Annotated in this window: 54 protein-coding genes and 1 other RNA gene (2 of these 55 running past the window's edge); 24 read left to right on the forward strand and 31 right to left on the reverse strand. The window is 63.7% G+C overall.

The window, feature by feature from the left end:
* Positions 1–408: the 3' end of a TonB-dependent receptor domain-containing protein gene (locus LK12_RS00925; RefSeq protein ID WP_052223057.1), read on the forward strand. The gene continues 2523 nt to the left of window position 1, outside the view; only the last 408 of its 2931 coding nucleotides appear in the window; the start codon falls outside the window, past its left edge; it ends in the stop codon at positions 406–408.
* Positions 409–491: 83 nt separating this feature from the next.
* On the opposite strand, the gene clpB is transcribed toward LK12_RS00925, so the two are convergent.
* Together clpB and LK12_RS00935 are read right to left on the reverse strand one after the other, a co-directional pair.
* Positions 492–3071 (reverse strand): ATP-dependent chaperone ClpB, encoded by a 2580-nt coding sequence (gene clpB, locus LK12_RS00930; RefSeq protein WP_039278249.1) that lies wholly within the window; start codon positions 3069–3071, stop codon positions 492–494.
* Between the two features lie 175 nt (positions 3072–3246).
* Complete coding sequence (locus tag LK12_RS00935) at positions 3247–4431, reverse strand: S8 family serine peptidase (RefSeq protein WP_052223058.1); 1185 nt, start codon at positions 4429–4431, stop codon at positions 3247–3249.
* 398 nt (positions 4432–4829) lie between these two features.
* Here LK12_RS00935 and LK12_RS00940 point away from each other — a divergent pair, with 398 nt between their 5' ends.
* Entirely contained in the window at positions 4830–5279 is a 450-nt protein-coding gene (locus LK12_RS00940; RefSeq protein ID WP_052223059.1) for a nuclear transport factor 2 family protein, read from the forward strand.
* Positions 5280–5426: 147 nt separating this feature from the next.
* The gene (locus tag LK12_RS24485) at positions 5427–5837 is read left to right on the forward strand and encodes a hypothetical protein (RefSeq protein WP_156135344.1); all 411 of its coding nucleotides are present in this window, start codon (positions 5427–5429) and stop codon (positions 5835–5837) included.
* A 185-nt stretch (positions 5838–6022) separates the two neighbouring features.
* Here LK12_RS24485 and LK12_RS00945 read toward each other — a convergent pair whose 3' ends face one another.
* Positions 6023–6571 carry a hypothetical protein gene (locus LK12_RS00945; RefSeq protein WP_039278250.1) on the reverse strand — a complete coding sequence of 183 codons (549 nt, stop codon included), beginning with the start codon at positions 6569–6571 and terminating at the stop codon, positions 6023–6025.
* 182 nt (positions 6572–6753) lie between these two features.
* Here LK12_RS00945 and LK12_RS00950 point away from each other — a divergent pair, with 182 nt between their 5' ends.
* The 4 genes from LK12_RS00950 to LK12_RS00965 all read left to right on the forward strand — a co-directional run bounded on the left by LK12_RS00950 (position 6754) and on the right by LK12_RS00965 (position 11556).
* Positions 6754–9654: a M16 family metallopeptidase gene (locus LK12_RS00950; protein ID WP_039278252.1), complete on the forward strand. Its 2901-nt coding sequence runs from the start codon at positions 6754–6756 to the stop codon at positions 9652–9654.
* Positions 9655–9659: 5 nt separating this feature from the next.
* Positions 9660–9962: a hypothetical protein gene (locus LK12_RS00955; RefSeq protein WP_039278254.1), complete on the forward strand. Its 303-nt coding sequence runs from the start codon at positions 9660–9662 to the stop codon at positions 9960–9962.
* A 152-nt stretch (positions 9963–10114) separates the two neighbouring features.
* Positions 10115–10783 carry a hypothetical protein gene (locus LK12_RS00960; protein WP_156135345.1) on the forward strand — a complete coding sequence of 223 codons (669 nt, stop codon included), beginning with the start codon at positions 10115–10117 and terminating at the stop codon, positions 10781–10783.
* A gap of 20 nt (positions 10784–10803) precedes the next feature.
* Positions 10804–11556: a hypothetical protein gene (locus tag LK12_RS00965; RefSeq protein ID WP_156135346.1), complete on the forward strand. Its 753-nt coding sequence runs from the start codon at positions 10804–10806 to the stop codon at positions 11554–11556.
* Positions 11557–11592: 36 nt separating this feature from the next.
* Here LK12_RS00965 and gatB read toward each other — a convergent pair whose 3' ends face one another.
* From gatB to rpsU, 6 genes are all read right to left on the reverse strand, one after another.
* Complete coding sequence (gene gatB / locus LK12_RS00970) at positions 11593–13095, reverse strand: Asp-tRNA(Asn)/Glu-tRNA(Gln) amidotransferase subunit GatB (RefSeq protein ID WP_039278261.1); 1503 nt, start codon at positions 13093–13095, stop codon at positions 11593–11595.
* 73 nt (positions 13096–13168) lie between these two features.
* Positions 13169–14110: a hypothetical protein gene (locus tag LK12_RS00975; protein ID WP_039278264.1), complete on the reverse strand. Its 942-nt coding sequence runs from the start codon at positions 14108–14110 to the stop codon at positions 13169–13171.
* Positions 14111–14330: 220 nt separating this feature from the next.
* Positions 14331–15821 (reverse strand): Asp-tRNA(Asn)/Glu-tRNA(Gln) amidotransferase subunit GatA, encoded by a 1491-nt coding sequence (gene gatA, locus LK12_RS00980; protein ID WP_039278267.1) that lies wholly within the window; start codon positions 15819–15821, stop codon positions 14331–14333.
* A 121-nt stretch (positions 15822–15942) separates the two neighbouring features.
* Positions 15943–16245 (reverse strand): Asp-tRNA(Asn)/Glu-tRNA(Gln) amidotransferase subunit GatC, encoded by a 303-nt coding sequence (gene gatC, locus LK12_RS00985; protein ID WP_039278271.1) that lies wholly within the window; start codon positions 16243–16245, stop codon positions 15943–15945.
* A gap of 109 nt (positions 16246–16354) precedes the next feature.
* Positions 16355–16867 carry an FKBP-type peptidyl-prolyl cis-trans isomerase gene (locus LK12_RS00990; RefSeq protein WP_039278274.1) on the reverse strand — a complete coding sequence of 171 codons (513 nt, stop codon included), beginning with the start codon at positions 16865–16867 and terminating at the stop codon, positions 16355–16357.
* A 153-nt stretch (positions 16868–17020) separates the two neighbouring features.
* A complete protein-coding gene (gene rpsU, locus LK12_RS00995; RefSeq protein WP_039278277.1) occupies positions 17021–17227 on the reverse strand; it encodes a 30S ribosomal protein S21 in 207 nt (68 codons plus the stop codon).
* 286 nt (positions 17228–17513) lie between these two features.
* On the opposite strand from rpsU, the gene crcB reads away from it, so the two are divergent.
* Genes crcB through LK12_RS01025 form a run of 6 tightly spaced genes read left to right on the forward strand, consistent with a single transcriptional unit; the run spans position 17514 to position 21408 of the window.
* Entirely contained in the window at positions 17514–17918 is a 405-nt protein-coding gene (crcB, locus tag LK12_RS01000; protein ID WP_039278280.1) for a fluoride efflux transporter CrcB, read from the forward strand.
* Positions 17915–19108, forward strand: coding sequence for an RluA family pseudouridine synthase (locus LK12_RS01005; RefSeq protein WP_039278281.1), 1194 nt, complete (start codon positions 17915–17917; stop codon positions 19106–19108). The genes crcB and LK12_RS01005 overlap by 4 nt, the downstream gene beginning before the upstream one ends.
* Positions 19105–19755, forward strand: a complete 651-nt coding sequence (locus LK12_RS01010) for an HAD-IA family hydrolase (RefSeq protein ID WP_039278284.1) — start codon at positions 19105–19107, stop codon at positions 19753–19755. Before LK12_RS01005 ends, LK12_RS01010 begins: the two co-directional genes overlap by 4 nt.
* Positions 19752–19967: a hypothetical protein gene (locus tag LK12_RS01015; RefSeq protein ID WP_039278286.1), complete on the forward strand. Its 216-nt coding sequence runs from the start codon at positions 19752–19754 to the stop codon at positions 19965–19967. The genes LK12_RS01010 and LK12_RS01015 overlap by 4 nt, the downstream gene beginning before the upstream one ends.
* Positions 19964–20677 carry an ATP12 family chaperone protein gene (locus LK12_RS01020; RefSeq protein ID WP_039278288.1) on the forward strand — a complete coding sequence of 238 codons (714 nt, stop codon included), beginning with the start codon at positions 19964–19966 and terminating at the stop codon, positions 20675–20677. The genes LK12_RS01015 and LK12_RS01020 overlap by 4 nt, the downstream gene beginning before the upstream one ends.
* The gene (locus LK12_RS01025; RefSeq protein ID WP_039278290.1) at positions 20674–21408 is read left to right on the forward strand and encodes an Nmad3 family putative nucleotide modification protein; all 735 of its coding nucleotides are present in this window, start codon (positions 20674–20676) and stop codon (positions 21406–21408) included. The genes LK12_RS01020 and LK12_RS01025 overlap by 4 nt, the downstream gene beginning before the upstream one ends.
* An 86-nt stretch (positions 21409–21494) precedes the next feature.
* Here LK12_RS01025 and LK12_RS01030 read toward each other — a convergent pair whose 3' ends face one another.
* From LK12_RS01030 to LK12_RS01050, 5 genes are all read right to left on the reverse strand, one after another.
* A complete protein-coding gene (locus tag LK12_RS01030; RefSeq protein WP_039278291.1) occupies positions 21495–22052 on the reverse strand; it encodes an outer membrane protein in 558 nt (185 codons plus the stop codon).
* A 270-nt stretch (positions 22053–22322) separates the two neighbouring features.
* On the reverse strand, positions 22323–22964 hold the full coding sequence (locus LK12_RS01035) for an ABC-type transport auxiliary lipoprotein family protein (protein WP_052223162.1): 642 nt from the start codon (positions 22962–22964) through the stop codon (positions 22323–22325).
* Positions 22965–22987: 23 nt separating this feature from the next.
* Positions 22988–23926 (reverse strand): MlaD family protein, encoded by a 939-nt coding sequence (locus LK12_RS01040; RefSeq protein WP_039278294.1) that lies wholly within the window; start codon positions 23924–23926, stop codon positions 22988–22990.
* Positions 23927–23935: 9 nt separating this feature from the next.
* Positions 23936–24838 carry an ABC transporter ATP-binding protein gene (locus LK12_RS01045; RefSeq protein WP_052223060.1) on the reverse strand — a complete coding sequence of 301 codons (903 nt, stop codon included), beginning with the start codon at positions 24836–24838 and terminating at the stop codon, positions 23936–23938.
* Positions 24835–25950, reverse strand: coding sequence for an ABC transporter permease (locus LK12_RS01050; RefSeq protein ID WP_039278297.1), 1116 nt, complete (start codon positions 25948–25950; stop codon positions 24835–24837). Before LK12_RS01050 ends, LK12_RS01045 begins: the two co-directional genes overlap by 4 nt.
* Positions 25951–26102: 152 nt before the next feature.
* On the opposite strand from LK12_RS01050, the gene LK12_RS01055 reads away from it, so the two are divergent.
* From LK12_RS01055 to LK12_RS01065, 3 genes are all read left to right on the forward strand, one after another.
* On the forward strand, positions 26103–28898 hold the full coding sequence (locus LK12_RS01055; RefSeq protein WP_039278299.1) for a valine--tRNA ligase: 2796 nt from the start codon (positions 26103–26105) through the stop codon (positions 28896–28898).
* A gap of 498 nt (positions 28899–29396) precedes the next feature.
* Positions 29397–30140: a 7-carboxy-7-deazaguanine synthase QueE gene (locus LK12_RS01060; RefSeq protein ID WP_039278303.1), complete on the forward strand. Its 744-nt coding sequence runs from the start codon at positions 29397–29399 to the stop codon at positions 30138–30140.
* Positions 30137–31564: an MATE family efflux transporter gene (locus LK12_RS01065; RefSeq protein WP_082010283.1), complete on the forward strand. Its 1428-nt coding sequence runs from the start codon at positions 30137–30139 to the stop codon at positions 31562–31564. Before LK12_RS01060 ends, LK12_RS01065 begins: the two co-directional genes overlap by 4 nt.
* A 34-nt stretch (positions 31565–31598) precedes the next feature.
* Here the strand turns inward: LK12_RS01065 and LK12_RS01070 are convergent, their stop codons facing one another.
* From LK12_RS01070 to LK12_RS01090, 5 genes are all read right to left on the reverse strand, one after another.
* A complete protein-coding gene (locus LK12_RS01070) occupies positions 31599–33281 on the reverse strand; it encodes an ATP-binding protein (protein WP_039279999.1) in 1683 nt (560 codons plus the stop codon).
* Between the two features lie 192 nt (positions 33282–33473).
* Positions 33474–34193: a TIGR02186 family protein gene (locus LK12_RS01075; RefSeq protein WP_197063460.1), complete on the reverse strand. Its 720-nt coding sequence runs from the start codon at positions 34191–34193 to the stop codon at positions 33474–33476.
* Positions 34194–34234: 41 nt separating this feature from the next.
* The gene (locus LK12_RS01080; protein ID WP_039278309.1) at positions 34235–35149 is read right to left on the reverse strand and encodes a sulfite exporter TauE/SafE family protein; all 915 of its coding nucleotides are present in this window, start codon (positions 35147–35149) and stop codon (positions 34235–34237) included.
* A 47-nt stretch (positions 35150–35196) separates the two neighbouring features.
* A complete protein-coding gene (locus LK12_RS01085; RefSeq protein ID WP_039278312.1) occupies positions 35197–36408 on the reverse strand; it encodes a hypothetical protein in 1212 nt (403 codons plus the stop codon).
* Complete coding sequence (locus tag LK12_RS01090) at positions 36405–37823, reverse strand: glycosyl transferase family protein (RefSeq protein ID WP_197063426.1); 1419 nt, start codon at positions 37821–37823, stop codon at positions 36405–36407. The genes LK12_RS01085 and LK12_RS01090 overlap by 4 nt, the downstream gene beginning before the upstream one ends.
* An 88-nt stretch (positions 37824–37911) precedes the next feature.
* Here LK12_RS01090 and nhaA point away from each other — a divergent pair, with 88 nt between their 5' ends.
* Positions 37912–39114, forward strand: coding sequence for a Na+/H+ antiporter NhaA (nhaA, locus tag LK12_RS01095; protein ID WP_052223062.1), 1203 nt, complete (start codon positions 37912–37914; stop codon positions 39112–39114).
* A gap of 12 nt (positions 39115–39126) precedes the next feature.
* Here nhaA and LK12_RS01100 read toward each other — a convergent pair whose 3' ends face one another.
* Positions 39127–39558 carry a VOC family protein gene (locus LK12_RS01100; protein ID WP_039278314.1) on the reverse strand — a complete coding sequence of 144 codons (432 nt, stop codon included), beginning with the start codon at positions 39556–39558 and terminating at the stop codon, positions 39127–39129.
* Positions 39559–39653: 95 nt separating this feature from the next.
* Between LK12_RS01100 and LK12_RS01105 the strand changes: the two genes are divergently transcribed.
* A complete protein-coding gene (locus tag LK12_RS01105) occupies positions 39654–40406 on the forward strand; it encodes an SIMPL domain-containing protein (RefSeq protein ID WP_082010284.1) in 753 nt (250 codons plus the stop codon).
* Positions 40407–40507: 101 nt separating this feature from the next.
* Here LK12_RS01105 and LK12_RS01110 read toward each other — a convergent pair whose 3' ends face one another.
* Complete coding sequence (locus LK12_RS01110) at positions 40508–41254, reverse strand: TorF family putative porin (protein WP_331454112.1); 747 nt, start codon at positions 41252–41254, stop codon at positions 40508–40510.
* Positions 41255–41498: 244 nt separating this feature from the next.
* On the opposite strand from LK12_RS01110, the gene LK12_RS01115 reads away from it, so the two are divergent.
* Complete coding sequence (locus LK12_RS01115; RefSeq protein ID WP_039278316.1) at positions 41499–42293, forward strand: metallophosphoesterase; 795 nt, start codon at positions 41499–41501, stop codon at positions 42291–42293.
* Between the two features lie 38 nt (positions 42294–42331).
* Here LK12_RS01115 and rnpB read toward each other — a convergent pair.
* The 4 genes from rnpB to LK12_RS01130 all read right to left on the reverse strand — a co-directional run bounded on the left by rnpB (position 42332) and on the right by LK12_RS01130 (position 44654).
* An RNA gene (gene rnpB / locus LK12_RS23740) (RNase P RNA component class A) lies at positions 42332–42783 on the reverse strand.
* Positions 42784–42821: 38 nt separating this feature from the next.
* The gene (locus LK12_RS01120) at positions 42822–43526 is read right to left on the reverse strand and encodes an N-acetylmuramoyl-L-alanine amidase (RefSeq protein ID WP_039278317.1); all 705 of its coding nucleotides are present in this window, start codon (positions 43524–43526) and stop codon (positions 42822–42824) included.
* 42 nt (positions 43527–43568) lie between these two features.
* Positions 43569–44210: a histidine phosphotransferase family protein gene (locus LK12_RS01125; RefSeq protein ID WP_039278319.1), complete on the reverse strand. Its 642-nt coding sequence runs from the start codon at positions 44208–44210 to the stop codon at positions 43569–43571.
* An 18-nt stretch (positions 44211–44228) separates the two neighbouring features.
* Positions 44229–44654, reverse strand: coding sequence for a M67 family metallopeptidase (locus tag LK12_RS01130; RefSeq protein ID WP_331454113.1), 426 nt, complete (start codon positions 44652–44654; stop codon positions 44229–44231).
* A gap of 30 nt (positions 44655–44684) precedes the next feature.
* Here LK12_RS01130 and LK12_RS01135 point away from each other — a divergent pair, with 30 nt between their 5' ends.
* The 4 genes from LK12_RS01135 to mtgA all read left to right on the forward strand — a co-directional run bounded on the left by LK12_RS01135 (position 44685) and on the right by mtgA (position 49296).
* A complete protein-coding gene (locus LK12_RS01135) occupies positions 44685–45629 on the forward strand; it encodes an RluA family pseudouridine synthase (RefSeq protein ID WP_039278321.1) in 945 nt (314 codons plus the stop codon).
* Between the two features lie 96 nt (positions 45630–45725).
* On the forward strand, positions 45726–46631 hold the full coding sequence (rpoH, locus tag LK12_RS01140) for an RNA polymerase sigma factor RpoH (protein WP_039278324.1): 906 nt from the start codon (positions 45726–45728) through the stop codon (positions 46629–46631).
* A gap of 347 nt (positions 46632–46978) precedes the next feature.
* Positions 46979–48544 (forward strand): GGDEF domain-containing protein, encoded by a 1566-nt coding sequence (locus LK12_RS01145; RefSeq protein WP_231568172.1) that lies wholly within the window; start codon positions 46979–46981, stop codon positions 48542–48544.
* An 86-nt stretch (positions 48545–48630) separates the two neighbouring features.
* A complete protein-coding gene (gene mtgA / locus LK12_RS01150; RefSeq protein WP_039278325.1) occupies positions 48631–49296 on the forward strand; it encodes a monofunctional biosynthetic peptidoglycan transglycosylase in 666 nt (221 codons plus the stop codon).
* A gap of 16 nt (positions 49297–49312) precedes the next feature.
* On the opposite strand, the gene LK12_RS01155 is transcribed toward mtgA, so the two are convergent.
* The gene (locus tag LK12_RS01155; protein ID WP_052223064.1) at positions 49313–49939 is read right to left on the reverse strand and encodes a carboxymuconolactone decarboxylase family protein; all 627 of its coding nucleotides are present in this window, start codon (positions 49937–49939) and stop codon (positions 49313–49315) included.
* A 179-nt stretch (positions 49940–50118) separates the two neighbouring features.
* The gene (locus LK12_RS01160) at positions 50119–52569 is read right to left on the reverse strand and encodes a TonB-dependent receptor (protein ID WP_039278328.1); all 2451 of its coding nucleotides are present in this window, start codon (positions 52567–52569) and stop codon (positions 50119–50121) included.
* Positions 52570–52928: 359 nt separating this feature from the next.
* Between LK12_RS01160 and LK12_RS01165 the strand changes: the two genes are divergently transcribed.
* On the forward strand, positions 52929–53867 hold the full coding sequence (locus LK12_RS01165) for a cation diffusion facilitator family transporter (protein ID WP_039278329.1): 939 nt from the start codon (positions 52929–52931) through the stop codon (positions 53865–53867).
* Between the two features lie 9 nt (positions 53868–53876).
* Here LK12_RS01165 and LK12_RS01170 read toward each other — a convergent pair whose 3' ends face one another.
* From LK12_RS01170 to clpP, 4 genes are all read right to left on the reverse strand, one after another.
* Positions 53877–54737, reverse strand: a complete 861-nt coding sequence (locus LK12_RS01170) for a VOC family protein (RefSeq protein WP_039278332.1) — start codon at positions 54735–54737, stop codon at positions 53877–53879.
* A gap of 117 nt (positions 54738–54854) precedes the next feature.
* The gene (locus LK12_RS01175) at positions 54855–55058 is read right to left on the reverse strand and encodes a hypothetical protein (RefSeq protein WP_039278335.1); all 204 of its coding nucleotides are present in this window, start codon (positions 55056–55058) and stop codon (positions 54855–54857) included.
* A gap of 176 nt (positions 55059–55234) precedes the next feature.
* Positions 55235–56500: an ATP-dependent Clp protease ATP-binding subunit ClpX gene (gene clpX / locus LK12_RS01180; RefSeq protein WP_039278338.1), complete on the reverse strand. Its 1266-nt coding sequence runs from the start codon at positions 56498–56500 to the stop codon at positions 55235–55237.
* Between the two features lie 120 nt (positions 56501–56620).
* Positions 56621–56809, reverse strand: the 3' end of a protein-coding gene (clpP, locus tag LK12_RS01185) for an ATP-dependent Clp endopeptidase proteolytic subunit ClpP (protein WP_039278341.1). 480 nt of this gene lie beyond the right edge of the window; only the last 189 of its 669 coding nucleotides appear in the window; its start codon lies beyond the right edge, outside the window — the gene reads right to left on this strand; the stop codon is at positions 56621–56623.

The following is a 56809-nucleotide window of genomic DNA, read 5'->3' on the forward strand; positions in this document are numbered from 1 at the left end:
CTCAAGGCCTCGTACCAGTACATCGACAAGCTGGAGCAGCGCGTCGGCTCGGGTGACCTCTCCACCTACCGTGGCAGCATCGGTTATTCGAAACACCAGGCCACTTGGAGCGCTGCTTACATGAACGGTCCTTTCGGGGCGTTCGCGCAAGTGCAGTATATCGGCAAGGCCAAGGTCGATCCCGACGCTTCGTCCGATACGTACCAGTACCCCACCCGCGACGCCGTGGCGTTCGTGAGCGGATCGCTGAGCTACGACATCAACGACCAGTACACCTTCCGCCTGAATGTCGACAACATTCTCAACACCAAGGCGCCCTACCCGGCTCCGGCCGGTGGTGGTCTCGTCACTTACTGGGACGGCATCATGGGCCGTTACTGGAAGGTCGGCGTGACCGCCAAGTTCTGATCGTCAGACAGCAACGCTAGACATGGAAACGGCGGACCCCATGGGCCCGCCGTTTCTTTTTAGTGTCCTGACGACCAGGCGCCTTATTCCACGGCAATCACCAGCGCCCCGTCACCGTCGTCGATCCGTACGGTCGAACCGTCGGGTATCTCGCCGGCGAGCAGCTTTTCGGCCAGCGGGTCCTGCAGGTAGCGCTGAACCGCGCGCTTGAGCGGCCTGGCACCGTAGACCGGATCGTAGCCCACCCGGCCCAGCCAGCGCTTGGCGGCTTCGGAGAGGTCGAGCACGATCTTGCGGTCCTTGAGCAGCTTCTGCACGCGGTCGACCTGGATATCGACGATCGGGCCCATGTGCTCCTGGCCGAGGCGGTGGAACAGGACGATCTCGTCCAGGCGGTTCAGGAACTCCGGCCGGAAGTGCGCCTTGACCACGTCCATCACCTGCGGCTCGACGCTCTCGACATCCTGCCCTTCCTCCATGTTGGAGAGGTACTGGCTGCCGAGGTTCGAGGTCAGGATGATGAGCGTGTTGGTGAAGTCCACCACCCGGCCCTGCCCGTCGGTCAGGCGGCCATCGTCGAGCACCTGCAGCAGCACGTTGAACACGTCGCTGTGCGCCTTTTCCACCTCGTCGAACAGCACGACCTGGTAGGGCCGGCGCCGCACCGCCTCGGTGAGCACGCCGCCTTCCTCGTAGCCGACATAGCCCGGAGGCGCGCCGATCAGGCGGGCAACCGCGTGCTTCTCCATGAACTCGCTCATGTCGATGCGCACCATCGCGGTGTCGTCGTCGAACAGGAAGCCGGCGAGCGCCTTGGTCAGCTCGGTCTTGCCGACGCCCGTGGGGCCGAGGAACAGGAACGAGCCGAGCGGCCGGTTCGGGTCCTGCAGGCCGGCACGGGCGCGGCGCACGGCCTTTGACACGGCCTCGACGGCCTGTTCCTGGCCGATGACGCGCTCGCCGATGACCTGCTCCATCTTCAGCAGCTTCTCGCGCTCACCCTCTAGCATCTTGTCGACGGGCACGCCGGTCCAGCGGCTGACGACACCGGCGATGTCGTCCTCGGTCACTTCCTCGCGCAGCAGCGCGTTGCCGGACTGTTCCTGCGCTTCGGCAAGCTGCTTTTCGAGCTTGGGGATCGTGCCGTAGGACAACTCGCCCGCGCGGCCGAGATCTCCCGAACGCTGCGCCTGCTCGAGTTCGATGCGGGCCTGGTCGAGCTGTTCCTTGATCTTGCCTTCGGCGGCGATCTTGTCGCGTTCGTTCTGCCAGCGGGTGGTCAACTCGCTCGACTGCTGCTCAAGGTTGGCGAGTTCCTCGCGCAAGCTGGCAAGGCGATCCTTGGAAGCCTCGTCACTTTCCTTGGCGAGCGCCGATTCCTCGATCTTGAGCTGGATGATCCGGCGGTCGAGGCCTTCGATTTCCTCCGGCTTGCTCTCGACTTCCATGCGGATGCGGCTGGCGGCCTCGTCCATGAGGTCGATCGCCTTGTCGGGCAGGAAGCGGTTGGTGATGTAGCGGTTGGAGAGCGTCGCGGCAGCGACGATCGCGCTGTCGGTGATGCGCACGCCGTGGTGCAGCTCGTACTTCTCCTTGAGCCCGCGCAGGATCGAGATCGTGTCCTCCACGGTGGGCTCGTCGACGAAGACGGGCTGGAAACGGCGCTGCAGCGCGGCGTCCTTCTCGACGTACTTCTGGTACTCGTCGAGCGTGGTCGCGCCGATGCAGTGCAGCTCGCCGCGCGCAAGGGCGGGCTTGAGCAGGTTGCCGGCATCCATCGAGCCTTCCGAGGCACCCGCGCCGATCAGCGTGTGCATCTCGTCGATGAACAGGATGATCTCGCCCTCGGCGCCCTTCACTTCGTCGAGCACGGCCTTCAGCCGTTCCTCGAACTCGCCGCGATACTTGGCGCCGGCGATCAGCGCGCCCATGTCGAGCGCCATGAGACGGCGGTCCTTGAGGCTGTCGGGTACGTCGCCATTGGCGATGCGCAGTGCAAGTCCTTCGGCGATGGCGGTCTTGCCGACGCCGGGATCGCCGATGAGCACGGGGTTGTTCTTGGTGCGACGCGCGAGGATCTGCACGGTGCGGCGGATTTCCTCGTCGCGGCCGATGACCGGGTCGAGCTTGCCGTCCCTCGCGGCCTGCGTAAGGTCGCGTGCGTACTTCTTCATCGCGTCGTAGGCTTCCTCGGCCGAGGCGGTGTCGGCGGTGCGGCCGCCGCGCAATTCGGTGATCGCGGCTTCGAGCGCCTCGGCAGTGACATTGCCCGCCTTGAGAGCCTGACCGGCAGCGGTGGTGGTGGCGAGCACGAGCGCCAGCAGCAGCCGCTCGACCGTGACATAACTGTCACCCGACTTGGTGGCGGCCTGCTCGGCCGCGTCGAGCACACGCACGGAGTCGTTGTCGAGACCGGGCGAAGCCTGCGCCCCGCTGCCCGAGACCGACGGCACCTTGGCCAGGGCCTTGTCTAGTTCCTCGGTCGTGTATTCGGGATTGCCGCCCGCACGCTTGATCAGCCCGGCAGCCATGCCTTCGGGATCGTCGAGCAGCGCCTTGAGCACGTGCTCGGGACTGATCCGCTGGTGATTGAGACGGATCGCGACGGTCTGCGCGGCCTGAAGGAAACCCTTGGCGCGGTCGGTGAACTTTTCGAGATTCATGATTCGTGATGCCTCCTGACCTCGACAATGTAGTGTTGCATTTTTGCAACACAAGGCCCTCTACCTTCTTTTTATGCGGGCTTAAGATGGGCGGTCTTTGACGGGGCGCAAGCATTTGCGCACGAAAAAGGGCGGCCCGGAAGGGGACCGCCCTTTTTCGTGCGCAATCAAGGGTCTATTGGCAGCTGGATTTGCCGATCGGATCGGGCGTGCTGTCCTTGGTATCGCCGGTCACGGTTCCGCAGGCGGCGAGTTTGCCGGCAAGCAGCAGTCCCGCGAGATGCGGTGTGGCCATCGAAGTGCCGCTGATCGTGTTGTAGCCGTTGTTCTTCCAGGTCGAGAGGATGTTCACGCCCGGCTCGGCATAGTCGATCGGCGGATTGCCGTAGTTCGAGAAGTAGGCGAACACACCCTGGTCGTCGAACGCCGAGACGACATAGACGTTGGCAGCCCTGGCATCGGCTATGCTGCCGGCATGGGCGGGCGAATAGTTGTTGGCATTGTCCGCCGAGTTGCCCGCGGCGATCGCGAACTTGACGCCGGTCGCAGCGGCATTGAGGACTGCTTCGTCCAGGGCATCGTCCTGCGGGCCGCCAAGGCTCATGTTGGCGACGTCGCCGGGCTTGCCGTGCCCCGGCTGCGCCACCCAGTCGATGCCGGCAATCACCGTCGAATAGGCACCGCTGCCCCTGCGGTCGAGCACGCGCACCGCCGTCACCAGCGCACCCGGCACGACACCCACAACACCCTTGCCGTTGCCCTTGATGGCGCCGATCGTGCCTGAAACATGCGTGCCGTGCCCGTTGAGATCGGTCCAGCTGCTGTCACGCGGCACGAAGTTCTGCGCCATGCCGGACTGGTCGACGTTAAGGTCCTCGTGGGTGGGATCGATGCCGCTGTCGATGATCCACGCACGGGCGCCGGTCGTCGCGACCGAAAGACTTCCACCCTTGACGTAGGTCACGCCCCAAGGCGTCGTCTCGGCACTGCTGCCGCCGCCACCGCCGCCTACACCTCCCGGCTTGCCCTTGGTCGGCTCGATCGGTCCCAGCTCGACGAGCCGGTCCGGCTCGCAGTACTTGATCGAGGGGTTGCGCGCCGTCATCCGCGACACCGCCTGTGCACTCATGTTCGCCGCGAAACCCTGGATCGAATACCGGTAGACGTGCGAGACCGAACCGCCTGCGGCATTGACCGCACGATTGGCCTCGGCCTGGACCGCCCCCCGGTTCACGGCCTTGGCGTTGAAGACGCAGATGTACGAATTGGGAATGATATCGCCGGACTTGGCGTTGGCCGGTCCCGCCGCGACCAGTGCCGCCGTCGAACACGCCAGCACTGCTATCAACTTGATTTTCATATGCCCTCCGCTTCGGATTAAGGCGGCCAAGCGCCCCCCGCTTCGAGGAAGACTATCACTCGAACCCTTGCCGTCGAGTGGTGCTGTCCGCGATTAGGCATACTATTTTCCGGCCAGCGGAATGCGGCACGTATCCGCATATAAATATTACACAATATTTGCAGAAAAGGCGAAGATTTCAGGCGTGAACGGACAGGCAACCAAACCCCTTTACGCAACTTGTGTTCAGTAGTGGACATATAGTAGGCAAATCCAGCCGGAACGCCCTGGAGGCCGCCTGTGAGTCCCGTCGCGTCGGCGTTAAATCAACAATGCCGTTCACTACACCTTGGCGCGGCTGCGGGCTTCGCCTAGCCTGCCCTGCACAGACCCACAGCAACGGGAAGAGGTAGACAGACGTGGCGAAATTCACCCCCGAACAGGCAGCGGACGTCCTCGCGATCAAGCAGGTCATCTACGAATGGGGCGACGAGCTCGACATGAACAACGGCCTGTCGATGCGCAAGACCGACTGCCTGGCCGAGGATGTACAGTATTTCGTCGGCGGCGAATGGCGCGACGGCCTCCCCGCGGTCGAGGCCTTCTACAAGGGCCGCGCGGCAGCCATGGAGGCCGGTGCCGGGCTGATGACGATGCGCCACATCATCACCTCGCTGCGCGTCTCCTTCGACGACGCGGACAATGCCAAGGTAGGCTATCTGCTGGTCTTTTTCGCGACCGTGAAGGACCTCGACAAGTACTGCGACCCGCTGGCCGTGGCCGACGTGAAGATGGAATGCCGCCGCGATTCCGATGGTGAGTGGCGCATCACGCGCTTCGACAGCGGCCAGATCTTCAAGCGGGGGTGAGGCCAGCGGGCAAAAGCGGCACTGACCTCAACGGCGGCTGTTCGGGATCTTGATCCACTAGCCGCCGTTCCGGTTGCGCCGACGAAGCGGACGGTGTTCTACATCAGCTCATCGACATTGGTTATTCATCGACGTAATTGTTCCGGCATGGCTAATGTATCAAGATATTGGTTTCCGATCTTGATCGTAGTGCTGGTCACCTCGATTGCCATTGCTGCTTACTGCGGGTTGAAGAGCTGGATTGGACCTATGCGCGGTTATGTGAGCGAGAATTGGGTTGGAGATAAGCTTGAGCTTGTTGGACCAACTCGCGAAGCTAGCATCCCAATGGACGTCAAGTTTTACCGTTTGGGGCAGAGCCATGTTTTTGGAATTGTCCAAGCCCCGGAAAGTGAGTTGCTTCGGAACGGCCGGCTTATGAATTGTAGAATTTTCGTGCTCGACAAGAGCGGCAGGGAGGCTTCGTATTTTAATGATCCCGGCTCAGGGGCTGCTGCTCTATTGACACAAGATGAGATAGCAGACGTGAAGGCCTACTTTGATCGACGTTGTCTCTGACACGTTTCGATCTTGGCCACCTCAAGTGAGAAATTCTGCAACGTCCGCTCTCCCCGACACTTCGGTCGTTCGCCTCTGCAACACCGGATGCCGAAATCGGTCGTTAGTTCAGGCATCCATTGCCAGCTATCGATGGCAGCTTTGACGAAAGCGCTTTAGGCTATCGAACTGCCTAAGGGTCGGGGTTAAGGGACGTCCCCTTGGTAGAGCACAGTCTGATGGCCAGTAGCCTCGACCAGAAGTCCATCCACGAATTTGAAGGCAATGCTGATGCCTGCGTCGTGCCGCTGATCAAGAAAAAGCACGTTGACACTCCATTCGCATTTCACCGGCGCAACCGAAATCGGACCTGACTGAATGGTGACGATCTGAAACCGGTCAGGGTTCACATGATGGGCAAATTGTATGCCCCCTCCGACGCCGCCTAACCTTTTGCGCCCATCGCGTGGGCTATAAGCGGCGTCTCCGTGCCAAACCGTGAATTGGGCATTAGGTGAGACCAAGGCGCTGAGCGCCCTGGCATCATTCTTGAGTCCTGCCGCCATGATGGACACTGCCCGAGCCGCGTAAGTGCGGTCAATGTCAGGTTGAGTTGATGCTCCGCGAACGAAACCGGGGCACGTCTCAGTGTCGGAAAATGCCGCCAGCGGGGCAGCCAGCGAAATTGAGAAAACGGTCAATCCCAACCAAGCGCATTTCATACAATCAACCCCAGAGAGCTTTTCGATGGCCACGAACCTGCCTCGCGTTGCGACAATCAGCAATCTCCTTCACAGGCACCATCTGGTCGGCCTCACATCGCCCCATACGGAGTGCCGGCCCGGCAGCGTAAACATGGAATAAAATGCCTCGCCAGCCCCAGCTTCCGCCACCGGTTCAGCTTGCGGTAGAGACAGTCTTTGCTAGACCGACGCCCATGCGCATCCTCCCCGTGTCGAGCCTTTCGGCTCTAGCCGCCGCCCTTCTCCTTTCCACCAACCTTGCACCGACCGCGCCCGCCCTCGCCGACGCGCCGGCGACCCAGCCACACCAGGCATCCGCCACGCTGCAGGACCTCGTCGCCAAGGTCGATATTCCCTACGAGAAGTTCGTGCTGGACAATGGCCTGACGACCATCGTCCACACCGATCGCAAGTCGCCGATCGTCGGCGTCACGCTCTACTACAAGGTCGGCTCCAAGAACGAGCCGCGCGGCCGGACCGGTTTCGCCCACCTCTACGAGCACCTGTTCTTCGGCGGCTCGGCCAATGTGCCCAATTTCGACATTCCGCTCGAAGCGGCCGGTTCCACTTCCACCAACGGCTCCACCTGGTACGACCGCACCAACTATATCGAGACGGTGCCCACCGGCGCTCTCGATCTGGCGCTGTTCATGGAAAGCGACCGCATGGGCCACCTGCTGCCCGCGGTGACGCAGGACAAGCTCGATAAGCAACGCGGCGTCGTCCAGAACGAGAAGCGTCAGGGCGACAACCAGCCCTACGGCCTGTTCGATTATGCGCAGAGCGCGGGATTGTTGCCTATCGGTCACCCGTATCGCCATTCGACGATCGGCTCTATGGCTGACCTCGACGCGGCGACGCTGACCGACGTGCGCGAGTGGTTCACCGACCATTACGGCCCGAACAACGTCGTGCTCGTCCTCTCGGGCGATATCGACGCAGCGACGGCTCGGCCGAAGGTCGAAAAGTGGTTCGGGGACATCCCGCGCGGTCCCGCGATCAAGCCGGTGATGGCCGGCCCGGTCACGCTTGCCGCGCCGCTCTCGCGCGACATCCACGATCAGGTCCCCGTTCTGCGCCTCACCCGCAACTGGACGGCGCCGGGGCTCAACGATCCGGACAGCCCCGCGCTCAAGATCGGTATGCATATCCTGGGCGGTCTTGCGAGTTCACGGCTCGACAATGCCCTGGTGCGCGGCAAGGAACTGGCCGTCTCTGTTTCCGCCTATGATCAGATGTTCGAACAGGTCAGCTTCCTGACCATGCTGATGGACGTGAAGCCCGGGGTCGACCGCGGCAAGGCCGAGGCCGCCTTCGATGCAGTCCTTGCCGACTACCTGCGCGAAGGCCCGACCCAGGACGAAGTGCGCCGGGCCGTCACGAGCATGCTGTCGGGCGAGATCGGCGGGCTCGAACGCGTCGGCGGCTTCTACGGCAAGGGCGCAACGCTGGCCGAGGGCGAGGTCTATTCGAACGACCCAGCGCACTACAAGAAGGATCTGGCCGCCATGGCGGCGCTGACCCCGGCCAGGATCAAGACGGCGATGAACAAGTGGCTCTCGCGCCCGGCCTATGCCCTCAACGTCGTTCCCGGAGAACGCACCGAGAGCGGTGACAGCATGGGCGGCTGGGGCGACGAAGCACAGCGCCCTGCCCCGCCGGCCGATCCCCATGCCAAGGCGCCGCCCCTGCCGCCCGCCCCGAAACGCGAGGCGCCGCCGGTGCAGCCGGTCAAGGAACTCGCCTTTCCCGCGATCGAGCGCACCACGCTGTCCAACGGCATCCCTGTGGCATTGGCCCGCCGTACCGCCGTGCCCAAGCTGGTCGTGGCGATCGACTTCGACGCGGGCTATGCAGCCGACGCCCTCGATACCCCGGGCACGCAAGGCCTGATGCTCTCCATGCTCGACGAAGGCACTACGACGCTCGACGCCACGCAGATCGCCGAAGCGCAGGAGCGGCTGGGCGCCCGCATCAGCACCGACGGCTCGCTTGATACCAGCACGGTCATGCTGAGCACACTGAGCGACAATCTCGCCCCCTCGCTGGCGCTCACGGCCGACCTGATCCTGCATCCGGCCTTTGCCGAGGGGGACTTCGTACGCGTAAAGGCGCAGACCGAGGCTGCACTGGCACAAGCCCTGTCAACGCCCGCCAGCCTCGCCTCGCGCACGCTGGAGGCCCAGGTCTACGGATCGCACCCCTATGCGCAGCCGCTCGACGGGCTCGGCAACGCCCGGTCTCTGGCGGCGCTGACGCCGGGGGACATGCACGCTGCGCACGACAAGTGGCTGCGCCCGGATCTCGCGCGCATCACGGTCGTCGGCGATGTGACCATGGAGAAGCTCAAGCCGCTCCTCGAGCAGGCCTTCGGTGGCTGGAAGGCGCCGGCGAACCCGGCTCCGGTGAAACCCATCGACGCGGCGACGACGCCTGCCAGCGGCAACCGCATCATCCTGATCGACCGGCCGAACTCGCCGCAATCGGTGGTCATGGCCGGTCGCGTCCTGCCGATTTCCGGCACCACGCCGGGCCAGGAACCGCTCGTCCTCGCAAACGACGTGCTGGGCGGCGATTTCCTCTCTCGCCTCAACCTCGACATCCGCGAGGAGAAGGGCTGGAGCTACGGCGTACGCACCTCGGTCGACCAGCCGGTCGGCCCGCGCATGCTGGAAGTGAGTGCCCCGGTCCAGGCCGACCGCACCGGCGACACGATCAAGGCGCTCATGGCCGACATGTCCGCCTTCCCGGCACGGCAGCCGGTCTCCGACGAGGAACTGCAGCGCGTGACCGACGGGGCCATCCGGCAGATGCCGACCCAGTTCGAAACGAACGCGGCCGTGCTTGCAGGCATCCGCAAGAACGAGCGGCTGGGCCGGCCCGAGGACTACTATCAGCAGCTCGCCGGGGTGTACCGGGCCATCGACGCCAAGACCATCGGCGCCGCGGCGCAGGAATACCTTCAACCGAGCGGGCTCACGTTCGTCGTCGTCGGTGATCGCAAGGTCGTCGAACCGCAGTTGCAAGACCTCGGCCTTCCGGTCGAGGTACGCGCGGCGCCTGCGGGTGCCGAAGAAGGATCGGAACAGGAGTAAGCCAGATGTCCGTTGCAGGAAGCTATGACTGCGTCACCAAGACCCCGATGGGGCCACAGAAAGGCGTGCTGACCATCGTGCCGGGCGAAGGCGATACCTTCACCGGCAACATCACCGGAGACCTCGGCTCCATGGACATCGAGCACGGCAAGATCAGCGGCAACACGCTGACCTGGCAAATGAAGATGACGATGCCGATGCCGATGGATCTCGACTGCACCGCCACCGTCGACGGCGATGCCCTCACCGGCAAGGTGAAAGCGGGGATGTTCGGGACGATGGACCTGACGGGGACGCGGAAAAACTGAAGTTTTTCGCCCCCGTCTGCCTTGAAGGCACCCCCTGTTATCAAACGCTTGTCGAGACATTCGTTCGATAATAATACCTCCCCTGAAAGCACCGTCCCCGGTCGATTCGAAGGACGGGCTTTTGGGGGAAACAGATATTGCCACATGACTGGATGCGGTACGCGATTGTCGCGGCCGTTAGTGTTGCAGGCGGCACACTGACTGCGCCGTCCACGGCGCAGCCGACCGACACGCCAGACTTGGCCGCTGGTGCATCTCCCCCGGTAGACTGCGAACTGCACGTCTGGCCGTCGAGCGGTTTGCGTTCGACCTACTTCGGATGGTTCCACGGCGGGATCGTGGATGGCGCCGTTCAGGGAAGAGACGGCTACCGCAAGCTTCCCGAAACGCCACTCGATCCGGAACGTCAGGCCGAAATCCTGCAGTCACTTCCACTGGCCGATCTTCTGAAGCTGCCAGGATATCGCGCAGTGATCCACAAGAACGCGCCGGACAGCCGGGTCGTCCGCAGGGCACAGGACCGCCTCACCGATGAAGGCACCGCCTGCTACGCCGAACTGGTGGTCGACGACGTTTTCTTCCAGGAAGACATCGTCACCGGAAAATACCTAAAGACGCTCTACCGGTTTCGCACGTTCGAGGGCGACACTCCCGCCCGCCGGTTCGGCACCTACAGCCAGGTAAGACTGCTCCACTTCCCGCCGACAGGCCCCGATGACGCCGAGGCTGCGCTGGAAGAACTGGGCAAGGCCTATGCGGACGCAGTCGGGGAATTCGGCAAGGCACTCAACAAACCAGCCGGAAAGAAGCGGGGCAAGTGACCCCTTGTCATGGAGGCAAAATGAAAACTCGTATCGTAGCCATGGCGGCCATATGCCTTGGCGCAGCCATGCCGTTGCAGGCGCAGACGGCGGAAGAGGGAGAGGACGTAACGGCTCCGGCCGATGCAGCCGTGGACGTCGCGACCCCCGCCGAAGTGGAGGAAGCCACCGAGGAAACCGGTCCCTCGCTTGCTCCCGACGCTCCCGATGGGTGTGAACTGCACATCTGGCCGGCAGAGCGCATGAACTCGATCACGACCGGCCTGCTGGGCGGTGGATTGCTCGATGTCGCCCTCCACGCCGGCACTGACGCCAACAACAAGACCCTGCTCGCCAGTGCGCTGGACAGCCCCAGCCAGCTCGACGCGCTGCTCTCGCTCGACCTGCGTGCGGAACTGCAGCTCAGCCCCGGCACGACCTACGTCGTCCATGAAGAGCCGCTCGAGCGCAAAACGATGAACAAGGTGAAGACCCGCCGCTCGGATTCCACGGCGCGCTGCTATTCCGAGCTGATCGTCGCCGACGTATTCTACCAGAAGGCCGCCCTCTACGGCCGTTCGCTCAAGACGCTGTTCATGGTCCGCAAGTTCGGCGAAGATCAGAAGATCGACTTCGAATACAAGGCCTGGGGTGGCAACGGCCTCAAGCTGTTCCCGCCGAAGGAAGGCGAAGACACGATCGCCGCGCTCGACGAGCTCGTCGGCGTGTTCAAGAAGAACTTCCAGGAATATGCCAACAACGAACGCACGCGCGCCGGAATGACGCGCCGCTGATGGAAGGGCCCCCGGACCAGTTCCGGGGGCTCTGCCTTATCCCAGCTTCGTCTTCAGTATCTCGTTGACGACCTGCGGGTTGCCCTTGCCCTTCATGGCTTTCATCGTCTGGCCGACGAAGAAGCCGAAGAGCTGGACCTTGCCGGCCTTGTACTGCTCGACCTTGTCGGCATTGGCGGCGAGGACCTTGTCGACTTCGGCTTCGATGGCGCCGGTGTCGGATTCCTGCTTGAGGCCTTCGCGTTCGACGATCGTGCCGGCATCGTCGCCGGTTTCGAGCATCAGTTCGAGCACCTGCTTGGCGGCCGAGCCGGAAATCGTGCCCTTGGCGATCAGCGCGAGAAGTTCGCCGCCCTTTTCAGGGGTCACGGGCGATTCCGCCAGGCCGGTGCCAAGCTTGTTGAGCGCGCCGAACAGTTCGGAGATCAGCCAGTTGGCCGCCTGCTTGGCAACGTCCGCCGGCTGCTTGCCCGCGGCCTTGGCGGTTTCTGCCAGCAGCAGTTCGAACCAGCGCGCGGTCTCGACATCGGCGGTGAGCACACCCGCATTGTAGGGTGAGAGGCCGAGGTCGCTTTCATAGCGGTGACGCTTGGCGTCGGGCAGTTCGGGCAGCGAATTGCGGCAATCGTCGAGGAACGCGTCATCGAGTTCGAGCGGCAGCAGGTCCGGATCGGGGAAGTAGCGGTAATCGTGCGCGTCTTCCTTGCTGCGCATCGAGCGCGTGGTGCCGGTGTTCGGATCGAACAGACGGGTTTCCTGCACAACCTTGCCACCGCTCTCGATCAGGTCGACCTGGCGGTTCGCCTCGTGCTCGATCGTCTGCATGACGAAGCGCACCGAGTTCACATTCTTGGTTTCGGTGCGGGTGCCGAACGGCTCGCCGGGGCGGCGCACCGAGACGTTGACGTCGCAGCGCATCGAGCCCTGGTCCATGTTGCCGTCGCACGAGCCGACATAGCGCAGAATGGTCCGCAGCTTCGCGACGTAAGCCCCTGCTTCGGCGGGCGAACGCATGTCCGGACGGCTGACGATTTCCATCAGCGCCACGCCCGAGCGGTTGAGGTCGACGTACGACATCGTGGGATGCTGATCGTGCATCAGCTTGCCCGCGTCCTGCTCGACGTGGATGCGCTCGATGCCGATGGTCTTGGTCGAACCTTCGGGATCCTTGTCGTCGAGCACGATCTCGATCGAGCCCTCACCCACCAGCGGGTGGTAGAGCTGGCTGATCTGGTAGCCCTGCGGCAGGTCGGCGTAGAAGTAGTTCTTGCGGTCGAACCGGCTCCACTTGTTGATCTGCGCGTTGATCGCCATGCCGGTGCGCACCGCCTGACGGATGCACTCGCGGTTGGGAACCGGCAGCATGCCCGGCATCGCCGCATCGACCAGCGACACCTGCGAGTTCGGCTCCGCGCCGAAAGCGGTTGCCGAGCCGGAAAACAGCTTGGAGTTCGAGGTGACCTGCGCGTGGACCTCGAGGCCGATCACGACCTCCCAGTCCCCGGTTGCGCCCTGGATGCGGTATGTGGATTCAGTCATGGGGGACGCGATAGGATGGTCTGGCGCGCAAGAAAAGAGGCTAGATGGGCAAGGGCGAACTTGCCCGGCGCTTTCAGGCCGCGACGTCGCCCTGCAGCTCCAGTTCGACCAGCTTCGCCGTCACGATGTGCTCCACTTCGCGCTCGATCTGATCGTAGGCAATCGCCTCTTCCACGCGATCTGGCGTGGGGCGAAGGTTGTCGAAGCGCAGATCGTAGGCCTGCTCCACCTCTTCGCGCAGCACCGGATCTTCGACCAGTTGGCTGAGACTAAAGACGTGGTCGGCCGTTTCCGCCCCGCTGCGATTGCTGACGAGCCACGACAGATAGAACAGGGCATAGATCCGCCCCGTCGACAGCATGGCCCCCAGGGCGCGACCGACGCGCTGCATGGTCAGGCTGTTTTCGGGCGGGACTCTGCGAAGCAGCGCCCGCGCGGAGCGGGAGGCAAACGGATGCATGATCGCATCTACCGCAGGCTCCAGGGTCCGGGACAGGAGGACCTGGGCCAGTGTGGATGGTATGAAATAGGTGTTTTTGGGCCAACCATAGGACCCGAACTGTTCGCGCGGATCGCGCCACAGGTAGATCACCTTCGCGCCGTGGATGAGATTGTCCCACGTGCGATGCTGGAGACCAGAGCGGCAAAAGCCGAAAAAGGGAATTTGACCGCGCGCCTCCGCGTTGCGGCGGCAGGCCAGAAGGAAAGACTGCAGACCCCTGGCCTCGGGTTCATAGGTATCGACGAACGAGGTTCTAGGATCGAACCGCTCGTACAGGGGAGTGTTGTCCCGGGGATCCGGCTCGAGATAGCGCCTGGCCAGGGGTTCCTCGAACGTGGGATGGTTCATGACCTTCCGGCGGGCCTTTTCCTCCTCCTTGTCGGGAAGATCGGGCGACTGACGGTCTTCGTGCGCAGGCTCGTAGAACAGGCGATAACGCGGGTTGTCGACGAATTGTCGAGCCAGATAGGTGCTACCCGTCCGCCACATGGAATTGGCGATGACCGCCTGCATAGCATCTCCGCCCAAGCGCTGCCGTTCGTCACTGCCCAAGAGTTACAACAATTTAGCTTCGGGGCAAGCCGATGGGGACCACGCCATGTCCAAATATGGGACAGTCGAGCGCGGCTAGGCATCGCTCCGGTCTCGCAGCCTGCGGGACGGCAGGACCGGTGTTGGCCGGCCGACACTACAAGCGCGGGACTACAATGCCCCGCGCCACTTCACCAGCCGCTTACCACCACTTGTCCGGCTTGGCCGTGAACCCGGCCCGTTGCTCGAGCGCCAGCCCGGCGTTCAGGACGCCTTGCTCGTCGAAGGCCTTGCCGATCACCTGAAGCCCCAGCGGCAGGCCCTCGCGGTTGAGCCCGGCCGGAACCGACATCGCCGGCAGGCCCGCCAGCGAGGCAGGCACGGCGAACACGTCGTTGAGGTACATCTTGAGCGGATCGTCGACGTTCTCGCCAAGGCCGAACGCGGCGCTCGGCGCGGTCGGCGCGAGGATCACGTCGCAGCTCTCGAAGGCGTTCTTGAAGTCGATGCTGATCAGCGTGCGCACCTTCTGCGCCTGCGTGTAGTAGGCGTCGTAGAAACCCGCCGAGAGCACATAGGTGCCGATCAGGATGCGGCGCTTCACTTCGGCGCCGAACCCGGCGGCGCGCGTGGCGGCGTACATGTCCTGCAGATTGGCGCCGTCGGGCAGGTCGCGCAGGCCGTAGCGCACGCCATCATAGCGCGCGAGGTTCGATGACGCCTCGGCCGGCGCGATGATGTAGTAGGCGGGAAGCGCGTACTTGGTGTGCGGCAGCGAGATATCGACGATCTCCGCGCCCGCTTCCTTGAGCCAGGCAATGCCGTCGTCCCATGACTTCAGGACGTCCTCGTCCATCCCGTCCATGCGGTATTCTCGCGGAATGCCGACCCTCTTGCCCTTCATGTCCGCCGAAAGGTTCGCTTCCCATTCGGGCACCGGCATGTCGAGGCTGGTCGCGTCCTTGGGATCGAACCCGGCCATGGCTTCGAGCATGATCGCGCAGTCGCGCGTGTCGCGCGCCATCGGCCCCGCCTGATCGAGCGAGCTGGCGAAAGCGACGACGCCCCAGCGCGAGCAGCGGCCGTAAGTCGGCTTGATGCCGGTGATGCCGGTGAAGGCGGCAGGCTGGCGGATCGAGCCGCCGGTGTCGGTGCCGGTCGCCGCCGGGCACAGCCGCGCGGCCACGGCCGCCGAGGAACCGCCCGAGGAACCGCCCGGCGCCAGCGAAGCATTGCCGCCGTCGTTGCGCTTCCAGGGCGACACCACGTTGCCGAAATAGCTCGTCTCGTTCGAGGAGCCCATTGCGAACTGGTCTAGGTTGAGCTTGCCCAGCATGCCCGCGCCTGCATCCCACAGCTTCTGGCTGACCGTGCTTTCGTACTCGGGCGTGAAGCCTTCGAGGATGTGGCTGGCTGCGGTAGTCTGCACGCCCTGGGTGGCGAACAGGTCCTTCATGCCGATGGGCACGCCGCCCATCTTGCCCAGCGCCTCGCCCTTGGCGCGCTTCGCGTCGATGGCCTTGGCGGCGTCCACCGCCTTTTCGGGCGTGGCGACGATGAAGGCGTTGAGCGCGTCCTGCGCCGCCGCGACGTTCGCGTTGAAGGCTTCGGCCACTTCGACAGCAGTGAAGTCGCCCTTGGCGACGCCGTCGCGGATGGCTGCTACGCCGAGTTCGGTCAGATCCTGGCTCATTTAAAACCTCCCGTCGCCCCCGCGAAGGCGGGGGCCCCGCTTTCGCTGCGACGGATCAAAAGAAAAGCGGGATCCCCGCCTGCGCGGGGATGACGAGTATAAGTAATGAACGGCAGGCCGCTCACTCGATCACCTTGGGCACGCCGAAGAAGCCGTGCTCGGCCGCGGGCGCATTGGCCAGCACGGCATCGCGCCTGTTGCCGCCGGTAAGCGGATCGGCATCGATCACGTCGTCGCGCAGGCGCAGTGTGTTGGGGATCACGGCGGTCATCGGCTCGACACCGGTGACGTCGACTTCGCCCAGTTGCTCGACCCAAGACAGGATGCCGTTGAGTTCGGGGACCATCGCCTCCAGCTCCTGATCGCCCAGCTTGATGCGGGCGAGGCTGGCGATCTTGGCCACGGTTGCGGTATCGACCGACATGGCGTTTCCTCAATGATGACGGGGCCGACATGCGGCCCCTGAACAGGAAAAAGGCTACCGGCGGGCGCTAGCACCCGCCCGGACCCTCATCAAGCGGCCAAAAGCCGCATCAGGGCTGCGGCGCAGCCCCGGCGCCTTGCTGGGCCTGCATCTGCTGCAGCTGCTGCATGATGCGCTGCTGCTGCTCGATCTCGGCGCGGCTCTTGAAGTCGAGCAGCTCGATCTCGAAGGTCAGGTCGGTGTTCGCCGGAATGTCGCCCACGGCCTTGTCGCCATAGGCCAGTTCCGAGGGGATCTCGACCTTGTACTTGCCGCCGCGCTTCATCTGGACCAGCGCCTTGCTGAAGCCGGGAACGACTTCGCCCAGCGCCATCGGCACCTGCTCAGCCTGATCGAACACCTTCCCGTCGGGAAGCGTGCCCTTGTAGTTGATGAGCACCACGTCATCCATCGTCGGCGACTCGCCGTTGCCGGCCGTCAGCGTCTCGACATGGACGGTGGGCGGAAGTGCAGCGTAGGCGATACCGCCGGCAGCAAGCGCAACCGCGGCCACACCCAGCCAGATCTTGGTAAGCGCGCCCTTGGCGATCGGCTGCAGCGGGACGCGGGTGATCTCTGTCATCGTCGAAAGACCTCGTAAGGAATTGCCCGGGAAGTGCAGATGCACAAAGGGCGCGGATGGAATTTCCGCGCCCTCATGGCTCAAGCCGGGCCCGCGTTCAAGCGCGAACCCGTGAATTTGAGGTGCCCCACGCAGATGCGCAGGAATCCATTCTTACTTGACGCCGTCGCGCTCCAGACGCTTGCGCTCCAGCTTGCGGGCGCGGCGCACGGCAGCAGCCTTTTCGCGAGCGCGCTTTTCGGAGGGCTTTTCGTAGTGACGGCGCAGCTTCATTTCGCGGTAGACACCTTCACGCTGCAGCTTCTTCTTGAGCGCACGAAGGGCCTGATCAACATTGTTGTCGCGAACCATGATCTGCATAAACCGAAACACCTCACAAAACGAATGCGCTGACCCCGCATTCCGACGCGGGGAGCACCTTCATATAAAACACGAAGACACGCCGAATCCCCAAGGGGGTCGGCTCGAAGTTGGGGGCCGCTAGCACCGGACGGACTAAAAGGCAAGCAATCTCGCCTAGAGAACTTGCGAAAGCGCCGGGCATTTCTGGCCTATTAACCACATAGCATATCGGATTGCCTTTTTCCAGTTCTGGCCCGCACACCGCGCGATTGGAAATCCGCGCGTTCGCGGCTAAGGCGGCCTCATGCCCCAACCTTCCTTTCTTGCGGCCTCGCTCTTCGTAGCGCTCGGCGGCGGCGCCGGCGCCTGGTTGCGCTTTCTCGTAGGCCGCGCCTGGACCGCCATGCTCGGCCCCGTGCGCGCGAGCGAATTTCCCTACGGCACCCTGACGGTGAACGTGCTCGGCAGCCTGTTCATGGGCTTGCTCATCGGCTGGCTCGCCCGTTTCGGCAGCCATGGCGAAGGCACGCGCCTGTTCCTGGCCATCGGCCTGCTGGGCGGCTTCACCACTTTTTCTTCTTTCAGCCTCGACATCGTGACGCTGGCCGAGCGCGGGCAGCTCGGCCTTGCCGCCTTCTACACCGGCATTTCGGTGATCGCGGGCGTCATGAGCCTTTTCCTTGGCCTTTGGATCATGAGGCACGCATGAGCGATTCCGTCCGCCAGTTCACCGTCGACAACGACGACGACGGGGTGCGCCTCGACCGCTGGTTCAAGCGCCACCTGCCGCAAGTCGGCTTTGCCATGGTCTCGCGCTGGGCGCGCACCGGGCAGATCCGCGTCGACGGCAAGCGTGCCGATGTCGATACCCGGCTCGAGGCCGGCCAGACCCTGCGCGTGCCGCCGGGCGGCGAGGCGAAGCCGGGCGGCAAGGCGCCGCGTCCCAAGCGCGAGCTGACCGAGGAGGAACTGGACCTCGCCGATTCGATGGTGCTGACGCAGGACCGCGCCGCCATCGTGCTCAACAAGCCGCCGGGCCTCGCCACGCAGGGCGGCTCGGGAATGAAGCAGCATGTCGATGGGCTGCTCGATGCCTTCGCCCCCGAGGGTCCGCGCCCCCGCCTCGTCCACCGGCTCGACAAGGACACCTCGGGCGTGCTGCTGATCGCGCGTACGCCGGGCAGCGCGGCCTTCTTCTCCAAGCGCTTTTCCGGGCGCTCGGCCAAGAAGATCTACTGGGCGCTGGTGGTCGGCGTGCCGGACATTTCCGACGGCATGATCGAGCTGCCGCTCGCCAAACAGCCGGGTACCGGCGGCGAGAAGATGCATGTCGACGAGGAAGGCGGCCAGATCGCCCGCACCCGCTACCGCGTGCTCGACCGCGCCGGCAACCGCGCCGCCTGGGTCGAACTGCACCCGCTGACCGGCCGCACCCATCAGCTTCGCGTGCATATGGCCGCGATCGGCCACCCGATCGTCGGCGACGGCAAGTACGGCGGACAGGATGCCTTCCTCTCCGGCACGATCAGCCGCAAGATGCACCTGCACGCGCGCCGACTGATCATCGATCACCCGGACGGCGCGCCACTCGACGTGACCGCGCCGCTGCCCGAGCACTTCGCCAACTCGATGGCGAGCCTCGGCTTCGACGAGGCCGACGGCGCCGAGCTGCCCCCTGCCCCGCCCGAACCGACCAAGGCGGATGAGAAGCGCGCGGCCAAGGCCCACTCCAAGCAGGTCCGCAAGGAACGTCGTGGCGAGCGGCGCAAGCGCGGCGACGGCCCGCCCTCGCGCGGCCGGCCCGGCGGGAAACCGGGCGGCAAGTCAAGAGGCCCTGCCAAGCCGGGCCGTCCCGGCGCGCGCAAGCCGCGCGGCGCACCACCGAAGGGCAAGCGATGAAGTTCGCGGTTTTCGATTGCGACGGCACGCTTATCGACGGGCAGGCCTCGATCTGCGAGGCGATGGAGATCGCCTTCGGGGCCTTCGACCTGCCCGCGCCGCCCCGCGGCCAGATCCGCCGCGCGGTCGGCCTCTCGCTGCCCCGCGCGATCCGTGAACTCCTGCCCGACAGCACCGAAGAGCAGCAGCACGCGATGGCCGATGCCTACAAGGAGGCCTTCCGCACAGCGCGCACCCAGGGTCGAGTCTCGCAGCCGCTGTTTGCCGGCATCGAAGATACCCTGCGTGCGCTGCACGGCGCGGGCTGGACGCTCGGCGTCGCCACCGGCATGTCCGACCGGGGGCTGGCGCATTGCCTTGCCAACAATGGCATCGCCGACCTCTTCGTCACCCTCCAGACCGCCGACCGCCACCCTTCCAAGCCGCATCCGGCGATGCTGGAGGAAGCGCTGTTCGAAGCCGGCGCGCTGCCGGAAGAGACGGTGATGATCGGGGATACCGCCTACGACATGCAAATGGCGCAGAACGCCGGCACCCGCGCCGTGGGCGTGGACTGGGGCTATCATCATCCGCAGGAACTGACGGCAGCGGGTGCCGAGAAGGTCGTCGAAACCCCTGCCGAACTTCTGGAATACCTGCAGGCATGAGCGAACGGGACCCCGCCGCCGGACGTTTCGCCGCGATCCAGATCACCCGCCTGCTGGGCGTGGCCTGCGTAATCGCGGGCATGCTGATTGCCACCGGTCGCATCCTGCCGAGCCTGCCCGACTGGGTCGGCTATCTGCTGATTGCCAACGGACTGTTGGACGTTTTCGTTATCCCGTCCATTCTCATCAAAAAGTGGCGCACTCCGAAATGAAGCGCTTTTACAAGACCGTAACGGCCGAAAAGGCCGACGATGGCTGGCGCGTGCTGCTCGACGGCCGACCGATCAAGACGGCCGGCGGCCGCCCGCAGGTCGTGCCCACGCAGGCCCTCGCCGAAGCCATGGCAGCGGAATGGGCCGCGCAGGGCGAGGAGATCGACCCCGCCCTGTTCCACCTGCGCGATCTGGCCGATTTCGCCATCGATGCCGTCGTGCCGAACCGCGATCAGGTGATCGGCGATGTCCTGCCCTACGCCGAGACCGATACGCTGTGCTATCGCGCCGATCCGGACGAGCCGCTCTATGCGCGGCAGGAAGAGGTGTGGGAGCCGCTCGTCGCCGGGTTCGAGGAACGGCTGGACGTGCGCTTCACCCGCGTTTCCGGGATCGTCCACCGCCCCCAGCCCGAGGCGACGCTCGCCCGGCTGCGCGAGGAACTGGAAACGCACGATGCTTTCGCGCTCGCCGCGCTCAGAATGCTGGCCAGCCTCGCCGCCTCGCTGACCATCGCGCTCGAAGCGATCCGGCCGGGCGCCGATGCCGAGGCGCTGTGGAAGGCTGCCGAACTCGAAGCCGACTGGCAGGCCGAACTCTGGGGCGAGGACTGGGAAGCCGCCGAACGCCGCGCCGCCCGGTTTGAAGCCTTCACGCTGGCGATACGCATGGCGGCGCTGTCACGGACGGAGTCTACCGGGGCAGCATGAAGCTGGTCTTCAGTCGCAAGGGGTTCGACAGCACCGCGGGCGGCGTGCCCTCCCCCATCGTCGACGGCATTCCCGTCTCGCTGCCGATCCCCGCGCGCGACCGGTCTCGCACGACATTCGCGGACCGCGGCCTCGCCGATCTGGTAAAAACGGTTTCGCGCGGCAAACTGACCGGCGAAGACCTGTGCCACGACGATCCCATGTTCGCCGACGGCCTGTGCTGGTTCGGGCAATGCGGCGCGGCGCAAGGCCACCTGCTCAAGCATGGCGTCGGACCCGGAGACCACTTCCTGTTCTTCGGCCTCTTCGCCGATCCCGAGACGGGCGAGCGCCATCACCGCATCTTCGGGCACATGCGCGTGCTGGCCTCCGGCGCGCCGGGCGACGTTGCGCAATCCCCGCACTGGCGCGAACCGCCCCGGCATCACCCGCATCTCGAGGGCGAATGGCCTGCCAACAATGCGCTCTGGTTCGGCGCCGGCACGACCGCGCTTTCGGCATCTGCCGAGCTGCGCCTCACCCGCCCCGGCGGCCCGCTCAACCTGTGGGACGTGCCGCCCTGGCTCAAGCGGCGCGGCCTGACCTATCACGACCGCGCCCAACGCTGGCTCGGCCGCACCGGACTCGATTCCGCCAAGCGCGGGCAGGAATTCGTCTGCGATCTGGGCCGCGCCCAGGAACCGCGGCGCTGGCTCGAGGAAATCGTCGCGCTGATCGAAGGCGTCCGGTAGAGCCAGACAATCAAAAGCCCGCCCCGGACGAACCGAGACGGGCCTCCTGACAGGCAGAGCCGAAGCCCTGTCCATCCTTCTTGAGATCAGAACTTCACGCCGAGCGCGACGATGCCGTTGTGGCGGCTGACGTCGGATTCGTAGTTCGAGTAGCGGTACTCGGCCTTGAGGAAGAGGTTCTCGCTCAGGTCGTACTGGTAGCCGGCACCGAGGCGAAAACCGTCGCCGTTGGCACCATCGGAAGCGGAATCGACGCCGTCGGAATACGTTACGCGGATGCGCGCATTGGTGTAGCCGCCCAGAACGTAGAGCTTACCCTTCTCGCCGACCGTGGTGCCGAGCCGCACGACTGCCGCCAGGTCGCGGCCGGTCTTGATGCACAGCTTGTCCCCGGCGCCGAAGACGTCGCTTGCGCATTCCTTTGTCGTGCTGTCTGCCACGGTGCCCTGGATTCCGACGAACATGCCGCCCGAAAGAGGCATGTCATAGCCGGCAGAAATGCCATAGCTGACGCCTTCGTCGGATTCCCCGTCGACGGAAACGGAATCGAGTCCGGTTTCGACCTGGACAAAAGCCTGTGCGTTTGCGGCAGCCGGAATCGCGAGCAGCGCAAGTGCGCCGCCGGCAATGGCGAATTTCTTCATGGAAACTCCTGCTTGTTATTATCATCGACTCCAGAGAGGAGCCGGACGAGCCCAATACTGCAGAAGAATTTCCAATCAATAAGGCATGTAGTTCGTCAAAAAGCTACATGCCTTGTTGTTGCATCATGGCAACAACACCGAGAGTAAGCTGCGATGCATTCGGGTTGAATTTGCTCAGCTGCAATCGTTTTCAGGCCTTGGGCATCTGAGGCGACTGAAATAAATCGACATGTCAGTCTTTACTTTCGCGCGCCCGATACCCAAGCGGGATCAACTGCCCTTGATCCAGTCCGCGACCTGCTGCGCCACGTCGTTGGCGGCTTGGTTGATGGCCGGCCCCACGTACTGGGCCTTGGGCTCCACGCCATTGACCACCGATTCGAACCTCCGGGTAACAACCCGCTCGGGCCCCAGACCCTCGCTGAGCATTGCGTCGAACCGGACCACGACTGCACTTTTCTGCGCGTCGTAGCCCATTTCCAGCAGTCGGCCGCCGATGCGGGTCTTGCCGGTCATTTCGAAATCGCCGCCTTCCACGACCAGCCGACCCGTGCGTGCGCGGATGGTTTCGGCCAGCAGCGAGCGAAACAGGCGCGTCGGCTTCTCGATCCAGCCGGCATTCTTGAGATAGGCAAGGCTCGAGGCGTCGACGCGCACCGGTACGCGCAGCATGTCGAGGCTGCGGTCGGCCTCCGGGTCCTCCACCACGATCGCTTCGCTGAGCGGTCCCCTCGCTGTGGATCCCGCAGGCGCCGTCTCTTCGGGCGTGAGCCGGAACAGTTCGTCGGGCGTTTTCCCGCCAAGGCTCAGGCAGCCCGACAATGCCAGGCAGGAAGCGGCGATCACCATGCCCCTCACAGTACCGGCCTTGAGGATACGGAGTGCGCCCAGGGCATTTATCGCTATTCCCATCATGACCTCAATCCTGGCGAACATCACGGTTTGTAATCGGGCAGCTTCTGCCCCTTGAGCAGCGCGCCAGCGCCCTGCTCGTCGATCTTTTCGGTCACGTTGCGCAGCGCCTTGCTGGTCGCGCGCAGGTCGCGGATCGCCGCTTCGGCGGCCGGGAGCGTGCTTTGCGAGACCTGATCGAGCGCCGGCTGCGCGTGCTCCATCGTCTTGTTGAGCTGATCCATCGATTTCTGCGCCGAAGCCAGCGTCTGGCGCAATTGCACCGCCAGCGAATTGCCCTCGCTGCCCAGCAGATCGTCTGCCTTGTCGGCGACGCGCTGGAACGACGCAAGCGTCTGCGTCGCCTGATCGAGCGTACCCTGCAGTTCCTGCAAGGTCTGGCGCACCTGCGGCGTGGCGTTCGCCAGATCGCGCGTCATCTTGTTGGTATTCTTGAGAATACCAGTGATCGACTGGCGGTTCTCTTCGGACAGCAGCTGGTTGAGGTTTTCGGTTAGGGTCGCCAGACGCTCCATCAGCAGCGGTGCATTAGACAGGATTTCGCCCAGCCCGCCGGGCTTGGTCGGGATCACCGGCACGCCTTCAGGCCCCGGTTCGGTGATCGGCGGCGCCCCCTTTGCCGCGCCCTCGAGCTGGATATCTGACACGCCCGTGAAGCTGCCCTGGATGGTCGCCGTTGTGCCGACCGTCACCGGCACGTCCTCATCGACGCGGATACGCACGCGCACGAACTTGGGGTCCTTGGGCCACAGCTCGATCTTCTTGACCTGTCCCACCGGCACACCGGAATAAGCGACCTGCGAGCCCTTGGCGAGCCCGTCCACGGACTGCTTGAAGAAGATGTCGTACTCGTGCTGCGCGCCTTCGTTGAGCCGCGCGATCCACAAGACGAACGCGGCCAGTGCTGCCAGCAGCAACAGCGTGACGGCACCTACCCAGACGTGATTGGCCTTTGTTTCCATGCCTTAGCCCTATGCCCCCGTCATGCCTGCGCTGTCCATGCCCGCGCTGTTTCCGTCCGGGCGCTCCGCATCCGGACCAGCCATTGCGCTCTCCACTTCGGGATCGCCTTTGGCGGCCAGTGCCGCCCGGCCGCGCGGACCGTTGAAGTATTCCTGAATCCAGGGGTGATCGAGCGCGAGCAACTCGGGAATCGTCCCGACCGCGATGACCTGCTTGTCCGCCAGCACCGCCACGCGGTCACAGATCGCGTAGAGCGTGTCGAGATCGTGCGTGATCAGGAACACGGTGAGACCCAGCGTCTCCTTGAGTTCGCGGGTCAGGCGATCGAACGCGGCAGCGCCGATGGGATCGAGCCCGGCGGTGGGCTCGTCGAGGAACAGCAGTTCCGGATCCAGCGCGAGAGCGCGGGCCAGCCCGGCGCGCTTGCGCATGCCGCCCGAAAGCTCGCTGGGGTAATTGAATGCGGCCTTTTCAGGTAGCCCGGACAGGCGCACCTTGAAGCGGGCGATCTCGTTGCGCAGGTCATCGGGAATGTCCGGATAGAACTGCTTGAGCGGCACCTCGACGTTCTCGCCCACCGTCAGCGTCGAGAACAACGCGCCGCCCTGAAACAGCACCCCCCAGCGCGAACGAATGTCGATATCGTCGTTGTGGTGCGGGTTCATCATGTCGTGGCCGAGCACTTGGATCTCGCCGGCCGTCGGTTGCTGCAGGCCGATGATCGAGCGCATCAGCACCGACTTGCCGGTGCCCGAGCCGCCGACCACGCCGATCACTTCGCCCCGCTTCACCTTCAGCGAGAGATTCTCGTGAATGACATGATCGCCGAACGCGTTGCGCAGCCCCTCGACGACGATGGGGTAATCCTCGGTTGGTTGCGTGCCGCTGACGTATTCCTCCGCCTGGTTCATGTCCAACCGATCTCCGTGAAGAAGATTGCGAAGAACGCGTCGAGCACGATGACCGTGAAGATCGCGGTGACCACCGCCTCGGTCGTGCGCGTGCCCACTTCCTCGGCGCTGCCGGCAACCTGCATGCCCTGGTAGCAGCCCGCCAGCGCCACGATCAGCGCGAAGACCGGCGCCTTGAGGATGCCGATCCACACGTCGGTGATCGGCACGACTTCCTGCGTGCGCTGCAGGAAGGTCCAGAACGGGATGTCGAGCGCGAAGTTCGAGATGAAGGCGCCGCCGATGATCGACAGCACCGCCGAATAGAAACCGAGCAGCGGCATCATGATCATCGAGGCCAGCACCCGCGGCACCACCAGCGCTTCCATCGGCGAAACGCCGATCGTGCGCATGGCGTCGACTTCCTCGGTCAGCTTCATCGTGCCGATCTGGGCGGCAAAGGCCGATCCGGAGCGGCCCGCGACCATGATCGAGGTCATCAGGATGCCCAGTTCGCGCATGGAGAGGCGGCCGGTGAGGTTGATCGTGTAGATCTCCGCCCCGAACTGCTGCAGCTGCACCGCGCCCTGCTGGGCGATGACGATGCCGATCAGAAAGCTCATCAGGCCGATGATCCACAGCGAATTGACGCCCACGTACTGCATGTGGTGGACCAGCGCCGTGACCCGCAGCCGCGAGGGATGGCGCGCCACGGTGCCGAAGGCGGCAACCATTTCGCCCAGGAAACCGACCGACTTGCGGAAGCCGCGCCCCCAGCCGATCACCACCTCGCCGATATCGCCAAGCGTGCGCGCGGCCAGGCCGGGGCTCGGCTCGGGTTCCGCCTCGTGCCCGGTAATGTTGCCGATCGCCGCGAACAAGCGGCGCGCCTGCTCGCTTTCGCCGACCGTCTCGAGGTTGTGTTCGCTGGCAAAATTGCTGACGAGCCAGGCGCCGGTGGTGTCGATATCGGTCACCCCAGACAGGTCGATGCGCTGGAAATTGACCTCCAGCGCGTTGAGCCGGGTGTCGAGATCGCCCAGCGAATAGACGCGCAAAGGCCCATTCAGCGCCAGGGTCGGCACGCCGCCATCGTCGTTTTCCGACAGGGTGAATTCCGCGTATTCCCGCATGATTGCTCGTATTGAGGGAAAAACCATGGACCGGCAAGTGGTTCCACCGGTGCGACGAATAGTGTGAGGACCTGACCATGTCAGGACCTTGCGGCGAAACCGTGGCACTCGCTGCTTGCACCCAATCCGCCGCGCTGGCAAAGCGCCGCGCCATGACCGACACCGCTCTCGACAAGACTTTCGACCCCGCCCAGATCGAGGCGAAGTGGTATGCGCACTGGGAAGACAACGGCCTGTTCCATCCGGAACGGCCCGATGCGCAGCCCTTCACCATCGTCAATCCGCCGCCGAACGTGACCGGCAGCCTGCACATCGGCCATGCTCTCGACAACACGCTGCAGGACGTGGTGATCCGCTACGAGCGGCTGCGGGGCAAGGATGCGCTGTGGGTGGTGGGCACCGACCATGCCGGCATCGCCACGCAGATGGTCGTCGAGCGTCAGATGGAACTGCGCCAGGACAAGCGCACCAACTACACGCGCGAAGAATTCGTCGACAAGGTCTGGGAGTGGAAGCACGAGAGCGGCGGCACCATCACCGGCCAGCTGCGGCGCCTCGGCTGCTCGATGGACTGGAGCCGCGAGCAGTTCACCATGGACCCGCACTTCACCAAGGCGGTCGTGAAGGTCTTCGTCGACCTCTACAACGAGGGCCTCATCTACCGCGACAAGCGGCTGGTGAACTGGGACCCGCGCCTGAAGACCGCGATCAGCGATCTCGAAGTGGAAACGCGCGAGATCCAGGGCAGCTTCTGGCACTTCAAGTACCCGCTCAGCGACGGTTCGGGCCACATCGTGGTCGCCACCACGCGTCCCGAAACGATGCTGGCCGACATGGCCGTCGCCGTGAACCCGGACGACGATCGCTACAAGGCGCTGCTCGAGCGCAAGGCCACCGTCACCCTGCCGATCACCGGCCGCGAGATCCCCATCGTCGCCGACGAGCACGCCGACCCCGAACTGGGTTCGGGCGCGGTGAAGATCACGCCGGGGCATGACTTCAACGACTTCGAGGTTGGCAAGCGCGCCGGGTTCAAGCCCGCCGAGATGCTCAACATGCTCGATGCCGATGCGCATGTCTGCCAGACCGCCGACGGGCTGATCCCCGAGCAATTCCTCGGCGTCGAGCGTTTCGCCGCGCGCGAGATGGTCGTGGCCGAGATGAAGGACCTCGGCCTGCTCATCCCGCACGTCACCAAGGACAAGGAAGGCAACGCGCACGAACACGACGCCGAACCGCGCACGATCCAGACGCCCTACGGCGACCGCGGCGGCGTGGTGATCGAGCCCTGGCTGACCGACCAGTGGTACGTCGATGCCGAAAAGCTCGCACAGGCGCCGATCGAGGCGGTGAAGAGCGGTGCGATCGAGATCGTCCCCAAGACCTGGGAGAAGACCTTCTTCAACTGGATGGAGAACATCCAGCCGTGGTGCGTCAGCCGCCAGCTCTGGTGGGGACACCGGATTCCGGCGTGGTATGGGCCTGATAAGGACTTCGAAGCTGGAGTCGGTAACGCCAAGTTCTTCGTCGGAGTGAACGAAGCTGAGGTTCAAGCGCAAGCGGCGGCCTTCTACGACATACCCGTCGAGAACATAAGGTTCGCACAGGAAGGCGAAAGTGCCGGACTACGCTGGCTTGATGAAGCCGATCCGACGGTGGTCCTTTGGCAGGATTCCGACGTCCTCGACACCTGGTTCTCCTCCGCGCTCTGGCCCTTCGCCACGCTCGGCTGGCCGGACGAGAACGCGCCGCTGCTGAAGAAACACTATCCCAACGACCTGCTGGTCTCCGGCTTCGACATCCTGTTCTTCTGGGATGCGCGCATGGCGATGCAGGGGCTGCACTTCATGAAGGAAGTGCCGTGGAAGCGGCTCTACCTGCACGGCCTCGTGCGCGCGGCGGACGGGCAGAAAATGTCCAAGTCCAAGGGCAACGTCGTCGATCCGCTGGGCCTTATCGACCAGTACGGCGCCGATGCGCTGCGCTTCTTCATGGCCGCCATGGAAAGCCAGGGCCGCGACGTGAAGATGGATGAGAAGCGCGTCGAGGGCTACCGCAACTTCGCCACCAAGCTGTGGAACGCCGCCCGCTTCTGCCAGTCCAACGGCATCGGCGCGAGCACCTCGGTCGCCGCGCCTGCCGCCACCAGCGCGGTCAACAAGTGGATCATCGGCGAAGTCGTCGAGACGCTGGCCGAACTAGACAAGGCCATGGCCGACCTGCGCTTCGACGCGGCGGCGAACACTGTGTACCACTTCGTGTGGGACCAGTTCTGCGACTGGTACATCGAACTGGTAAAGGGCAACTTCGACGACGAGACCAAGGCCGTCGCCGGCTGGGTGCTCGACCAGATCCTCGTCATGCTCCACCCCTTCATGCCCTTCGTCACCGAAGAGCTGTGGAGCAAGATGGGTGATCGCGAAGGCTATCCGCTGATCACCGCGAAGTGGCCCGAGCCGGGCGCCAGCGTGGATGCCGATGCCAAGCGCGAAGTCGAATGGCTGATCGCTCTGATCGGCAACCTGCGCGGCGCCAAGCCCGAACTCGGCATTGCCCCGGGCGCCCGCCTGACCGCCTACCTGGAGGCGCCCTCGGAGAGCACCAAGGCGATCATCGAGCGCAACGGCACGGCCGTCGACCGGCTCGCCCGCCTCGATGCGATCCATTTCGAAGCGGCCCCGGCCGGTCCGGCCATGCAGGTCGGCGCAGGCGATGCGATGCTGACGATCCCGCTCGAAGGCGTGATCGACATCGCCGCCGAAAAGGCCCGCCTCGAAAAGGCCCTCGCCGCCTCGCAGAAGGAAGCCAGGTCGCTCGAAGGCCGCCTGTCGAACCCCAAGTTCGTAGAGAAAGCCAAGCCCGAAGCGGTCGAAAAGGCGCGAGCCGATCACGCGCACCATGCCGCCGAGGCCGAGCGTCTGGCGGCGGCGCTGGAACGGTTGGGGTAAACGCAAATCCTCCCTGTCGCGAAGCGATGGGGAGGTAGCGCGCATGAAGTGCGTGACGGAGGGGTTTGAGCCGCCTCCACCACCCGCTGCGCGGGCGCCCCCCTCCCCAGCCCCTGCGGGGACAGGGAGGATTGAAGGAAGAACATCCTCCCCCTTGATGGGGGAGGGATATGCAGGCTTGGCAGCTCGTCTGCCTAGCCGGAGTTGGGTGGGGGTGAGAGCGCGCGCACCACGTAAAGTCACCCCCTTCCAACTGCGCCTAGGTTCGCTCCCGCTCACCAGGGCTTCGTATCCTTCCCCCATCAAGGGGGAAGGTTTATGCGCCCGTCCGCAATTTCGTTTTCCTACGCCCGCGGCTTCTGCCAGTGTCGCGGCATGACCGCCCTGCCCCGCCTCGAACCCGCACAAGGTGACAGTCCGGCGCAAGGTGACACCTTTTTCTCTGGACCGTGTAATCCGTGTCAACCTGACGTGTAACCTTGTGACTCTGACACCCCCATGCTGACTTTGGCCACCACCGTTCCGGGCGACCCGGAGATTTTCGCCTCGCTGCAGGGCGAAGGCCCCTCGATCGGGCGCCCGAGCACGTTCGTGCGCCTCTCGCGCTGCAACCTTGCGTGCCAGTGGTGCGACACCGCCTACACCTGGCGCTTCGAGGGCGACAACCGCCCCCACCGCGACGAGGCCGCCTTCGAACGCAAGTCCAACCAGCTCTCGCTCGAGGAAGCCGACGTTGCGGAACGCATCGCCGCGCTGGCGCCGGACCGGCTGGTGATCACCGGCGGCGAACCGCTGCTGCAGGGCGCGGCGCTGGCGCGCATGGCCTCGGCCCTGAACGACCTGCGCCCCGGCATGCATATCGAGATCGAGACGAACGGCACCGTCGCGCCGCATCCCGCGCTCGATCCGCTGATCCACCAGTTCAACGTCAGCCCCAAGCTGGCCCACAGCGGCAACCCCGCCGATCTCGCCCTGATCCCCGAGCGCCTTGCCGCGTGGGCCGCCGAACCGCGCGCCGTGTTCAAGTTCGTGGTCGCACAGCAGGCGGACCTCGACGAAGTGCACGCCTTGCAGGACCATTATGCCATCCCCTCCGAGCGCCTCTTCGTCATGCCGGAGGGACGCTCCAGCGATGTCCTGCGCCAACGCTCGGCATGGATGGCGGATTTCTGTGCGCAGAGCGGTTGGCGCTTTACCGACCGCTTGCACATCCATCTCTGGGGCGACACGAGAGGTACATGAACGAGGCGTCCCCCGTACCCGGCGGAGAACATCCTGCGGCCGAGAGCGAAGCCGCCGCGCCCCCGGCGATGAAGGGGGACCTGACGCAGGGGCCGATCCTCAAGACGCTGCTCCTGTTCTCGCTGCCCATGCTGCTCTCGAACGTGCTGCAGACGCTGAACGGCTCGGTCAATGCGATCTGGGTCGGGCGGCTGATCGGCGAAAGCGCTCTGGCGGCCACCGCCAATGCCAACGTCATCATGTTCCTGCTCTACGCTGCCGTATTCGGCTTCGGCATGGCCACCACGGTCCGCATTGGGCAATATTTCGGCGCGCGCGACATCGTGGCGGCGCGCAAGACGTTCGGTTCGGGCACGGGCTTTTCCGCCGGGCTTGCCGTCGTGGTTGCGATCGGGGGCTGGATTTACGGGCCCGCGATGCTCCACGCGATGAGCACGCCGGATGCCAGCCGGGCAGAAGCACTGGCCTATCTTCGAGTCATGTTCCTCGCGCTCCCCATCGCGTCGGTCGGGCTGATGGTTTCCATGGCGATGCGCGGAACGGGCGATTCCAAGACGCCGCTCTATGCGATGATCCTGACGGTGGTGATCGACGCCGCGCTCAATCCGGTGCTGATCATGGGACTTGGCCCGGTCCCCCGGCTGGGCATCACCGGGTCCGCCGCGGCCACCGCCTTCGCCAATATCGCGGGTCTCGTCTATCAGGTCTGGCGAATCTACCGGCAGGACCTGCCGATGCGCCTTCGCGGCCCCGAACTGGGCTACTTCCTGCCGCGCAGCGATGACCTTCGCTACATCCTCGCCAAGGGGCTGCCGATGGGCGCGCAGATGCTGATCGTCTCGTCGGCCGGGCTGATCATGGTGGGGCTCGTCAACCGTGAAGGGCTCTACGCCGCGGCTGCCTACGGCGCCTCTCTGCAACTCTGGAACTACCTGCAGATGCCCGCCTTCGCCATTTCCTCGGCGGTGAGCGCGATGGTGGCGCAGTCGCTGGGCGCCGGCGACCACGGCCGCGTGAACAAGGTGACGATCACCGGCATGGCAACCAACCTCATGATGTCCGCCGCCATGGCCGCGCTGATCGTGGGATTCGACGGTCCGCTGCTGAAACTATTCCTGGGCAGCGGCAGCCCGGCGCTGCCGATCGCGGAGCACATCCAGCTGATCTGCACGAGTTCCTTCGTGATCATCTCGATCACCATGATCCTCACCGGCACGATGCGGGCCTACGGCGCAGTGGTAGCCCCGCTGGCGATCATGTTCCTGGGGCTGTATCCCGGGCGCCTCGGCTTCTATTTCGCAGCGCGCCCGATGCTGGAAAGCGAGGCGGTCTGGTGGGCCTATCCCGTCGGATCGGTCGTCACCGTGGCGCTGACGCTGAGCTATTACCGTTTCGGCAAGTGGCGCGACGCGTTCAGGATGTGAACGGCTGAAGCCTCCGTCGCCGGGAGTACGGAGCCTAGCGGCCCTGCGTGCGCCAGCGCTGGACGGTGCGGAAGACCATTTCCTCTTCGCCGCCGGAGCTGTTCCACAGGTCGGTGAACGAGGGGTCGGCCGAGGCCGGGCGCTTGTATTCCTCGAGGTCGTCGAACGAGACGCGGATCGGAATCGCCACGCCCTCGCCGCAGATGATGCACTCGCGGTTGCGCAGGGCGGGAATGGAATCGAGGAAACCGCGGGCGCCTTCGGGCATGGCCGCACGCACGAAGGCCTGGTCGCGGTCGTTGTTCAGACGCATCGAGATGATCGTGCCGCACTGCGAGAGCACGCCCTCGGCAAGGTCGGACGGACGCTGCGTGATCAGGCCGAGCGAGATGCCGTACTTACGGCCTTCCTTGGCAATGCGCGAGAGGATGCGACCGACCGATGAACCGTCGGCATTCTTCTCGCTGGGAACGTAGCGGTGGGCCTCTTCGCAGACCAGCAGGATCGGACGCGTGTTGTCCTCGCGCGACCAGATCGCGAAGTCGAAGACCAGCCGGCTGAGCACGGCGACAACGGTGCTGGTGATGTCCGAGGGCACGCCCGACACGTCGATGATCGAGATCGGCCGGCCGCGCGAAGGCATGCGGAACAGCTTGGCGATGAAGTCCGCCATCGTGTCGCCCACCAGCATGCCCGAGAACATGAACTGGTAGCGCGGATCGCTCTTGATCTCGTCGAGCTTGTTGCGAATGCGCAGATAGGGCGCGCTGGTATGGCCCTTGTCGAGCTTGCCCATCTCGTTGTTGAGAATGGTGGAAAGATCGGAGAGCAGATAGGGGATCGGCGAATCGACGGTGATCTTGCCAATCTGCTCGGCAAGGCGGTTCTTCGAACGCGCTTCCAGCAGGCACTTGGCGAGAATTTCGGAGTCGATCTGGCGATCGTCGCCCTGCGAGGTCAACAGGATCTCGCAATGCTCCTCGAAGTTCATCAGCCAGTACGGCATTTGCAGGTTGGTAACGTCGAGGATCTGTCCAGTGTTGCGGAAAGCCGCCGAGTACTCGCCGTGCGGGTCGATCATGATGATATGACCTTCCGGCGCATGGGCGCAGATCCGATGGAGGATCAGCGCGGCACTGGTCGATTTACCGGTACCGGTCGATCCCAGCAGCGCGAAGTGCTTGCCCAGCAACGCATCGACATAGAGGCCGGCGCGAATGTCCTTGGTGGGATAGACGTTGCCGATCTGGATGGCGCTGCGCCCGTCGCTGGCATAGATCTGTCGCAGGTCCTCGCTCGTCGCGGGAAAGACCAGCCCTCCCGACATCGGGTAGAAAGTCACGCCGCGTCGGAAACCGTGAATGCGACCCGTGAGACGCTCTTCCTGCCCCTCGCCGAGGAAGTCCGCCTCGGCAACGATGCCTCCGGGGACCTTGGCGTCCTGCTTTTGGCTGCGCACGCTGGCGAGTAGCCAACCGTTTTCGACGCGGATCTTGACCTGGCTGCCGACCTGGCCGGACAGCGCGATCGAGGGATCGGAATTCTTCGAAATCTGGTTCAGGCGCTCGATATCGAAAGCAATGCGCGTCCCGGCTCCGGTGATCTCGAGGATGACGCCGATCGGCTCGCGGCCATGATCGGCACTGCCCGACGGGCTACCCGACGGTGTTTCGCCCGGCCCGGCCTCGCGGGCCACGTCGAAACCTTCATGTCGCATCAGCTTCACTCAACACCAGCATTTCGATTAGTCACAACATGCCTAGATCGCCGGCGGTTAATTTCCCCCTAAAGCCGTGGGCAACACCGAAAACCTTGATCACGCCATGCAAAACGGACAGTCGGGAGAGGCAGTGTTCGGGAAAAGGGACAATGCCGAGGCCCGGCAAATCCGGTCTTTCGCATCAACCGCTTACACAAGCGCGAACAAGCGCCCGGCCAGCCAGCCCATGCCGACCGAGACGACCACGGCGAGCAAGCCATAGGCAAAGCCGTAATCGTCCGAAAAGTGCGCGATCGCCAATTCCACACCCTGCTTGCGTACTTCCACCTGGCTGCTGGCCGACGCGACCACCCGTCCGTTTGAAATCGCGAAGGTCTCAGCGGTGTAGGCCCCTGTGGGGACACTTGAAGGCAGGCCGATTCGTGCCTGATACAGCACCTGCTCGCTGACCTTTACGCCGCCTTCATCTTCGCGGTAGAGGCCGTGGCGCCGGTTGAGATCGACCAGCCCGGCGGCAAAGCGCGCCTGCTCTTCAGGGTTGATCGCCCCGATCGGCGAGAGCTGCAACCACTTGAGCCCAAGCTCGTAAATCGCCGCGGTCTTGTCGTCGACGATTTCGGAGATCGGCCGCGTCGAGGCTATGGCGTAGTAGGCGGGAGCCGAACGGAGCTCCGTACTCGCTGCATTGATCCAGATGCCTGCGATCTTCTGCTTTTCGCGCAGGACGATCGACCGCGTCGGGCCCTTCAGAACCACGACGATGTCGTAATCCTGCGCTGCACGCGACCCCTCGGGCGTGAGCAGTGCACCGAAGAGCAGCAATTCGGTGCCGGTGAAGCCTTGCTGCAAGTTGACCTCGTGCTGCGATACTTCGGGCACGAGGATCGGGTCTCGGGCTCCGGTCAGCATCACAAGCGCGAACAACGCAAGGACCGAGGCAAGCCTCCGGCTCACAGCGGCGCTACGCTGTAGATTTCGTCTGGTCGGTACCCCAGCCCCAGCGCCATGCGCGCGGCAACCAGCAACACGATGGTGGCCAGGAGCAGACGCAGCTTCACCGGATTGGCCTTTTGCGAGAACTGCGCGCCGATCTGCGCACCGGTTACCGATCCCAGCAGGAGCATCGAGGCGAGGACGATGTCGATGGCGTGCGTGGTCAGCGCGTGCATCATCGTCGTCGCCATGGTCGTGAACAGGATCTGCCACAGCGACGTGCCGACTACGACATTCGCACTCATGCCCAGGATGTAGAGCATCGCCGGCACGAGAATGAAACCGCCGCCGATACCCATCAGCATCGTCAGGATGCCGGTCCCCATTCCCAGCAGCAGTGGGGCCAATGGAGAAATATAGAGCCCGGAGCGATAGAAACGCCAGCGCATCGGCAGGCTCGCCACCATCGGGTGATGGCGCCGTTTCCTGGCGGCGATCGGCACGCCGGAACGCTCGGCGCGAATGGCCTGGATGCTTTCCTTCGCCATGAGGCTGCCGATCGAGCCCAACAGCAGCACGTAGAGAATATTGATGACCGTATCGATTTGGCCGAGCTGTTCGAGCAGGTTGAACAGGATGGCGCCGATCCCGGTGCCGAGGATGCCCCCCGCCACCATCACCGATCCCATCTGGTAATCGACGCCGCCCCTGCGCGAGTGGGCGAAAACCCCGGAAACGCTGGCGCCCGTAACCTGGCTCGCAGCCGAAGCCGCCGCAACCGTCGGCGGAATACCGTAGAAGATCATCAGCGGCGTCGTCAGAAATCCGCCACCCACGCCGAAAATGCCCGACAAGATGCCGGTGATGGCTCCCAGGCCGACGATGATCAGTCCGTTGACCGAGAGATTGGCAATGGGAAGGTAGACGTCCATTTCTGCGCTCTCGCTACCGCAGCATCGGACGATAGGAAAGCCGCTATTCAGAAACCTGCGGAAAGAGTGAGCGCTGGCCCGGAACCCGGCCGGGCCCGGCCGGCGACGCGAAAACGCCAGTCGATTGCAACTCTTGCGAACATGCGCCTGTTGATTGGAAAGGCAATGAAGGCCGAGGGCCCCAGGTCGAGCCGCGCCGCCCCCTTCTGCACTCCGCCCCAGGCCCCGGCGCCCAGGTAGGTCCTGATCGACCCGAGTTTCAGTACGCGGCGGTCGACCCGCAACTGCCCATCGGCAAACGGCGTCGCGAATCGCCCTCCGACATAGCCGCCCTGGAAATAGGCTTCTCCACGAAGCTTCCCGGGCAACCTGACGGGTGCAAGCTGGGTATAGGCGAAGGCTGCCGGCTGGAAACGGGTGACTCCGGCCTGGTCGGTCATCCGACCTTCGACCGCAGCGACCAGGGGCAACGACGGGAACGGCCGGGCCGACATGCCAAGGGCCGCCGAATTCTCGCGGATGGTTCCCAGGGCGGTGGTCGTCCGCGCAAAAAGAGTCGGCCTGTATCGACTCGACATGTCGACCCGGTAGCGCAGCACCGCGCCGGTCTGGCTTCCTCCATATGTCGCTGGAAGGACGCCGGGAGACAGACTGCCCCCGCCTTCGCGTCGCAGCAGGGCCCACGTGTCGAGTGACCAGCGCTTGCGCCCACGCGCCTCGCGTTCGGGAACCGGGGGGGCCGCACGTGGTGCTGCCGAGGGAGAGGCCGATCCGGTTTCCGGTGCGTAGAAACGCTGACCGGGATCGAGCCATTCGCCTGCGCCACTTGCTGCCGATCCCTGCAGCGGCATGAACATCCGCGCCGTCGGGCCCAAATCGGAACCGGTCGCGCCCCAAGTCCCACGCGGGCGCATCGACCCTGTCGATGGCGGCGGCCTGCTGTCGTCCGCCAGCCTGGAAAACGGGGGCGTCCCGACATGCCACGGCACGGCCGAAACAATGCGGCCTGCTGCACTCACGGGCGGATAGCCGCCCCCATGGACTAGCGGCACCCGCAACGGCAGCGATTGCGGTCCGGCGCGCCCGTCGATCACGAAACCGACTGCCGATTCTGGCTGCACCCAGCCAGCAGACTCGACCGCCGCCACATCGCTCAACCGCGGGGCTTCCCAGTTGATCGCGCGTCCGCCGATCCATCCGGCCAGCACGGCCAGCAGTGCGACGAGGGGTTGCCCCCTGATACCATCGGATCCGCTCATCGTGGCTGTGCTCCACCTGCCGCGGCCAGTACCGGGTGCGCGCTGTGCGTGGTCTTTTCCCATTTGACCGCACCGCCCCGCAGTGTCCGGAGATAGCCCACGAATGCTCTTCGTCCCGCCATGATGGCGATGAAATTGGCGACCGGGATGCGCAACAACGCGAGCAGGCCTTCACTCAACCCGTATTCGTACGCAGTGAAAGAGAACCGCATGATGCTGCGCCAAGCGAGGCTCAAAAAGCAAAGCAGGAGCATGAACTGCAGCACAGGAGAGACGGCAAGACGTGCGCTTGCCCCCAGCAGCCACGCCGTGGCGAGCAGGCCTTCGACGACGACCAGGGCGTAGCCGCAGGCCAGTACGATCGAGGTAAGTGGCCCTCGCCGATCGCGCAGCGCCATCCACAGGTCGGCAAGCCCCCTGCTCCAGCCGAGGCGGTCCCAGCCCTGGAAGGCGATCCCGTGGATCCAGCGGGCCTTCTGGCGGACCGCATCTTCCATCCGGGCCGGGAAATAGGCCCGCGTCGCCACCAGGTCACCATGCTCGTCGCGTACGCGCAGGAACCGCGACGAGCCGCCTTCGCGCCAGACCAGGACGCCCAATTCGTAGTCCTCGGTAAGACATTCGGCAGCAAAGGGCCCGGGGCCGCCTTCCTCGCGGCGCTGGCGGGCAATGCCGGCGATGATCTCGCGCGAAAATCCGCAGGCCACTCCGGCAGCCGGAATTGCGGCGCCAAGTGCGTCGCGCACTACGAGCGACTTGGCATGCGATTCGGTGAATTCGTCGGAATAATGCCCGGCAACCCACGGCGAAGCCGGCTGCGGTTCGGGCCGGACTGGCAACTGCACGAAATCGACACTGCTGAGGGCACTATCGATGACGGAAAGTTCCGCCGGGTGGACCATGTCTTCAGAATCGTGCAAGACGACGCTCTTGAAGCGATATCCGTATCGCCGCTCGTCGTCGCACAAGGCGGCGTAGAGGCGGTTCAGGCAGTCCGCTTTGGTGGTCGGCCCGGCATTTTCGTGGATCACGATCCGGACACGCGCGTCCGCGCCTGCGCCGGACATGGCCGCCGCGATGGTATCGGGATCGTTGGAATAGCAACCGACGTAGAGAGTGAAGTCATCTTGCCGCCAGACAGACAGCGCATGACGCACGGTATGACCGATCACGTCCGCTTCCCGCCATGCCGCGATCAGGATGGCAGCGCGGCCTTCGAGGCCGGCAATCGCCTGTGCCGGGGAAATCCGTCCGTCATTCGCGCGGCCAGTCAGCTTGAGCCAGATCCAGCAAAGATCCACGCCAATATCGTCGGCTGCCCCCAGCAGAAACCAGAACGCGGCAAAAAGCAGAAGTTCCTGTTCGACGAATTGCAGCGCATAGAGCGCGTACTCTATCGTAAAAGTGGCCCCCACCACGCACCTTTCCCGTATTCGTACGGCTATTCACCCGAATCGGACTATTCCGATTGCATGTTTGAAAAGATCGTCTGAAAAGATACTTATGAGCATCCCCAGACATTTCGCCAACAAGTTGGCGACCAATTTCACAAAGTTAATGGGCGGCGAGGCTTCGGCGGGTATTCTGCTCATAATTGTCGCTGCGTTGGCCATGATCGTTGCCAACGCCGGGTGGGCTTATGAGTACCACCACCTGTTTCATGGAGAGCTTCCGTGGACTCCCATCGCCAAGCTCGACAACCTGCACTTGTGGATCAACGATGCGCTGATGGCGATTTTCTTCTTCGTCGTCGGCCTCGAGATCAAGCGCGAGATCCTCGACGGGGAGTTGTCCAACGCCGCCAAGCGCAGGCTCCCCGTCCTCGCTGCAGCGGCCGGCATGGGCGTGCCGGCACTGATCTACCTGCTGGTAGCCGGCACCGGCCAACCGATGCACCGCGGATGGGCAATACCCGCAGCCACCGACATCGCATTCGCAGTGGGCGTGCTGGGCCTCCTCGGCAGCCGCGTTCCGGCGTCGCTGCGTCTCTTTCTCCTGACCGTGGCAATCGTCGACGACCTCGGCGCGGTAGCCATTATCGCCATCTTCTACACCGCCCAGATCAAGCTACTTTGGGGAATCGGCGCACTAGTGCTGTTGGGCGGACTCATCCTGCTCAACCGCCGAAAGGTCTTCTTCCTGCCGGCCTACCTGCTGCTGGGTCTGGGCTTGTGGTATTGCATTCTCTATTCAGGCATTCACGCGACGATCGCCGGCGTGGTCTTCGCCTTCACCATCCCGCTAAAGAATTCGCCGAAAGGCGACAGCATGCTGCTGCGTCTCGAGCATGCGCTGGTGCCTTGGAACAGCTACATCATCGTTCCACTGTTCGGCTTTGCCAATGCAGGCGTGGCGCTTGGGGGCATTGGCCTGTCCGGCCTGGTGGACCCGATCCCGCTGGGCGTGGCGCTCGGCCTGTTCTTCGGCAAGCAGATCGGCATCTTCGCCGCTATTGTTGCTTCGGACCGGCTCGGCTTCGCTCCGCGGCCTGCGGGGGCGAGTTGGGCCCAGCTCTGGGGCACCGCCGTGCTTTGCGGCATCGGATTCACGATGAGCCTGTTCATCGGCGCGCTCGCCTTTCCGCAGCACCCGCATCTGGTCGAGGAAGCAAAACTCGGCGTGCTGCTGGGCTCGTTGCTGTCGTCGCTGCTGGGATACGCGATCCTGCGTCTGGTCAAGGCGCCGCCGGCGCCTCGGCCAGACTGATTACGGACGATCTTACCAGCTACCCACGTTGGGCATGCTGGCCCAGGGCTCTGCCGGCTCGAGAGTGCCATCCTGCAGCAGTTCGACGGAAATGCCATCGGGTGTGCGCACGAATGCCATGTGGCCGTCTCGCGGCGGGCGGTTGATGGTCACACCGGCATCCATCAGCCGCTGGCAGGTCTCGTAGATGTCGTCGACCCGATAGGCGAGGTGACCGAAATTGCGGCCGCCGGTGTACTCTTCGACCGATCCGTCCTCGTCCGGCCAGTTGTACGTCAGTTCGACCTGCGCGTCCTCCTGTCCTTCGGGGGCCAGGAATATCAGTGTGAAACGCCCCTTCTCATTGGAGAATCGGTGCACTTCCTTGAGCCCGATCAGCTTAAAGAAGCGGATCGTCGCATCCGGATCGGTCACGCGGATCATGGTATGCAGGTATCGCGTCACGGGGCATTTTCCTCAATTCGTCGACATAAATAAACGGTTCATCGCCAATACAGGCAAGCTTCTGCATGAAGTGCAGGTCTGCAGGGAGATGTGCCATGTCCGATGTTAGCCCAGATCATGCCTCCGCCTCCACCCCCTCCTGGCGTGTCGCAACGACAAAACCACTGGTCGTCAGTTCCATCATCCTCGCCGTCGGCATCATGGTCGGCGGCTTCGCCCTCGGCGACGGGCTGAAACGTGCACAGCGGGCCGACCGGTCCGTCACCGTGCGCGGCCTTGCCGAACGCGACGTCACCGCCGACCTGGCGACATGGACCATCAGCTATTCCGCCTCGGCCGGAGATCTCTCCTCCGCCCAGTCCAGTGTCGACAACGACACCAAGCAGATCGAGGCGTTCTTCCGCGAACTGGGCTTTCCCGACGACGCGCTGCAGCCGACGGGCGTCAACGTTTCGCAGTACAAGGACAACGGCGTGCCCACCTTCACGGTTCGCCAGCGGATGACCCTGCGCACGCATGACATCAAGCGGGCGCAGGATGCGGTCCGCCGCCAGTTCGACCTGGTCCGGCGCGGCGTGATCCTCGAGGAAGGCTCCGGCATGTCGTATACCTTCACCAGGCTCAACGACATCAAGCCGACCATGGTGGCGGAAGCCACGAAGGACGCGCGCGCCGCGGCCGAACAGTTCGCGAAGGACAGCGGCGCCGAGGTGGGCGCGATCAAGAATGCCACCCAGGGTTACTTCTCGATCGATGCGCGCGACGGGGATTCGGGCGGCTGGGGCGTGTCCGACACCCCTTTCAAGAAGGTCCGGGTCGTCACGACGGTCAATTTCTATCTGAAGTAGCGGCTGGGGAGTGCCGCCCGGCGACTGACAGAGAAAACCCGCCCGGATCGCTCCGGACGGGTCCTCCTGCGAACATTCGCAAAATGGGGTCTATCGGCCGATCAGAAGGAAGCCGACAGGGTCGCCACGACGGTGTCGTCGGTCAGGCCGTCGACCGAGGCGCCGTCAACGCCAACGTAGGAGAAGCTGGCCGACAGCGGACCGAACACGGGCATCGACACGCCCACCGACCAGTCGAGACCGGTGTCGTCGAGACCACCGGCAAGAAGGTCAGGAGCCAGGACACCGTCGGTATAGCCGAGGTGGCCGCTGACAGTGAACGGCGTGTTGGGAACGCCCACTTCCACATCGGAGAAGATGTAGAGGTTGTCCTGGTTACCCAGCGAATCCTGGTCCCAGGCATAAGCGACACCGGTGGTGATCGATGCCGGGCCCAGCGAACCGGACAGCTTGGCATAGGGCTCCCAGTAGTTGGCCTTGCCAACGTGGCCGCTCGGGTAAGCGTAGAGGAGCAGACCCACGTCCAGCGACAGGCCGCTGCTGCCGAGATCGCCGGCCCAACCGCCGTAGATGTCGAGTTCCTGGTCGCCGTACACGTCGCCGCCGCTGATCGAGGAGGCCCAGGTGCCGATGTAGAAACCGCTCGAGTGGCTGACGTCGAAGCCGCCCTGGATGGCCGGGTCGCCGGCCGACAGCGAAACGCCGCGGAAACGATAGTCGGACGTCAGGGCAACGTTGGCCGAAACCGAGATATCCGCAGGAATTTCAGCGTCCTGAGCAAATGCCGGGGTGGCAGCGAGCGCAGTACCCGCGAGAAGAGTTGCGGCGATGGCGCCGCGGACGGACATAAGCATATTCATTCCCTCACAATTCTTTTCAATGCCTCGTCCCACCTGCACCGTCGCCGCACGCCTCGTTTCGGGAGCACTTGCGACAGCACAACAATGCTGCATTGCACCACACGGCGAGACAAGAAAAATTTCAGTTTTGCAACAATCGGGAAATGATGTGTGGACTTTTTGCCACTATTGCACACATGCACCGACCGCTCTTGTGTCCTTTCGAGAGGCCGCATATACCGCAGTGCAACGAATGCTTGGAAAGTTACGCCATATTCTGGGTCGATCCACCGCGATCCCCACGCCCTCCGTACCCGCCGGTGAACGCGTGTACGCGATCGGCGACATCCACGGGCGCATCGATCTGTTCGAGGATCTCATCCGGATCATCGAGGAGGACGATGCGGGACGCAGGCGGGCTCATACCACCATCGTCCTGCTGGGCGACCTGATCGATCGGGGGCACGACAGTGCAGCGGTCGTGGCGCGCGCACGCGCCTGGGCCGAGACACGTGAGGTCGAGTTCCTTCAGGGCAACCATGAGGAAATGTTGCTGCTCAGCCGCACCAAGACGGAATCCCTGCGCGGCTTCCTGAAGTTCGGCGGATTCGAAACGATCCAGTCCTATGGCGTGGATGCCGATACCATCGCCTCGGCGAGCATCGAGGAACTGCAGGCGCTGATGAACGAAGCGATCCCGCAGGACGATTTCGACTTTCTCGACAGCTTCAAGAAGATGGTTCGCATCGGCGACTATCTATTCGTCCACGCCGGCATCCGTCCCGCCACCCCGATCGAACATCAGCTCGGCCAGGATTGCCGGTGGATTCGCGAACCTTTTCTCAGCCACAAGGGCAACTTCGGCGCCTTCGTCGTGCACGGACATACGATCACGCAGGAACCCGATGTCTGCACGAACCGCATCGGTATCGACACTGGCGCATTCATAAACGGGACGCTGACCGCGATTGGCCTCGAGGGGACCGAGCGCTGGTTCCTGCAGGCGCGCGACCACGACGTGCATGCCGAGGTGACGGCGGTCGCGTGACCCGGCTGCATTGCTGCGCCAGCCATGATCGCTGACGAAATGCCGGGGAGCCTGTAAGCCGGGTTCTGTGCCTGGCGTGGTCTCCCTCGAAAGGGACCTTACGCCGCGGCGGCAGCCATTCCTCTCGGCGACGCGTTGCCGCGCCGCTCCAGCGACCAACCCGGGCTGCCTGGGTCCGAAACCGACCCGCCATCCGAAGATAGCCAGCAGCCCCTATTCGGTCTTGCTCCGGGTGGGGTTTGCCATGCCGCTCGCCGTTACCGGAAGCGCGGTGCGCTCTTACCGCACCCTTTCACCCTTGCCTGTGAGCTGTTCGCTCCATCGGCGGTATACTCTCTGTGGCACTTTCCCTGAGCTTCGGAAGGCCTGAAAACCACCCTCGCCCGGCGGGCGTTACCCGCCACCCTTGTTTCGTGGAGCCCGGACTTTCCTCGGCCTTCGCCTCGCTCATCGTGAGCCTGACGAAAGACGCGGCTGCCCGGCTCCCCGGCGCCACGAGCCCTAGCACGAAATTCGCACAAGGGAAGCTTACCTTGCGCGTCCGGTGTCGCGCTCCAGCAGAAGTTCGAACAGGATACCGCCGATTTCGCCGTCGATTTCGCCATCAATAAACATCGGACGGAAACGGCGCTGGAACGCACGCACGGCGGCGCGGCCGTCGGAAATATCGTACCCGAAACGTTCGAGCGCCAGGTAGAATGCGCCGGGATTGTCGTAGAAAAGATTCATTTTTGCCGAAGGAATGTCGAGCGCCAGCCCCAGTTCGCCGAGCCGAGGCCAGTCGAAATATTCGCCCGGATCCTGCTTGCGACCCGGCGCGATGTCCGAATGGCCGACGACATTGGCGCGCGGGATGTCGTGGCGGTCCATGACGTCGGCCAGCAGCGGCAGCAATGCATCCATCTGCGGTTCGGGGAACGGGCGATAGCCCCACTCGTGACCGGGATTGGCGAGTTCGATGCCGATGCTGGCCGAATTTACGTCAGTGATGCCGCGCCAATAAGACTTTCCGGCGTGCCAGGCCCGCTTGTCCTCCGGTACGAGCGAAGTGACCACGCCCTCCTCGTCGATCATGTAGTGCGCCGAGACTTCCGCATCGGGATCACACATGCGCGCCAGCGCCTCGTGGGCCGTTTTCATCCCGGTATAGTGGAGCACGACCATCGACAGCGGCAACTTGCGCTCGTTCCAGTTGGGCGATTCGACGACGCGGTTGACCAGCCAGCGGTTCATTTCGCCCGACCTTTCCGCATACGTGCGTTCCCTCCGGTTTCCTCAGGCTCCCGGCAGGACCGCGCCGAGCACCAGCGCGTCCTCTGCAAGGGCATATTGCAGCTTGCCGCCCTGCTGCTCGGCAAGCCCGTTGATCATCGCGGCAGGCGCAGTCCGGCTGGAGAGTTCTCCGGCCGGCAGAGCCCCTTCAAGGGCGCGACCGACGTCGCGGTCGAAGGCTATGCGCTGTCCCGCTGCGCGCACGGCGATCTCGCTTCCGCCATCGCGGTATTCCGCAGCGATATCGAGATTGCCGCCGCGCGGCAGCGCCTCGATCCCGAACAGCGCGAAGTTGAGCAGGATCTTGATCGCCGGCTTCGGCAGGGCTTCGCTGGAAAGCCCCCAGTTGAGCACGATCCGCGCATTGTTCGCCACCAGCCCTTCGACCAGCGCGCGCGCTTCACCCACAGGGACCATTTCACCGAACCCGCCGGCGGCGCCGAATGCGAGGCGGAAGAACTTCAGCTTGTCGGTGGATATCCGCGCACTCTGGTCCAGCAGCTCGAAGCAGCGCTGGCGCATTTCCGGATCATTTTCGTCGGCCAGCAGCTCCAGCCCGTTCGACAGCGCGCCGACGGGACTGAGCATATCGTGGCACAGCCTCGAACAAAGAAGACTGGCAAGTTCGAGCGAGCTCGTTGTCATGTATGGGACGCTTTCCGTTCACTTCGCCTTGGAGTGGTCCGCATGGTCCTCTGCGACCATGCGAAAAGTCAATGCCTGGAAACCTTTCCCGGTATCTTTCCAGAAAGCAACCTGTCCACCCGCAATGATCGCCCAAATGCGCGAATCGCCAGTGGAATGTTCGCAATCGGTAGCGGATGGCACCGGATGACCGACGGGATGGGAGTGATAGTAGCCGAGAACTTGCGGGCCACCGTCCCGCGCCGCCTTGTGCGCGGCCAGAAGCGTGGCGGGATCGATTTCGAACCGAAGGCAAGGCTCGTCGGAAACGTTGACGGCGGGAAGGACAGCCTCGATCCGTACTTCGCTCCCGGGCTCGCCGCCCCCCAGCAGCAACCCGCAACACTCTTGCGGGTCGGCCCGGCGCGCTTCGGAACGCAGTGTGGCCATAACGCCACTTGTCACCTCGACAACCATCCCCAAATTCTAGCCAAGATGGGGGCGAACGAAAACATCATCCACGGCGAGATCGGTTCGCAAGGCGGACGGCTCGACAAGGCTCTGGCCGAAGCGAGCGGTCTTTCACGCGAGCGGATCAAGGCCCTGATGGGCGAAGGGCGCGTAACCCTCGGCGGCAAGCCGGCGTCGCAGGCCTCGCTGAAAGCTGTTCCCGGAACGCCGTTTGCCATCGACGTGCCCCAAGCCGCTCCCGCCGAAGCCGTCGCCCAGGACCTGCCTCTCGATGTCGTCTACGAGGACGAGGACCTGATCGTCATCGACAAACCCGCCGGGCTCGTCGTCCATCCGGCTGCGGGCAACCCCGACGGCACGCTCGTCAATGCCCTGCTGCACCACTGTCGCGGGCATCTTTCGGGTATCGGCGGCGTGGCCCGGCCAGGCATCGTGCACCGAATCGACAAGGACACGTCGGGCCTGCTCGTCGTCGCCAAGACCGACCGGGCGCATGAAGGACTAGCCGCCCAGTTCGCCGACCATTCTATCGAGCGCGCCTATCGCGCCGTCGTCGCTGGCCGCCCCACCCCGTCGGTCGGGACAGTGAAAGGTGCGATCGCGCGATCGAGCACCAATCGCAAGAAGATGGCGATCGTGGAAGATGGGCGCGGCAAGCATGCAGTCACGCATTATCGCACCCTTGAAGCGCTGAAAGGCGCGTCGCTGATCGAGTGCCGCCTGGAGACCGGGCGAACCCACCAGGTGCGCGTTCACATGTCGTCAATGGGCAATGTGCTATTGGGAGATCCTGTCTATGGACGTACTCCTTCTGCGATTCGCCCGCTTCTTCAGGAATTGGGGTTTTTCCGCCAGGCACTCCATGCCGCGGAACTCGGCTTCCTCCATCCCGTTAAGAAGGAAAGGGTTCATTTCATCAGCCCGCTGCCCGACGATATGCGGACTCTGATCGATGAATTGCGACACTGAAATCGAATTTATGTGCTATCATGAACAGGTGGCCACAAGCTAAGACGCCTCTTGAGGGTCTTTGACCGCTGGCCGACCTAGAAAGGACGGAAGATAGTGAGCACCAAGGAACGAAACCTCCCTGCGGTACCGACATTGGGCGGTGAGCAGAGTCTCAACCGCTACCTGTCCGAAATCCGCAAATTCCCCGTGCTTTCGGCCGAGCAGGAATACATGCTCGCCAAGCGCTACAAGGAACACGAGGATCCCGAAGCCGCCGCGCATCTGGTGACCAGCCACCTTCGCCTCGTCGCGAAGATCGCGATGGGCTATCGCGGCTATGGCCTGCCCGTGTCGGAACTGATTTCCGAAGGCAACATCGGCCTGATGCAGGGCGTGAAGAAGTTCGAACCCGATCGCGGTTTTCGCCTCGCCACGTATGCTATGTGGTGGATCAAGGCCTCGATTCAAGAGTTCATCCTGCGCTCGTGGAGCCTGGTGAAGATGGGCACCACCGCCGCGCAGAAGAAGCTGTTCTTCAACCTGCGCCGCATGAAGAAGAACCTCGACGCCTACGAGGATACCGACCTGCACCCGGACGACGTCGCCAAGATCGCGACCACGCTGGGCGTGTCGGAGACCGAAGTCGTCAACATGAACCGCCGGATGATGATGGGCGGCGACGCCTCACTCAACGTCTCGCTGCGCGAAGAAGGCGAAGGTCAGTGGATGGACATCCTGCAGGATGAAAATCCGCTGCAGGACGAAATCGTCGCCGAGGCCGAAGAGAAGACCGTGCGTCACGACATGCTTGTCGAGGCCATGGATTCGCTCAATGATCGTGAGCGCGACATCCTGACCGAGCGCCGCCTTACCGACGACCCCAAGACGCTTGAGGAATTGAGCCAGGTCTACAAGGTAAGCCGCGAACGCGTCCGCCAGATCGAGGTGCGCGCCTTCGAAAAGCTGCAGAAGGCGATGAACCGGATTGCCGGCGAAAAGAAGCTGGTCCCGGCGGTCTGATCTGCCGCGCCAATCAGCAAATCGAAAGCAACCGGGCCACCCCCAGGCGGGGCGGCCCGGTTTCTTTTTGCCTGACCCGCCAAGCCTGCGAAAAAGCGGGGAAATCCCCGGCCGGGTAATGAAATATTAGGTATAACCATGCCATGGGCGAAAGCATCATGTCTTCCCCCTTCCGCCCACGGTACTCGGCTCGAAAGGCATTGGCGTTTGTTGTCGCCCTGCTGATCTGGGCGGGATGGACGAACCGTGCGGCTGCGGAGGTCATCCTTGATCATTCGCTGTGCCACGCGGTTTCCCAAGAGACGGCGGCTGTGAATGCCGCGCCTCCGCCTTTAAAGTGCACGGGGATGCCCGAGAACTATCAGCGCGGCAGCCTTTGGCTGCGAGCCGATATCGACGAGCTTCCGGTCGATCCGCGAAACCTCGTGCTGCTGGTCCACAATTCGCGATTCGACCGTTTGCAGGTATCCTTCACTTACGGCGATGGGCGGGTTGTCCGTCAGGCCGTGAAAGGCGGCACTTTTGCGGCACACTGGCGCACCGGGGGGCAGATCGCGTTCGAGGCGCCGATGCGCGACGTTCCGCTGCAGTTTGTTACGATGCGCTTCGACCGCCTTGCGAGCATAAACCTGCTGCGAATGCGCCTGATCGATCGTGACGAGGCCAACGTGCAGGCCACCGCCCTCTCGATTTCCGTGGCTGCCGCCCTGACACTGCTGCTGATCGGCGCCCTCTACAATTCGACACTGGCCTTCTCGCTGCGCCGCCAGTTTCCCGTATGGCAGGCGGCCTGGGCTATCTGCATGCTGGCATGGGGGACCATCTGGTCCCAGCTCCACCTGTTCCTGCTGCCCGGCATGGCGGGCGCCGTTTCAGCGCAGGCCTGCACTGCCCTCGCCTGCCTCGCCGTGACCCTGGCCGCGTTCAGCGCGGTAACGGCCCTCGACGCGCATATCCTGCCGCGCTCCGTGCGTCGGACAACCCTGGGCCTTGCCGCGGCAGTGGGCTTGTTCGGCCTTCCACTCACCTTCATGCGCCAGGGCCCCATCGACACCATGGCTGCCGTGCTGGGCATCCTGATCCTGGGAGTCCTGTTCGGCGTGGCATTCTGTCTGGCGTGGGCCTGGCGCAAAGGCAGCGCCGAGGCGCGCACGTTCGCCGGCGCCTGGTCCCTGCCGATGCTGGCGCTCGGCAGCGTCCAGTTCGTCGATACCAATGCCATCTTCTGGGGTGGAGGATCGCAGCTGATGGTGCTGTTCGCCGCTGCCTGGCAAACGCTGTGGCTGGCCGCGGCCGCATCGCGCACCCATGCGCAACTGCGCATCGAGCACGACCGCGCCCGCCGGGCCGAAGCCCAGGCGCACGAACTGGCCCGGCGCGATCCCCTCACCGGACTGCGCAACCGCCGCGGTTTCGTGGAGGCTGTGGCGCCGATGTTCGAACTCGCCCGCTCGGGAGCAAGCCCCCTCGCCCTGCTGCTGCTCGATATCGACAAGTTCAAGCGTATCAACGACACCTACGGTCACGATACCGGCGACATGGTGCTGGCCACCGTCGCTCGCCGTATCTCCCGCTGGGAAGGGCCGATGTGCAAGGTCGCCCGACTCGGCGGCGAGGAATTCGCGTTGATGGTCGGCGGAATGGATTCGTTCTCGCTCGCCCGGTTCGCGCAGAGCGTTCGCCAGGAAATTGCTGCCTGCGACCATACCGAGGTCATCGACTGCGGCACGGTCACCGTCAGTATCGGCGTGGCCGAGGCAGGGCCCGCAAGCGACTTTCGCGAGCTCTACCGGCATGCGGACGAAGCGCTCTATTGCGCCAAGCACGAAGGCCGCGACAGGGTGGCGTTCCACCAGCCCGAAGCCCCGCTTCAGCAGGCTGGGGACAACCCGCAGATCCAGGCCGCACAATAGGCCCCCAAGGCGTCAAGCCCGTTGCCAGATAGGCGTTGCTGGCTCTAGAAACCGCCCCACATCACCTCTCGAGGTTCTTTCGGTTCATGCGTTTCATCGCCAAGCTCATCGTCTGGTTCCTCGCAATCAGCGTGGGCCTGACCGTCCTCTATCGCTTCGTGCCGCCGCCAGTGACGATCACCATGCTGGCCGACGGCAACGGCATAACCAAGGACTGGGAGCCGCTGAGCCGGATCGACCGCAACATGGTCGCCGCAGCGATTGCGGCAGAGGACGGCAAGTTCTGCAGCCACAACGGCTTCGATACCGAAGCCATCGAGAAGGCCATGGAGCGCAACGCCTCGGGCGGCCGTCTTCGCGGCGGATCGACGATCAGCCAGCAGACCGCCAAGAACGTGTTTCTCTGGCAGGGCGAGGGATGGACCCGTTATCTGCGCAAGGGGCTGGAAGTCTGGTTCACCTTCCTGATCGAGAACCTGTGGGACAAGCGGCGGATCATGGAAGTCTATCTCAACGTCGCCGAAACCGGCATCGGCACATACGGCGTGGAGGCCGGGTCACAACGATATTTCGGCAAGTCGGCGGCCCGGCTCACGCCGATGGAAGCCGCACGCATGGCCGCTGCCCTGCCCAGCCCCAAGACACGCAGCGTGAAAAGCCCCGCGGGATTCACGCGCCGCTACGGCAACACGATCGCCGCACGCATCGGCACGGTAAAGCGCGACGGCTATGATGCCTGTGTATACGAGTAGCCCGCAGGCCTGAACCCTAGCGCGTGGCTAGGCCGTCGGGATTGTTGTCGGTAAGCCGGGTGCGAAGCGAATTCTGCAGATAGGCGGTCATGACGTAATGGCCCACCAGCAGCGGCAATTCGAGTAATTGACGTTCATCGAGGTGGCGAGCCAGGATGTCCCAGGTCTCGTCGCAGATCATCGAATCCTCGTGGAGATCCTCCGCCGCCCGCAGGACGGCGCGGTCGAGTTCGTCCCATCCTTCGGCCTGCGCCCCTTGCGTGATCCGCTCGATCTCCTCGCCGGTCAGTATCCTGTCGCGCACGGATTGCACATGCTCGCCCCACAGATAGGGCGCCCCGTGCAGCCATCCGGTCCGCAGGATAGCCAATTCACGTACCCGCGCCGGCAAGGCGCTGCGGATAGATGCCGTCACGCCGAGATCGATGTAGCCGGCGAAGAACTCGGGGCTGTGTGCCAGCGTCGCGAAGAAAGGCGCCAGTGGCATGCCTTCGGGATAGCCATAGAGCACGCGCAACTGCTCCATCGCCGTGAAATGTCTTTCGTCGAACTGGTCCTCGCCGAGGAAGGGGAGCCGCTCGCGAGAACCAACGACCTGGGCGGTCCGTTCGACGTCATCCCAACCATTGTTGTGCTGGTTCACCCCTCGCCCCCGTATGTATTCGTGATCCGTTGGCCGCAAGGCTAGTGGCCGCAGGCATACGCGCAAGCGGTCCGTCTCCGTTACCGCCGGAGGGATGCACCGAACACGCGTCGCGCAACTGAAAAGGGGAGGAACCACACGGTCCCTCCCCTTCCTTTTCATCGGTCCGATCGGGTGGATCAGAAGCCCATGATGAACGATGCGCTGATGGCGCGCGGCGGGCCGATATTCACGTAGCTCGACGTGGTGGTCAGGCCACCCGAAGCGGAACCGATGTAGACCTCGTCGAACAGGTTGGTGATGTTGAGCTGGACGTAGGACTTTTCGAGCCCGGCGTTTTCCAACGAGAAGCGGACATCGAAGTCAGCCACGGTGTAGCCCGGCAGCGTGACCGTGTTGATGTCGTTGAGGTAACGCGACCCGGTGCGCTTGACCTGGAAGCCGATATCGGCCGGCCCGATCGAATACTGGACGCGACCGCCCAGCGTGTACTTCGGCGCGCCGCGCTCACGCTTGCCGGCGGTCGGGACGTACGAGTCCGGACCGGTCTGCACGTCATCCTTGATTTCCGACTTCAGGTACGAACCGAAGGCGTAGACGAGGAGCGAGGGCACGGGACGCCACGAGAGGCTGCCGTCGATACCGTACTTGTCGACCTTGCCGAGGTTGGTAGTAACGGTGCAATCGCACTCGGCATAATAGGCCGAAGCCAGACGGTTGCTGTAGGTGTTGTACCAGAGCGCGACCTGGGCCTGGATATTGCCCGACTGGTAGCGAAAGCCCGCATCGAAGGAGTCCGAAGTTTCCGGTGTCGGCTTGGCAGCCGGGTTGGAAAGCGGGAAGTACATCGCACCGTACAGGTCGTCCGTGCCCGGAACCGAAAGGTTCTTGGCATAGCTGACGAAGACGCTGGCTTCCGGCGTAAACTTGTAGGTCAGACCGGCGCTCGGCAGGATCTTGTCGTACTTGAGGGTGCGTGACGTGGGAGCGACACTGTCCGGATAGGCCGCGAGGTAGGCAGCCGCATTGGCCGGCGCCACGCAGTCGCCATAGCCGTCGCCCGGCTCGGTCGAATAGCAGTACTGGTTAAGGTCGCGCTGGAAGAACGGCGCACGGGCACCAAGCAGCACGATCAGGCTGTCGTCAAGGAACGAACCGCGATACTCGCCCGAAACCTGGTTCAGCATGGCAACCGACTTGCGGTCGCGCTTGTTGAGCACAAAGCCGTCGGCCGTCATAATCGGGTCGTTGATCGGGAAGACGTCGTACGGCTCGCCGTTCATCTTCAGATACCCGGTCTGGCCAGACTGGCGGTGACGGGCACGATCGAAGGTGTACGAGATACGGACACGGTTCTGGTCGTTGATGTCGTAGGCGAGGTTGGCAATGACACCGAAGCGGTTGGTCACGGTCTGGCTCGGCGAAAGAACCCGAACCTCGTCCAGCGTATCGCCGTCACCGTTGAGATCGATGCCGGCATAGTAGTCGCCGCCAATCTGACCGAGCAGACCGCTGGCCGGATCGGCATACTCGTATGCGGACGACGTGCCGCCGCCGTTGGCCTTTACGTACTGATAGTAAGGCTCGACGTTCAGGATCAGGTTGTCCATCAGCGTGAAGCGCGAGGCGACACGGATGTTCCCGGTGTTCGACGGATTGTAGCGGCGCTCGAAGGGCGAGCCGCAGCTGTTGGGTTCATCCGCAACGCCGGCTTCAGGCGTGTCGGTGGTGCAAGGCGTGCCGTCGTACAGCGTGTAGAAGCGATCGGCGGGATCCTGGATGCTCCAGACACCGTCGGAAAAGCGTGCCGGCGAACCGTTGAAGTTATTACGGTTCTGGTTGTAGTGGCCAGCGATCGCGATGAAGTCGCCGTTGTCGCCGATCGGCTGATAGATCTTGGCGTTGTACTGCTGCTTATCGACGCCGCCGTAGTTGGAGAAGGTCGACTTGTTCTCGGTCTTCGACGCCGAGAACCAGGCCTTGGTGCCGGCAGCAGTGAACTCGCCCGTGTTCACAAGGATGAAGCCGCGGTACATCATGCGATCGCCCGGATCACCGCGCGAGATGATGTTGCCGTAGGTCAGGCTGGTCATGATGCCGAAGTCGTCGCTCGGATCAATCGAACGGATGTTGATCGTACCGCCCGCGGCGGAAGCGGTCGGGCTGTCGACGTCGGTAGAACCCAGGCTCACGGTCGCCGATTCGATGATCTCGGGATCGAGCATCTGGTTGGTGTAGAGCGCATAGTTGCCCGAGTCGTTGAGCGGAATGCCGTCAACGGTCTGCGAGATGCGGTCCGAGGAAAAGCCGCGGACAGTGAAGCTGCCGCCGAGCGACCCCCAGGGGTCGTTGTTGGTGAAGCTGACGCCGGGAACGAGGTTCAGGGTGTCGTTGATCGTCTGGCCCGGGGTCTGGCGCATGATCAGTTCTTTGGTGATCGCGACCTTCGCCTTGGGCGTTTCGGGAACCTCGACACCGCCGACTGCTGCTTCACGGGCACCGGTAACGATGATGGCATCGCCTTCGAATTCGGCTGAGCCGGTCGACTGTGCGAGTGCGGGAACGGCGAGGAATGCGGTACCGACAGCCAGGGTGCTGGCCGCGGTCTTGAGAACGGGTTGGAATTTCATCTTAGCCCCCTGAGCTCTTTCGGACTGGGTGGACACAAAGCGCGACATTTTTGGCTTCGCCGCAGGTTTGCTGCGGCTGCTAAGAGCAGGCGGATATGACAACTTTCTGACGTTTGGGACTCGTTTCCATTCGCAACTGCGTAATTTTATGACGAAATCGTCATGCTTTATATTACAGAGCACGATTTTCTTTTGTTTTCAATGCCTTGAGAATTAGATTCGATATTGCAGTGCGGCATAAATGTCACGGATCAGGTTTTCCGGAACGGCTGGCCTGCGCATCGCTGCTCCGGCTCCGGTGGATGAGATGTTACGTCATCGCTTGATGGAGCCGAGGCGACCGTGCGAAAGACCGGATCATGAGCGCAGGCCATCATCACCACAGTCATGGGCATCATCATGGCCATCCCTCGCCACCTGCCCGCGGTAATGCGGGCAAGGCCTTCGCACTTGCGATAACGCTCAACGTGATCTTCGTGATCGCGGAAGTGACCGCCGGCTTCATGAGCGGCTCGATGGCCCTGCTTGCCGATGCAGGGCACAATGTGTCCGACGTGCTCTCGCTGGTGCTCGCCTGGGGGGCCAACGTGTTGTCTGCCCGTCCGCCCTCGGACCGGTTCACCTACGGACTGAAAAGCTCCTCCATTCTGGCCGCTATCGCCAATGCCACGCTGCTTTGGGTCGCCGTGGGAGCGATCCTGGTGGAGACGATTCGCAGACTGGCCGACCCCGCGCAGGTCGCCGGCACCACGATGATGATCGTTGCCGGTATCGGGATCGTGATCAATGCCCTTTCCGCCATGCTCTTCGCCAAGGACTCGAAATCAGACCTGAACCTGCGCGCCGCGTTCGTCCACCTTATGGCCGATGCCGTGGTGTCGGTGGGCGTTGTGGTGGCCGGGCTTCTCATCATGTTCACCGGGATAGAGGTCATCGACCCCATCACCTCGCTCGTCATCACGGCGGTAATCGCCTGGTCGAGCTGGGGGGTAATGCGCGATTCACTGCGAATGGGCATGCTGGGCGTTCCGGCCCACATCGATGTCACCGAAGTGCGCGCGATGCTGCAACGCCAGCCAGGCGTCACCCAGGTCCATGATCTTCACGTCTGGCCGATGAGCACCACCGAGACCGCCCTGTCCGCGCACCTGCTGATGCCCGACGGCCAGCCGGGGGATGTCTTCCTGAAAGACCTGGCCCACGAGCTGGAGCACGACTTCGGGATCGGGCATCCAACCATCCAGATCGAGACCGACGGCAGCCGCCCTTGCCAGCTCGACAACGACAAGGTCGTCTGATCCGGCGGCTCAACCGGTCACGAACTCATGGCGCGCGCCGAGGAAATCGTCGGGGTCAATGGCAAAGCCGCGCGAGATGCAGCCGTCCCGGGTCAGCCGCAACTTGAGCTTCTCGGCAAAGTGCGTCCGGGCCTTTTCCTCGTCGGCCAGTTTCCAGACCAGCGCGTAGATGCCGTTCTGCTCTTTCGCGAGAAATGCGCCGAGCGGCCCCGCCCTGATCTCGTCGGGCTGAATGAAGGCGACGCGGGTATCGCCCACCCGGATTAGCACCCGGCGCCCGGCCTGCGGCAGTTCGGTGCGGCCGTCTTCCAGCACTTCCCCGTCGATCACTTCGGTGAAGAAGTGCAGCGCCGCACCGATATCGGCCGTGACGCAGGCGATGTGGTCGAGGCCGGTCACTGCACAGGCATGCCCCGCCCCCACCATCGGGTTCCAGTTGCCGCGGTCGTAGGGATCGTTGGGCATCGCCAGCTCGCAAACTTCCAGCAGGACGCCGCCGGTGGATTCGGGCTTCACGAAAAAGAACACGCCGTAGTCGCTGGCGACCGTACAGCCCGCCTCGCGGAAAGCTGCGCTGGCTGCCTTGCCGTCTGGCACCTTGATCTCGAAGGAATGGAACGCCTGCCCGATCCTGGCCGTCATGCGCGCGAAGGGTTTGGAAAGATCGTCGGGGCTGCGCGGCGCCATCGGTTCGACCATGTGATCGTTCACATAGAGCAAGGCTGCATCGCGATCTTCGGCCGGAAAGTAGTTCTCGGCAAAGACCAGCCCGCCCAGCGCATCCTGATAGAGCAAGCGGCACTTGTAGATATCGGTTGTGGCATGGATCGTGTGAATCACACGCGAAACCGGAATCCGGGCGTCTTTCATCGGCTCTCCCCCTCTCATTCGAGAGGCTAGCGCCGCCGCGGCGCGCAGCGCAAGATCGGCGCCAGACTCCGTGAGAGCGATGCAGCCTATCCGGCCAGCGCCGCTCCACCAAGAGCCTCAGTTCCGCTGCCCGGGATCCGTCTCGTTATCCGCGTCCTGCTGTGCCATGCGCGCTTCGTAAGCATCATTGTCCCGCTTTCGGGCACGCGCGTTCTTGCGTCTCGGGGCGTTGAACCGAGCACGAAGAATGATCGCCACGATCACCGCGACCATTCCAACGATAAGCGCGTATGCGAGGTAGACCTGGTAAACACGTTCCATGCGGTAGCTCCAATCACAGGGGCTGAAACGCAAGGCGAGACAACACAGGGGATGTACTGGCTCTAGGCTTATGCGGGGCCAAGTCCATTACCCATTTGCAGGGAGCCGAGAATAGCAAGGGCCGCCTGCACAAATGCAGGCAGCCCCTAATAATCAGGATATGAGCAAGAACGGCGTCAGGCCGCAGCCGTTTCCGTCTTGTCGCCTTTGAGAACGCGGACCGGTTCCTTGCGGCCCGCGACCACGTCGGCATCGACCACGACTTCGGCGATATCGCTTTCGGTCGGCAGATCGAACATGGTGTCGAGCAGCAGGCCCTCCACGATGGAACGCAGGCCGCGCGCGCCGGTCTTGCGGTCGATCGCCTTCTGGGCAATCGCCTCGAGCGCATCGTCGGTGAACGTCAGTTCCACGTCCTCGAGATCGAAGAGCTTGGCGTACTGCTTGACCAGCGCGTTCTTCGGCTCGCGCAGGATCTGCACCAGCGCGGTGATGTCGAGGTCCTCCAGCGTCGCGATGACGGGCAGACGACCGACGAATTCGGGGATGAGACCGAACTTTAGAAGATCTTCCGGCTCGCTCTTCTGGAGCAGTTCGCCAACGCGGCGCTTGTCCGGATCGGCGACATGCGCGCCGAAGCCGATCGAGCGCTTCTGCAGGCGGTCGGCAATGATCTTTTCGAGGCCCGCGAAGGCGCCGCCGCAGATGAACAGGATGTTGGTCGTGTCCACCTGCAGGAACTCCTGCTGCGGGTGCTTGCGGCCGCCCTGTGGCGGAACCGAAGCGGTCGTGCCTTCCATCAGCTTGAGCAGTGCCTGTTGCACGCCCTCGCCCGAAACGTCGCGCGTGATCGACGGGTTCTCGGCCTTGCGGCTGATCTTGTCGATCTCGTCGATGTAGACGATGCCGTGCTGCGCCTTCTCGACGTTGTAGTCGGAAGCCTGGAGCAGCTTGAGGATGATGTTCTCCACGTCTTCGCCCACGTAACCGGCTTCGGTCAGAGTGGTGGCGTCGGCCATGGTGAAGGGCACGTCGAACGTCTTGGCCAGCGTCTGGGCCAGCAGCGTCTTGCCCGAACCGGTCGGGCCGACGAGCAGGATATTCGACTTCGACAGTTCGACGTCGCCCTGCTTGCCTGCGTGCTTGAGGCGCTTGTAGTGGTTGTGGACAGCCACCGACAGGACGCGCTTGGCGCGGTCCTGGCCGATCACGTAGTCGTTCAGCGTCTCGCAGATTTCACGGGGAGATGGAACGCCGCCATCTTTCTTGCCCGCGATCCCCGCCTTCGTTTCCTCACGAATGATGTCGTTGCACAGCTCGACGCATTCGTCGCAGATGAAGACCGTAGGGCCCGCGATCAGCTTGCGGACTTCGTGCTGCGACTTGCCGCAGAAGCTGCAGTAGAGAGTGCTTTTCGCGTCAGATCCGCTCAATTTTGTCATTTTCCGTCTTGGGCCCCCCACTGAGGCGACTCGGACAGTCTACTCTGGCGGAGGGCGATTTATCAATCCTAGGCAAAAATGCTTGCCACAGACTGAAGATAGAGGTCAGTGGCCAAAAAGTCAGCCCTCTGCCGGCTTGTCGGCATCCGGCCTGGTCTCGAACACCTTGTCAACAATGCCAAAAGACAGCGCTTCCTCGGCTTCCAGGAAGGTGTCGCGATCCATCGCCTTCTCGATTTCGTCGAGCGACTTGCCCGTGTACTTCACGTAGAGATCGTTCAGGCGTTTACGCATCCGCAGGATCTCGCG

The organism is Novosphingobium malaysiense (genome assembly GCF_000802225.1).
Taxonomy (GTDB): Bacteria; Pseudomonadota; Alphaproteobacteria; order Sphingomonadales; family Sphingomonadaceae; genus Novosphingobium; species Novosphingobium malaysiense.

Coding starts and splice junctions, on each gene's coding strand:
- clpB (WP_039278249.1), bottom strand. CDS start 3,071: ATGAATCTCGAAAAGTTCACCGACCGCGCCAAGGGTTTCCTTCAGGCC.
- LK12_RS00935 (WP_052223058.1), bottom strand. CDS start 4,431: ATGAAAATCAAGTTGATAGCAGTGCTGGCGTGTTCGACGGCGGCACTG.
- LK12_RS24485 (WP_156135344.1), top strand. CDS start 5,427: ATGGCTAATGTATCAAGATATTGGTTTCCGATCTTGATCGTAGTGCTG.
- LK12_RS00950 (WP_039278252.1), top strand. CDS start 6,754: ATGCGCATCCTCCCCGTGTCGAGCCTTTCGGCTCTAGCCGCCGCCCTT.
- LK12_RS00955 (WP_039278254.1), top strand. CDS start 9,660: ATGTCCGTTGCAGGAAGCTATGACTGCGTCACCAAGACCCCGATGGGG.
- LK12_RS00960 (WP_156135345.1), top strand. CDS start 10,115: ATGCGGTACGCGATTGTCGCGGCCGTTAGTGTTGCAGGCGGCACACTG.
- LK12_RS00965 (WP_156135346.1), top strand. CDS start 10,804: ATGAAAACTCGTATCGTAGCCATGGCGGCCATATGCCTTGGCGCAGCC.
- gatB (WP_039278261.1), bottom strand. CDS start 13,095: ATGACTGAATCCACATACCGCATCCAGGGCGCAACCGGGGACTGGGAG.
- LK12_RS00975 (WP_039278264.1), bottom strand. CDS start 14,110: ATGCAGGCGGTCATCGCCAATTCCATGTGGCGGACGGGTAGCACCTAT.
- gatA (WP_039278267.1), bottom strand. CDS start 15,821: ATGAGCCAGGATCTGACCGAACTCGGCGTAGCAGCCATCCGCGACGGC.
- gatC (WP_039278271.1), bottom strand. CDS start 16,245: ATGTCGGTCGATACCGCAACCGTGGCCAAGATCGCCAGCCTCGCCCGC.
- LK12_RS00990 (WP_039278274.1), bottom strand. CDS start 16,867: ATGACAGAGATCACCCGCGTCCCGCTGCAGCCGATCGCCAAGGGCGCG.
- rpsU (WP_039278277.1), bottom strand. CDS start 17,227: ATGCAGATCATGGTTCGCGACAACAATGTTGATCAGGCCCTTCGTGCG.
- crcB (WP_039278280.1), top strand. CDS start 17,514: ATGCCCCAACCTTCCTTTCTTGCGGCCTCGCTCTTCGTAGCGCTCGGC.
- LK12_RS01005 (WP_039278281.1), top strand. CDS start 17,915: ATGAGCGATTCCGTCCGCCAGTTCACCGTCGACAACGACGACGACGGG.
- LK12_RS01010 (WP_039278284.1), top strand. CDS start 19,105: ATGAAGTTCGCGGTTTTCGATTGCGACGGCACGCTTATCGACGGGCAG.
- LK12_RS01015 (WP_039278286.1), top strand. CDS start 19,752: ATGAGCGAACGGGACCCCGCCGCCGGACGTTTCGCCGCGATCCAGATC.
- LK12_RS01020 (WP_039278288.1), top strand. CDS start 19,964: ATGAAGCGCTTTTACAAGACCGTAACGGCCGAAAAGGCCGACGATGGC.
- LK12_RS01025 (WP_039278290.1), top strand. CDS start 20,674: ATGAAGCTGGTCTTCAGTCGCAAGGGGTTCGACAGCACCGCGGGCGGC.
- LK12_RS01030 (WP_039278291.1), bottom strand. CDS start 22,052: ATGAAGAAATTCGCCATTGCCGGCGGCGCACTTGCGCTGCTCGCGATT.
- LK12_RS01035 (WP_052223162.1), bottom strand. CDS start 22,964: ATGGGAATAGCGATAAATGCCCTGGGCGCACTCCGTATCCTCAAGGCC.
- LK12_RS01040 (WP_039278294.1), bottom strand. CDS start 23,926: ATGGAAACAAAGGCCAATCACGTCTGGGTAGGTGCCGTCACGCTGTTG.
- LK12_RS01045 (WP_052223060.1), bottom strand. CDS start 24,838: ATGAACCAGGCGGAGGAATACGTCAGCGGCACGCAACCAACCGAGGAT.
- LK12_RS01050 (WP_039278297.1), bottom strand. CDS start 25,950: ATGCGGGAATACGCGGAATTCACCCTGTCGGAAAACGACGATGGCGGC.
- LK12_RS01055 (WP_039278299.1), top strand. CDS start 26,103: ATGACCGACACCGCTCTCGACAAGACTTTCGACCCCGCCCAGATCGAG.
- LK12_RS01060 (WP_039278303.1), top strand. CDS start 29,397: ATGCTGACTTTGGCCACCACCGTTCCGGGCGACCCGGAGATTTTCGCC.
- LK12_RS01065 (WP_082010283.1), top strand. CDS start 30,137: ATGAACGAGGCGTCCCCCGTACCCGGCGGAGAACATCCTGCGGCCGAG.
- LK12_RS01070 (WP_039279999.1), bottom strand. CDS start 33,281: ATGCGACATGAAGGTTTCGACGTGGCCCGCGAGGCCGGGCCGGGCGAA.
- LK12_RS01075 (WP_197063460.1), bottom strand. CDS start 34,193: ATGCTGACCGGAGCCCGAGACCCGATCCTCGTGCCCGAAGTATCGCAG.
- LK12_RS01080 (WP_039278309.1), bottom strand. CDS start 35,149: ATGGACGTCTACCTTCCCATTGCCAATCTCTCGGTCAACGGACTGATC.
- LK12_RS01085 (WP_039278312.1), bottom strand. CDS start 36,408: ATGAGCGGATCCGATGGTATCAGGGGGCAACCCCTCGTCGCACTGCTG.
- nhaA (WP_052223062.1), top strand. CDS start 37,912: ATGAGCATCCCCAGACATTTCGCCAACAAGTTGGCGACCAATTTCACA.
- LK12_RS01105 (WP_082010284.1), top strand. CDS start 39,654: ATGTCCGATGTTAGCCCAGATCATGCCTCCGCCTCCACCCCCTCCTGG.
- LK12_RS01110 (WP_331454112.1), bottom strand. CDS start 41,254: ATGTCCGTCCGCGGCGCCATCGCCGCAACTCTTCTCGCGGGTACTGCG.
- LK12_RS01115 (WP_039278316.1), top strand. CDS start 41,499: ATGCTTGGAAAGTTACGCCATATTCTGGGTCGATCCACCGCGATCCCC.
- LK12_RS01120 (WP_039278317.1), bottom strand. CDS start 43,526: ATGAACCGCTGGCTGGTCAACCGCGTCGTCGAATCGCCCAACTGGAAC.
- LK12_RS01125 (WP_039278319.1), bottom strand. CDS start 44,210: ATGACAACGAGCTCGCTCGAACTTGCCAGTCTTCTTTGTTCGAGGCTG.
- LK12_RS01135 (WP_039278321.1), top strand. CDS start 44,685: ATGGGGGCGAACGAAAACATCATCCACGGCGAGATCGGTTCGCAAGGC.
- LK12_RS01145 (WP_231568172.1), top strand. CDS start 46,979: ATGCCCGAGAACTATCAGCGCGGCAGCCTTTGGCTGCGAGCCGATATC.
- mtgA (WP_039278325.1), top strand. CDS start 48,631: ATGCGTTTCATCGCCAAGCTCATCGTCTGGTTCCTCGCAATCAGCGTG.
- LK12_RS01160 (WP_039278328.1), bottom strand. CDS start 52,569: ATGAAATTCCAACCCGTTCTCAAGACCGCGGCCAGCACCCTGGCTGTC.
- LK12_RS01165 (WP_039278329.1), top strand. CDS start 52,929: ATGAGCGCAGGCCATCATCACCACAGTCATGGGCATCATCATGGCCAT.
- LK12_RS01170 (WP_039278332.1), bottom strand. CDS start 54,737: ATGAAAGACGCCCGGATTCCGGTTTCGCGTGTGATTCACACGATCCAT.
- LK12_RS01175 (WP_039278335.1), bottom strand. CDS start 55,058: ATGGAACGTGTTTACCAGGTCTACCTCGCATACGCGCTTATCGTTGGA.
- clpX (WP_039278338.1), bottom strand. CDS start 56,500: ATGACAAAATTGAGCGGATCTGACGCGAAAAGCACTCTCTACTGCAGC.